Consider the following 57,671-nt stretch of genomic DNA (forward strand, 5'->3'; position numbering starts at 1 on the left):
ACTTTTCCGATTTCCGGGTCTGACTCAATATCAACCTGGGTTCCATCCAATACGAATCCGGGCTTTTTTCTGTTCCCATTCTTCATGATCCAGCAGGAAAAACTCCTGCTCCTATTCATCTCTAATGCCACTCAAACCCTTGGAGCCTTGGAGCCCCATTGTATCGAGATTGATTCGAGAAATTGAAAGTAACTTGTCTAGTAGAAAATTAACGGATGAGTATGAAGAACTATTCGAGGAGTTGGCGAATCTTCGGGATTTAATTTGCGAAAATGAGATAGTTCCAGAAGTCATTGAATTTCTGGAGTTTGATGAAACTGGGTATATAGATGAACTAATGTCAGGAAATGAGATTTATATGACAGAAGATGTTTTAAATGATTATATACAAAATTAAACCCAACAAGCATTTGAAATTAAAGATGAACGAGCTAATAATGCAGAGGATAGGTTTATCGCTTTTGATTCCTTCTTAATGCAAGCCACTCAAAGGATGATGGATAGGATAAATGAATTACAAGGAATAATTAATGAACGAATTGATAATACACGCTGATAAAGTAATAAGGTTTACTTCAGTAAAATTAGGTATATTATATTTGTTGAATAGATTCTCTTTAAAGACAAGAAAAGTAGGTGAACAAAGTGGGAAAATATCAATTGGATACCAAAGGTAAGGTAGCTGTGACAAAGTTTCATGAAAAACAGACGCCTGCCAAATTTGATAAAAAGCAGCAACTTGAAAAAATACGTGCGGAGTATTTGAAAAAGAAGCAAAAACAAACAGATAAATAATATGAATGAAAACATAGGAAGAATAAAATTTTGAAGAACCAAAAGTAGGTATACAATCTAAGACGTTGCAAAGACGAATAAAGGAGTTGAAAAACGAAGGTCTACACATGTAGGCCTCCGTTTTTTATGTTTGTTAAGCCTTTTTGTGAACATTATTGCTAATGGAAAAAAATACAGACGGATTTTTGCTGTCACCTTGTTTCGCTAAAGCCCCCGATTGTATGATAAGGTTGACCAAGTTAAGTGCGAGAGTGAATGCCGAATTATTAGGAGAAGAAAAAATGTTAGTAATGGAGAGTTCTAATGGGTAAAGGCATAAGGTTTATCATGCCCTTTAAACGCCTGGCCAAAAGATAGAATACGCATTCTTTTGTCTCCAATGTGACCATACAATATAGTTTTCCTAATCAGACTCGGTTTTCGGGATTTCCGGGTCTTTTTCAGTATCTACCCGGGTTCGATCCAATACGAATCCGGGCTTTTATTTAATGAGTAGAGAGGAGTTTCATTCAAGAAACACCATTTAATTCTTTTAATAATGTTAATTGGTCAACCATTATTACAAAGGTTTCATCTTCATTTGCATTTTCGTCTTTCTTCAATATATCATTTGTATATTTTTGGTATTCCAATGTGAAAGCCCTTGAGAAATCATCGAAGGAGCATTCTACTATTCTTTGTTTATTTTGATCATAACAGCTAAAACAGTCAATGAACAACAGGTTTTGAGGTTTTTTGAATGTATATTTCATAGCATTTTCAGATGTTTCTAGGTCAACTTGTTTTGTTTTTCCCTTGCTTAGAGTGATTAGATGGTCTCCTAAATCAAGTAAAGTACTATTATGAAATGTTGAATTTAATATTTCTCTTTTTTTTTCCGTTATCTAAAATATATACGTATAATCTACTATCAAAATAAGTCATCAAGTCAAAAGGGAGACCTTTCATATCTTCATACTCTTCAACTTCAAATAATAGTTTCATTTTGCATTCCATCCCTCTAATGTTATTTCACCTTTCCTCCAGAATTACCAAATATAGGGTGAGCTGTTTTTATTACACCATCTTTGTCTACAATTACTTTCATTTTTTAATCCTATGTTTATTTAGGCTATATGCATTGATAAATCACCTGATTAACTTTTTCCTATATATTTCCCTTTTTCGTGTACCCGGCTCTTTAAATAACAGGGTCATTGATCCATGAAGAATGAATATCCTTTTCTCATGAACTACTTATGAAAGTAAAGGAGCAGATTAGCGGAAGAAGGAAATGGAAATTAAAAATAGAATCTATTTAAAGAAAGTTATTAAACTGTATAAATATACTATAAGAAGGATGTGTTTACTTAATGATTTTCCGTTCAAAAGTAGATGCTTTTTTCGTAATATTTATTATAATAGCAGCTATAACAATAGGTGCTGTCACACTACTACCGCCGTTCTTTGATAAAGAAGCAACAATATCTACCGTAATCATAATGTTTGCTATCTTTATTATTTCGGTGGGTTTGATAGTATGGGTCTCTTTTTTTATTAAATATGTTTTCTATGAAGATTATCTATTAGTGAAAGGCGGTCCATTCAGAAGTAAAATCCCTTATCAAACCATAACAAAAATTTCTCCAACCAACGATATATTCACTGGCTACCGAATTTTATCATCTAATCAGGGATTTGAATTATTTTACAAGTCAGCAACCCTTGGTAGTGTAAAGATATCACCAAAGGATAAAAAGGAGTTTATCAACGAGTTGAAAAAGAGATGTCCGAATGCAGACATTCAAGAATAAACCTTCATTGGATCATCAAAATTTCTCCCTGATTTAAACCAGTAAAGGTGTTATCCCAATAGGATATCATAATTGAAAGGTTCCTATACATTAACTAATCATTTCCCCAAAAATGCATGAATGTAAGAGACAAGTTGTTGGGCTCTTATCTCAGTAGAGTGATGGCTTCTTATAAATTGATAACCGTTTGCTGCTATTTGATTACGCTCTGTTTCATTGTTTAAGTAGTACATAAACTTCTCATAAATATTGTGTTCGTTAATCTCTACAAAGTGTTCACCCGGTTTAAAACCTAATGCCGTTAAATCTGAGCATGTGTCTGCCAAAAGTAAAGTTCGACAACCCAATGTTTCGAAATATTTTAAAAGTGGATAGTTGAGGGTGGAGCAACAACTAAAAAATATATTTGATTGATTAATTAATCGGGCATATTCTTCACCTTCTATCCATGAACCTTGGGAGGAATCTTGGTCAGATGGATGAACCATGTAGACGAAGCCAGGGTGACCATTCATTTGTTGTAGTATTTTTTACGCAAAGAATAGTAAGACTGTTTAACACGACCAATTAATAATGCATCTATATCTTTAATCATATTATAATCTTTAAATATATTTGTGTTTACATGGTGTGGGAGCCATCGCATTTTATCCGCAAATTCAGGATAAAGTCTTAGATAGCTTTCTTTATATAATGGGAATATCAAGCTCATATTGTTTTGCTGTAAGTATTCTCTTCTAATATCTACAAATGCATCTATATCGTGTGGCATATAACCGATAGGAATAGTTACTTTATCCACATCTTCCAGGCTCCAGTCATGATGAAAATTTACGAATTCGTTTATTATAATGAAATCTGGCCTGAAGGGACACATGTCCACTATCTCATCTAACTTTATGTGAGGATCATATTGTGTCGGAGTTAAAAGAACACAATTGGTTAGTTTTTTTAATTCATCCCATAAATAAAAAGAATTTTTATAATAGGAGTGTGTAAAATCATAGTCTAAAACTAATATATTTAACATAAATTTGCCTCCTTACAGGCTATTTTGGGAAGGTGATTCTTACAGTTTATACTCCTATATTGTATTCAGAATAAAACAATTCGTCCTACGCATTTTCTCTATCTTTCAGCAAATAGGATTGCTTCCATATTTCCCCGAACGATTTTCCTGAAAAACTGTTAAATAAGAAAATACTAAATCAAAATAGAGAGACATTATGGTATTATTTAGGAAATAAGGTAAGGGGTGAAAAGTGATATGAAAATAGATGTGTTCATGATTCGTAAGTCAGACAGTGAGCTAGATTTAGTCCGGGGAATTTCTTTAAAAGCAAAAATGAATCGATTGCAAAAATACAATTGGATTTCTTCAGGTGAACATTATGACAAATAAAACGAAAGGAAGCCAATACCATCTCCAGATGTATGTTAATAAATATAGTAGAGTATTAGATCAAGATATCTTCTCACACTCTCCTTCTCTAGTAGCTTTTGCAGAAAAACAAAGGATTGACTGGAAATCGCCTCTTGCACATGAAGGTTACACCGAATATCAGGATGATTTTTTAAAGTTCTATTATGGCAATAAAGACACTTTGCAATCATCGATCCTCTTTTTAAGATCAAATTGGCCGAAAAATGGACCTGTCTGGGATGGAATAGGGACAGTAGAAGGTACCGGCCAAAAAGGATTGGTATTGGTGGAAGCCAAGGCCCATCGTCGTGAAACTCACTCCAAGATAAAAGCTACTTCCTTACAAAGTATCTCTAAAATAACTGAAACCCTCACTGTCACACAAAAGAAGTTCGGTTCCACTACATCTATAAATCCTTGGCTGTATGACTATTACCAGTTGGCGAATCGATTAGCTTATTTACAAATCCTAAATCAAGAACTTCAGATTCCAACATGGCTGGTACTTTTACAATTTATCAACGACAGCGACCACATCTCCACCTCTAAAGAGGAGTTTATTGCTCATTATCAACAAGTATTCCAAACATTAGGGATAGACCATGCTGCCTCATTATTATCCAATTTAGTACTCTTGTATCTTCCTGCAATACCAGACATACAGAATTCAGACCAATAAACAATATAAGTGCAAAAGGAGGAAGTGTTTATGAACATACCTACAGCCTATGCACACTATCAAAAGAAAGGAAATTATATTTACCGCACATCGACATACATTCAGTGGGGTAACTCAGAGCAATCACTAGGAGCTTGTCTTTTGTGTAATCCTGGATCTGCAGAATTAGGGCGGGAGTTGGTAACAGAACTGCATATAAAGGGAAAAGCGCAAGGAAAGATACACAGACTTGATGAAACCATGAAACAGTTAGTTCGGGTAGTAGAAGGAATATATGAAGATAGGCAGTCGGTCTCAGGCAGATTATATATCTATAACCTATTTATAATCCAAGATCCTACTCAAGGAAGGGCTATTGATCTATTGGAAAAACTAGTTGAAGAACAGGAATATGATCCAAAGGATTCTTTGGTATCTGTTCAAGAGATAAGGCGGCATCCCTGGATTATCCTTGGTTGGGGAATCGCCAATGAGCGGAGATGGGAGAATTATAGGGCAATCAAACAAGCATGGAAAACCTTGCTTCATGAAGCAACTGTTCCAACCTTTGGAAAGAAGCATCTGAGAAAAGAAGAATACTATCACGTATGTCCCCGTATTCCGACACAGCGACCTGGAGTCGTCCAAGAATTAATCAAGTTACATAAAGAATATTGTTAAATCCAGACGAATATATCTAGGTATTGTATGTTACATCTTTTATCTTTGAAATGAAAATGATACTGCAGACCTCGAAAAATACATTTGCTTAATCTATCCTTATTTCGTGAACTTTGCGAATATGAGGTCTTTTTTTATACATCTAAATAGAAGAACGTAAAGGTTGTAATGCCTTTGCGTTTTTGTTTGTTTTATTTTTTTAGAAAGGTGTCGCTATGAAAAGTAAGAAAATGTAAAAATGAAAATAGATTTAAGGAGGGGATTGAAGTGAAAGCATGCCCATTTTGTCATCCCGATATAATAGAACAACAAGAAGTGGTAGTAAAAAATGAACATTGTATGTTTCTGCAAATGCCACAGGAAGTATTAGTCGGCTCAGGATTAATTGTTCCAATAAAACACCGTGAAACATTATTTGACATGACAGAGGAAGAATGGTCCGCTACCTATTCATTACTGCAAGAAGTTAAAGCGCTCCTGGATGATATATATAGACCTGATGGATATAACATTGGGTGGAACTGTGATTCAATTGGAGGTCAACATATCATGCACTCTCATCTACATGTTATTCCTCGATTTAGTGATGAACCCTATGCTGGTAAAGGACTTAGACACTGGCTGAAAAGTGTAGAGAATAAGAGATTGATGAAAAAGTAGAGAGATTTTGTCATTTATAGAAGGTGAAGCTGGTAATTATCCTTTAAAGGGATATATGTGGTCTGATGAAGTTTTAAAAGAAATAGCTCAGATGCTACCTCTCTACCACGATTCAGTGAGTGAATTTTTAATTGAAGAAGATTGGAAGTCGATAGATAATACTCCGCAACCATTCGAGTTGCTTTGTCATAATGATTTCGCTATATATAACATTATCTTTAATCGTAAACGACCGGTAGGGATAATCGATTTTGATGTTGCTGGTCCTGGACCGAGACTCTGGGATATAAATGATAAATAAAGAGCTGCAAAGTCTGCAGCTCCTTAGAGTGGTTAGGTTATAGGAATTGAATGGTTGGCAATCAATACTGTTTATCTTAGACTACTGGAGAGCTCTGTGAAAATAACTCCAAGTCCATAAGCTCCAGCATCAGGATAACCCAGGCTTCTTTCACCAACCGTACCAGCACGCCCCATGCGGGCAACGATTGTTTCAGTATATTTAGCTCCTTTAACAGCAGCAGCTGCCCCATTTTCAAAGGCAGTTTTAAAGTCTATTCCAGCTTTTGCACATTCAGACCAAGAGTCAGCACATGGAACTAAAGCATCAATCAGAGTTTTGTCACCTACGACTGCACCTCTACCAAATGAACGTTCACCAGTTACCTGTATTCCTTTAACAGCTGCCTGTAATAGGTTTGCAAACTCCTCGATAGTTAATTCCTTTTTATCGCCTGCGGCTTTGCCGGCTGCACGGAATGCAGAGCCCCATATTGGACCGGACGCTCCACCGCAATATTCCATAATGACTATCGAGCATGCATCAAGAAAAGATCCAATAGTTAATGGTTCTTGATTTAAGATGGAACTCCATTCTAGCTTCAATTGCTTGAATCCTTTAGCAACGCTCATACCAAAATCACCATCGCCGGCATGGGAGTCAAGCTCGCAGAATGGTATCTCATTTCGGATAATGACTTCGCTCATTTTATCAATGAGATAGATGATATTATCTAAGGAAAGTACATCCTCTTGGATGACAGCGTGTTCTTCACTTGTCTCTGTAATGAATGAAACTGTCACTTCTTCGTGCTCATCAATAGGGAGGGTATACTGAACACTCTCAACAGGTCCATCTACTTTAAATGCCGCAGCAGAACATTCGCTTGATAATAATGATTTTAGCTCATCATCAAGCTTCATGATTGTCAAGGATACTCCAGCCATATCAATACTTGTCATATAATTGCCGACAAAGGTTCGATAAACATGAATATTTCTGTTACTCATTTCTCTCATAACCGAATTGTTAAATAAATAGAGTTCTTGAAGGGGAGTACCTCCGAAGCCATTTACAAGAATAGCAATATCAGATGCTTCATCTCCATCTATTCCAAAATCCTTTAGGAGATCATCTATCATTTGATTAGCCAACTCATCTGCAGAAATCAATTTTTCTCTTCTGATTCCTGGTTCTCCATGAATGCCGACACCATATTCAATCTCATCTTCTTCTAATTTGAATGTCGGAGTTCCTTTAGCAGGAACGGTACAGGATGTAAGAGCTGCCCCGATACTTTTTACATTTTCTGCGGCTTTTTCTGCAATTGCTTTTACCTGCATAAGGTCTCTGCCTTCTTCGGCAGCTGCTCCAGCAATTTTATGAACAAGTACAGTTCCTGCAACACCGCGGCGTCCTACAGAATACAGACTGTCTTCAACGGCTATATCGTCAGCTACTCGAACATATTCAACCTGGATACCATCCTCGATTGCCAAAGCGGCACCATTTTTAAAGTTCATGATGTCACCGCTGTAATTTTTAATAATCATCAGGACCCCTTTTTGACCTGCAGCTGCTTTGATTCCCTGATACACTTGTATTTGTGATGGCGAAGCAAACACATCCCCGCATACTGCAGCATCAAGCATACCTTTTCCTACAAAGCCCGCATGTGCAGGTTCATGCCCACTGCCTCCCCCGCTAATTAGGCTCACTTTGTTCTCATCTATTACTCGTTTCTTAATAATTTTATATTTCTTCAGAAACTCGAGTTCCGGATGTGCCATGATTAATCCATTAGCCATCTCCATTACGAGGTTCTCAGGTTTATTTATAATCTTTTTCATTTGTATTACCTCCTGTTTCTATTAAAAATTGGTAGACTTGCTAAAATTTATTCATACTATTAACAGTATAATGTAAGCGTTTTAAAGTAAACGGACAAAAAAACGCATTTGTCAAAATAGCCGTAATTATTTCATTTTTGTATAATTGAATTACAATTTTAATAGGGAAGGTAACCCATGACCTCATCGATTATCACCAAAAAAATAATTGCAAAATCATTAAAAGATTTAATGGTAACTGAACCTTTTCATAAAATTTCGGTTAGTGACATTATGGTAAACTGTAAGATGCGAAGGCAAACATTTTACTATCATTTTCAAGATAAATATGAATTGCTTGGCTGGATTTATAAAGAAGAAACGAAGGAAAATATTACAGATTTTATTGGATATGAAAAGTGGGAGAACATTTTTAATTTGTTATTGGAATACTTCAGTCATAATCGACGATTCTATCAAAATGCATTTAAAGTAGAAGAGCAAAATTCATTTAATGAATACTTATATGAACACACAAAGAATTTGTATCTTGAGATTATTGCTAAACGTTTTGACGGAAGCGGATTAATGATTTCTAATGAAAGGAAAGAATTAATGGCCTCTTTTTATAGCTATGGGTTTGTAGGGATAATTAAAGAGTGGATTGAGAAAGATTGCACTCTCGAGTCTTCCACGATTTCATCTTTGATGAAATATATGATAACTGATCAATTACTGCCATTTCTGCAGGAGTGAGCAGCGAGAGGGAATAAGAATGAAAAAAATAATTAATGATGTTCAGCATGTTGTAAGAGACATGTTGGCTGGATTTTGTTTTGAACATAAAGAAAGGGTTTCTTATGAGCCCAAGCATGATATTGTCTATCGGAAGGATTTAAAAAATATAAGTGAGGAGGTTGTCATCATAAGCGGAGGCGGCAGCGGACACGAACCGGCTCATTATGGATATGTAGGGAATGGAATGCTCTCCATTTCGGTTAATGGAGAAATTTTCACTCCGCCAACAACTGAGCAAATAGTAGCCGCCATTCGGATGATTGATAAAAATAAGCGTATTTTGCTCATCATCAAAAACTTTAAAGCGGATTTAGAGAGTTTCTTATTGGCTGAATCAATCGCCCAAAAAGAAGGCTGGACTGTTGATCATGTCATTGTAAGTGATGACGTCTCCATTGAAGACGACAATTCCTTCAATAAACGGAAACGTGGTGTGGCTGGTACTGTGTTTGTCCATAAAATACTTGGAGCTGCTGCACGTGAGGGATATTCTCTAAACGAATTAAAGGAAATTGGCCAGTCTGTCATCAGTCATTTACATACATTGGGAGTTGCGCTTTCACCGGTAACCCATCCTGAGACAGATAGAAGTTCATTTATACTAAAGGGTAATGAAGTATTTTACGGTATCGGGATTCATGGTGAAGTAGGATACCGGAAAGAAGAATTTCATTCCTCTGAAATTTTAGCCATAGAGCTTATGAATAAACTTAAAAGTCTTTATCGTTGGAAAAAAGGAGATCAATTTGCCATTTTGGTGAATGGGTTAGGAGCTACCCCCCTGATGGAACAGTATATCTTTACCAATGACATTCAACGTTTATGTGAGCTGGAAGGCTTGGATATTAGATTTGTGAAGGTTGGAAACCATTTAACTTCCTTAGATATGAAAGGTATTTCGTTAAGTTTACTCAAAATAAAGGATCCTGTTTGGGAAAAATGGTTAAAAGCAGAGGTGGAAGTAGCTAACTGGTAGTTAAATTTGGTTGGTGCGCAAGTTATATATCATATATAGGAGAGATAGAGTAAAGCCCGGTTCATGCTCAGTATCATAACGAGCATAAACAGGGCTTTTGATTTTTCATTAAGTAATTTAGTAACGCCATATGGATTAAAATATATTCTTAACTATTGCCTAATGTACCTCTAAATCTTTTACTGTTTCTCCTTCAACTAATACTGGTTGATAATAGGTCTCGTTAGGTAAATCCTTTTTACCTTGCAATTTCTTAATGACCCAATCAGCTGCATCGCGTCCCATTTGTTCTTGTGGGTGTGTTAATGTTGTTAGGGAAATATTGGCGTTTTTTGCAATATAGGAGTTGTCCTGGCCAATAATCGATAATTTCTCCGGAATAGGAATTTCAAGCTGTTTGCATACATTTACTACTTCTAAACCAACCTCGTCGTTATAACACACAATAGCTGTTAACATATTACTATTTTCATTTAGAAATTTCCTCAGGTTAGTAGATAACTGAGGTTTTGTTTCTGTATTGAATGTAAGTACATGCTCTGGACGAAATGCTAATTTTTCTTCTCCAAGCGCTTTTATATATCCCTTCATTCGATACTTTCCTTGTAGATCATCAGATTTTGATATGAGACCAATTTGTGTATGTCCCTTCGAAATTAATTCTTTTGTGGCAAGATAACTGGACTGTACATCATCAAGACATAGGAAAGCAACACTTAATTCCTCATAATAAGCATTAATCATAATGAATGGAACCTCTTGTTCTTTGAACGAAAGGTAGTAAGAAATATTAGGATTATATAGATTGCTTTTTGTAGGCTCAACAATTAAACCATCCACGCCAAATGACATCATCATTTCCAACGCTTTTTTTTCCTGTTCGACATCATTATTTGTACTGGCTAAGAGTAACGAATAATTCTCTTCATTTAATCTACCTTCAATTCCTCGAATAATAGAGGGGAAAATATAATCAGAAATGTAGGTTGTAATAACTCCGATTGTTTTAGTATTGGATTGACCGCCTGATTTTGCTTGGTATTGATTACTGACATAAGTGCCAGACCCTTTTTCACTTCTTAAAAACCCCTCGTTAGATAATTCTAAAATAGCTTTACGAACTGTTTGGCGGCTCACTTCGTATTTTCCTTGGAGGGAAGCTTCAGTAGGGATTTGGTCACCAACTCTGTAATCTCCCGAAAGAATCTTGCTTTTTATATCATCAATGATGACCTGATATTTTGGTTTCATTTATTGCTCACTTCCTTCATAGGTGCTCTTGCACTAATTGATTCGAAATAGTTGTATGTACATATTTTACTTTGAATTAGTAAGAAATAAAATAAGTAATCTAATTCCCTTTTAAAAGTAACATCTTTATTTATTTCTTTAATAGTATACCCAATAAATGGTTTTGTGGGTCGTTGTTTAAATAATAGTAGAATCAGTAAGATTATATTTGTGTGTACTAATTATATATTAGTTGACATTTGTACGTACAAATTAATATAATCGAGTTAACAAATAGAAAGCGCAATCATTCTGAATATTGGAACCGCTATCAGATGGGGGTTTATATGAAAAAGAACAAAGCAAACATAAAAGAGGCGATTACTAAGGGAGAGACTTCTCTTGGGATTGAGTTTGGTTCTACACGTATCAAAGCAGTGTTAATTGATCATCATTTTGAAACGATTGCATCTGGAAGCTATGAGTGGGAAAACCGCTTGGAAGATGGATTTTGGACATACAGCCTAGTAGATATAATTACTGGACTACAAGCGTCATATCGTGAGATGAAGCAAGAAGTTGAAAGAAATTATGGGATTACGATTCGCACGATTGGTTCTATTGGAATTTCGGCCATGATGCATGGATATATGGCCTTTGATCACACCGGCGAATTGCTTGTTCCGTTTCGTACATGGCGTAACTCAACAACGAGTGCGGCAGCTAAAGAATTGACTGATACATTTAAATTCAATATCCCAGAAAGATGGAGCGTTGCTCATCTTTATCAAGCTATTTTAAATGAAGAGAAACATTTGCCGCGTATTGATTATGTTACGACTTTGGCAGGTTATATCCATTGGTTACTGACTGGTAATAAAGCAATCGGCATTGGAGATGCTTCAGGTATGTTTCCAATCGATGAATCAACAAAGAATTACAATGAATCGAATGTGAAGCAATTTGATGAACTAATTTCCACTAAAGGTTGCCATTTGAGCCTGAAGGAGATTCTTCCTAAAGTTTATCTTTCAGGAGAACAAGCTGGTGAATTGACTGTAGTTGGTGCCAAAATTCTTGATCAATCACAGAATTTACAACCAGGTATTCCGCTTTGTCCGCCGGAAGGTGATGCCGGTACAGGAATGGTTGCTACAAATAGTGTGAGAAAGCGTACCGGTAATATTTCAGTAGGAACATCAGTCTTTGCCATGATTGTACTGGAAAAAGAACTCTCAAAAGTGTATCCGGAAATTGATTTAGTAACAACACCTGATGGTAGTCCAGTGGCGATGGTTCATGCTAATAACTGTTCCAGTGATTTAAATGCCTGGCTGAAATTATTCCGTGAATTTTCTGAAGCAATGGGTCATGAGATTGAAACGGATCAATTATATGAAGTGATGCTCAATAAAGCTCTCGAGGCTGATCCGGATGCTGGCGGATTGCTAAGCTATGGCTATTTGTCCGGTGAGAATATTACAGGATTGGAAGAGGGGCGACCGCTATTCGTCCGTCCACCTGATAGTCAGTTTAATTTAGCAAACTTTATGCGAGCTCATCTTTTTACTGCATTTGGCGCTTTAAAAATTGGAATGGACATTATGACTAAAAAAGAAAATGTTGAAATTGATGGGATTTTGGCTCACGGCGGATTATTCAAAACACCTGTTGTAGGTCAAAAAATCGTCGCAGCTGCCATTGATGCACCAGTATCCGTTATGGCAACAGCCGGAGAGGGTGGTGCGTGGGGAATGGCTATTCTGGCTTCTTACATGATGAACAAAAATGATAAAGAATGCCTGGAAGAATTCCTTGACCAAAAAGTCTTTTACGAGGTTGATAGTCAAGAAATATATCCAGATCAATTTGATGTTAAAGGTTTTGAGAAATTTATAGAGCGATATAAAAAAGGTCTCGTAATTGAGCAGGCAGCTGTCGATCATTTGATTTTATGAGTCTACGTTTGGAGGGTTTTAAGTGTTAGAAAAGTTAAAAGAGGAAGTATTTGAAGCAAATTTAGAATTGCCCGAGCATGGACTCGTCAAATATACATGGGGAAACGTAAGTGCAATTGACCGTGATAGTGGCTTATTTGTTATCAAACCGAGTGGTGTTGATTATAAGACGATGAAGCCAAGTGATATGGTGGTTGTTGATTTGGATGGTCAGGTGGTTGAAGGGGAATTGAATCCTTCATCAGATACAGCGACTCATGCAGTACTTTACAAGCATTATTCAGAAATTGGCGGTATTGTGCACACTCACTCAACCTGGGCGACCATATGGGCTCAAGCAGGTTTAGATGTTCCGGCGATGGGAACTACTCATGCCGATACATTCTATGGTTCCATTCCATGTGCAAGGTTTTTAACTCAAGAGGAAGTTGATCGTGGGTACGAAGTGGAAACTGGAAAGGTAATTATCGAAACATTTGATAAACGTGGATTAGATATATTGGCAGTTCCCGGTGTTTTACTTCATGGGCATGGACCATTTACTTGGGGCAAAGATGCAAAATCAGCAGTTATGAACAGTGTGGTATTAGAAGAGGTTGCCAAGATGAATTTGTTTACACGTGAATTGAATCATTTTGCTGAAGAATTGCCACAACGTATTTTAGATAAGCACTATCTACGTAAACATGGGAAAAATGCCTACTATGGGCAAAAATAATACAAACTATCAAACTATGAAAAGAGGATTATTATGCTAAAAGCAAAAGAATTTTGGTTTGTCGTAGGTTCACAGCATCTATATGGGGAAGAGGCACTCGCGGAAGTCAAAGCACACGCACAAACGATGACGGATGCCTTAAATGAAAGCGGTATATTACCTTACCCGCTTGTATTGCAGGATTTAGCTGTAAGTGCAGATAAAATTACAAGCATTATGAAAGAAGTGAACTATCGTGATGAGGTTGCAGGGGTAATTACCTGGATGCATACCTTCTCACCTGCAAAAATGTGGATTCGCGGAACAAAATTATTACAAAAGCCATTGCTTCATTTAGCAACGCAATTTAACGAAAGTATTCCATGGGAAACCATTGATATGGATTTCATGAATCTGAATCAATCCGCTCATGGTGATCGTGAATATGGATTTATCAATGCGCGTTTGAAAAAGCAAAATAAAGTTGTAGTAGGTTACTGGAAACGTGCTGAAGTTCAAAAACAAATGGCAGAGTGGATGGACGTAGCGGTTGCTTATAACGAAAGTTTCAATATTAAAGTTGCTCGCTTCGGTGATAACATGCGTAATGTTGGAGTTACCGAAGGGGATAAGGTTGAGGCTCAAATTCAATTTGGATGGACCGTTGACTACTTTGGTATAGGGGATCTTGTTCAATATGTGAATGACGTTAAGGACGAAGAAGTAGACGATTTACTTGCTGAGTATGCGGAACTATATGAATTTGATTATGGCACTTACAGCAAAGAAGATTGGGAAAAGAGTGTGAAGGTGCAAGCAAGCTATGAAATTGCCATTAAGCGTTTCCTTGATGCTGGTGGTTACAATGCCTTCACAACTAACTTTGAAGACTTATATGGTATGAAACAGCTTCCTGGCCTTGCTGTCCAGCGTTTGATGGCACAAGGATATGGCTTTGCTGGTGAAGGGGATTGGAAGACTGCGGCGCTCGATCGCTTACTTAAAGTGATGAGCCATAACCAATCGACTGGATTTATGGAAGATTACACTTATGAACTAGCGGTTGGGCAAGAAGCTGCTCTTCAATCACATATGCTTGAAGTAGACCCTACATTAGCTTGTAACAAGCCAAAAATTGTCGTATCTCCATTAGGTATTGGTGATCGTGAGGATCCAGCCCGTTTAGTTTTCGACGGTAAGGCAGGAGACGGTGTTGTTGTTTCAATGGCTGACTTTGGTACACATTACAAGCTTTTAATTAACGAAGTATCTGCATTTGAGCCAACTATTGAAGCACCCAACCTTCCAGTTGCCCGTGTACTATGGGAAGTGAAGCCGAACTTCCAGGATGGGGTTAAAGCTTGGATTGAGAATGGCGGCGGCCACCATACTGTTGTTTCATTGAATCTGACAACAGATCAAATTATCACTTATGCAAAGCTTGTAGATTTGGACTATGTAGTTATTAGGTAATGGCTGGCTTTATCCACCGAGGGGGCTTATGCTTCCTTGGAGGGTAATATAGTAATCCAGAAGTAAGAATAAGATACTTTTATTTGTAAGCGTGTTCTTTGTTTCTATATATGAAAGCGTTTAAAATTAGAAATTGAAACGATGTGTTTATGGATTACGAATTTTGATATAAATATGGCCAAATCCTTGTCAAGATAATACCTTCAGTAAGTTAAGTAGGGTGATCTCTAAAATTTAATAGGATACGCCTCATACCATGTAAGACAAGCTGAGAACGTAAATATCAAATTAAAAATTTACTGTTATTATAGCAATTTTGCTTCCTATGAAAACGTTTTTATATATGTTGAGGCCAGTAATAGTTTTAATGGTGAGATTTCTAGCAATATATTTTTGCACCTAGTGGAGGGAACATAAATGGTTAATGAGAAGAAAATCTCAAGTCGCTTTATTTACTTTTTTGGGGCTTTTGCCGGCATACTTTTTGGTTATGATATTGGTGTTATGACAGGGGCATTGCCTTTTTTAGAAAGTGATTGGAGTCTAGAAGGAAAAGCTACAGCCATTGGATGGATTACCTCATCCGTAATGTTTGGAGCTATTTTTGGAGGTGTCGTGGCTGGTCAGCTGTCTGACCGTTTAGGACGACGCAAAATGATTTTAATATCTGCTGTCATTTTTGTTGTGGGTTCCATATTGTCAGGAATAGCCCCTCATGATGGAATACTATTTTTGATTGTTTCTCGGATGTTTTTAGGATTGGCTGTTGGTGCTGCTTCTGCGTTAGTTCCAGCCTATATGTCGGAAATGGCGCCTGCACGATTGCGCGGTCGTCTGTCAGGAATAAATCAAACAATGATTGTTTCTGGAATGTTACTTTCCTACATTGTTGATTATTTTTTGAAAGATCTACCAGAAACTATGGCTTGGCGGATGATGCTTGGTTTGGCTGCAGTACCTGCTATCATCTTATTTTTTGGAATGTTAAAGCTACCTGAATCACCAAGATTTTTAATCAAGAATAATAAACTTGATGAAGCTCGTAAGGTATTGGGCTATATTCGCTCAAGTAAAAAAGAAATTGATGCTGAAATAAAACAAATTCAAGAAGTTTCAAGAGAGGAAAACAAAGCATATCTAAAAACGTCTTGGGGAACTCTCTTAAGTGGTAAGTACCGGTATTTGGTGTTTGCAGGTGTCGGTGTGGCTGCTTTTCAACAATTTCAGGGTGCAAATGCCATCTTCTATTACATTCCGTTAATTGTACAAAATGCAACAGGGCATGCAGCCAGTTCCGCGTTGATGTGGCCAATCATTCAGGGGATTATTCTCGTAATAGGTTCATTGGTCTTCCTGTTGATTGCTGATAAATTTAAGCGACGTACTTTATTAACTGTGGGCGGAACAATAATGGGACTCTCCTTTATTTTACCGGCAATCCTGAATATAGTTATTCCTAATGCTGATCCGATGATGATGGTTGTTTTTTTAAGCATCTATGTAGCACTTTATTCATTCACTTGGGCTCCTTTAACTTGGGTTATAGTTGGTGAGATCTTCCCGATGGCTATTCGCGGGCGTGCATCAGGTTTAGCTTCATCATTTAATTGGATCGGTTCTTTCCTGGTTGGATTGCTATTTCCAATCATGACTGCTTCGATGCCTCAAGAAGCTGTTTTTGCCATCTTCGGTGGTATTTGTTTACTGGGAGTACTATTTATCCGGACATGCGTTCCTGAAACTCGCGGTCGCAGTTTAGAGGATATTGAGAAAATTGGAGAAAGTAAACAACCTAAGGTGAAAAGTGCTTAAATAGTCACTGTACCTACTACTTATTGAAGTGCGGAAAAGCAACAAATTAAACCAATAGATAAGCTTCTGATTTGTACTGAATCAGAAGCTTTTTTATTCGTACATACATCTAAATTCCCTGTATTATCAAAAGCTTATTTTTCGGTAATATTGTAGAGTGGGAATTCCCTCTTCATTGCCCTCATCCCTTTTTTTAGCTATTATTTTACTTATAACTCGACGAATATAGGTGAAGACATGAAGCTGAAAGACGGAATAGAAGAAGATAATAATAAAGTTTTTGCTTTGCTGAGCAATTATTTAAATAATGCGCCTGACTATATTGATAAAGAAGAGATTAATGAGATTGTTCAATATGGCGTATCTTATGAACATGCGTTTGCGGTCATATTAGCTGCAGCTTTTGGACTGGATATTGTTGATAAGGTAGAAGATAAAAACTTGTTTAACAACTATTTTAGCAAAATGTTTTTTAAACTTAATGAAAATGAATATTATGATAATCCTTATTATAAGAACATCAAGATTCCCACGATTAAAATAGGTAATAGCGAATTGAAATATGAAATTTATAAACCATTTAAGGGGTTTGTATGTAATGATATTGTCCAAACAAAAGAGGGAAGACAAATACCACAAATCGGTTTTTTTGAGACGGAATTTACCTATCCGGCGATTTTAGAAAACGGAAGAATATGGATGACGGTTACACCGAACGAAATTGAAACAATGAAAGAAGCAGTTAATCAGGCATTTGGGAACGTGCTTACTTTTGGATTGGGTCTTGGTTATTATCCCTATATGGTTTCTGAAAAAGAGAATGTGGAAAGTATCACTGTAGTGGAAAAGAATGAAGAGGTTATTGACCTGTTTCGAACCTATATTTTTCCACAGTTTAAAAACCGCCAAAAGATTAAGATCATTAAAGCGGATGCTTTTGAATATGCACAAGGATCGATGGTAAAGGGTCAATTTGATTTTGTATTTACAGATTTATGGCACGATGTTTCAGATGGAATCGATATGTATTTAAGTATGAAGTTGTTTGAAAAAAGATGCCCAAATACGGTATTTATGTATTGGATTGAAAAATCTATTAAATGTTATTTGTAAAAGTAAGATAGGAAATCCTCATTCAGCTTATTTGAAGGAGGATTTTCCTATTTAATGATGTGGCTGTCTCTTGGGATGAATATATACATGCTTTATACCTATTAACTTGGGGAATGTCCGTTTGAGTATGAATTTGTTAGAAAATATAATTTGTTTATTTTAGCATTCAGCTTATAAAGATGTTACGTTTGAAGTATAGAGTTGGCAGGACGACAAATAACCAAAAGAAAATAAGAGGTAGATTTTGCGTATGAATGAAAAGGAAATAATAAATGCTGATGAATGTTACGCCAGGGATGAGCAAAGGGCCAGACAGTATTTCGAATCCCTGCATGCACAGGTCAAATCAAAGAACTATATTGACGTACTAACGAAAGATATTCAAACATGGAAGCAGAACCATATTCGTCATCGATCCTTAGGTTCCCTTTTATCGCTTAAAAATAGAAAAGCAACAAACAAGGAGTATCATCAGTATTTACGATGGTTGAATAAGAGTGGGAAACTGGAGCCATATCTTCATCGGAGTATCTCATATATTTATCTGAGAGATTTGGGTAAAGCCTTGGACTTGCCTGAAACACAAAATAAAATCAAACAAGTTGTGGATAAGCTGATCTCTCAATTGATTCAAGATAAAACCGGTGAAGTTGGCGAAATAGATCTGTTTAGTATGCCTGGTATGTACAGATGGGGTCAAAAAGAGCAGATTGAATCTACAGTCATCTGGTTGTTTGACAAATTAAAGAAAGTTGCTTCCTCTATACCGAATGGGATGGATGCCGAGAATGCACAGCGTAAATTGATCAAGATCATAGGCGGAGTTATGATGCATGTTATGGAAGAGATGAGCCCTGATATTTCTCCGGAAGAACGGGCACAAAAGCTTGATGAAGCAATCCGATTAGGGTATTCCTATGGTCTGACCTATCCGTTTATTGATGATTTACTGGATGCGAGCATATTATCTATTCAGGAGAAAAAACAGTTTTCAGATATCATAAGAACAACGCTCATTAGTGGGAGAGTCCCAGCAATAGACGAGTGGTGCGGTAAAAATGAAACGCTCATTCGGTTTATTCACTCAGAACTTAAAGAAGCTTTTCAGTTTATTAAAGCTAGCCAAAGGCCAGAAACGATAAGTGTGTTTTTTGAACAGGCCTATGTGTTTTTTCATTCACAGGAAGTGGACCGAGTTAAAGAATTAACAAATGAACAGTATACAAATGAAGAACTATTCATTCCAATCATCTTAAAATCTTCTTCCTCACGATTGATTGTTCGTTCTGTTATTAGTGCCGCGGAGGATGAGGGATTTAATAAACGCACATTTTATTATGGAATCTATAATCAATTGGCCGATGATTTTGCTGATTTGTTCGATGATATGGAGGCAGGGGCGGTTACTCCATATACCTATTATTTAACCTATTATGATAAGCGTTCTGATCTTATCAATCCATTTGAATTATATTGGACAGTCATTTTTAATTTAATTCACCATGTGTATGAGTCTGATCCAAATGCCTGTGAAGTAATATTGGATCGAGCGATTAATGGCTTAAAAAGGAATAAAGAACGATTGGGAACTAAAAAATATAATGAACTAATGAATCTGTTAACGGCTGATATGCCAGCATTCAATCATCTCATCCAAAAGATGGTTCAGAAAGCGGATGATGTAGATTTCTTTGATAAACTGCTTCGTGACCATATCCTTACCAATTTGAAAAAGGATCGTAAGGAAGAAAGTGATTTTGTTAACATAATAAAAACTGTTCGACAGGAGATTAATCAGAGTCTGTCTGTTAATAAAGAGGAAACGGATTCTTTGATGAAGGATCCGATTGTTGATGCGGCAAATTATAGCCTCGAAGGTGATGGAAAAAGGTTAAGGCCAATTGTAACTTGGATGATGGGGGTAAGGGAATATGGATTAAATCCTGTTGCCATTGTACCGCTCCTGAAATCCTTAGAATATATGCATACCGCATCCCTTATCCTTGATGATCTGCCGTCACAGGATAATGCGCCTATTCGCAGAGGGCGTGAAACTTTGCATGAGGTTTATAACGCAGGTATTGCTGAGATAACCTCTGTTTATCTTATCCAATGTGCTATGAAGGAGCAAGCATCATTAAGGCAGTTTAATTCAGAGTCTGTCCTTCACTTGATTCAGTATTCATCCCAAGTAGCTATGGATATGTGCAGAGGGCAGGCAATGGATTTGGAGTCTAAGGGAAAAACGTTGACATTAGAAGAATTGAACACTCTCGCCTTTTACAAAACAGGAATAGCTTTTGAGGCTTCATTAATTATGCCTGCCATTCTTGCTCAAGCAGAGGAATCCGAAATGGAATCGATAAAAAAATTCGCACGTCATGCCGGGATTGCCTTTCAAATTAAGGATGACTTACTTGATATAGAAGGGGATGACCATTTACTTGGAAAACCTGTCGGACAGGATAAAGAAAATAAAAATTCAACGTTTGTATCAGTCCTCGGCAGGGAGGGTGCTCGCAAAGTAATGTGGGATCATTACTGCTATGCTATGGAAGCTATTGTTCAGATTTCACCAAAGAGTTCATTTTTAAAGCATTTAATGAATTATATGGTGAACAGACAGCGCTGAGTGATTGTCTGTTCGCTGCCTTTTAGATTAAAACATAAAAAATGACCTCAGCAAAGTAGCTGAGGTCATTTCATTATTACTTATTTAACGCCTTTCATATATCTTTGGATAATTGGTGAAATCAAGTAGATAATGATTGCGCAAAGAATAGCGAATCCACCGATTGATCCAAAGTAAAGGAGTTCCGTTTCTGTACTATAAAGTTTTACAAGTTGTGCATTAATAGCCTGTGCAACTGCACTTGCCAGGAACCAGAGGCTCATCGTTTGAGAAGAGAATGCTGCCGGTGCCAGTTTGGTAGTGGCAGATAAACCAACAGGAGATAAACAGAGCTCTCCAAGTGTAACGATTAAGTAGCTCAATATCAGCCAGTAAGGACTGACGAGTGTTTCGCCGCCACTTAGGTAACCAGGGACCAGCATGACAATAAATGATAGACCCGCCAATAGTAAACCAATAGAAAATTTCTTAGAAGTTGAAGGCTGTCTATCTCCAAGTTTCATCCATAACCAGGCTGCAATTGGTGCAAATATGATAACGAAAAGAGCAGGCATAGCCTGGAGCACACCAGGTGCAATTTTAAAGCCTAATAAAGTTAAATTAGTTCGTTCTAACGCATAGATATTTAAAAGATTAGAGCCTTGTTCATAAATAGCCCAGAAGATAACGGCTGATAGGAATAAAGGAATATAAGCGAGCAATCGAGAACGCTCGTCAATAGTTGTTTTTGAACTTTTGTACATCCATACAAAGTAAACGATAGGTATAATGACCGCCAAAATGGTTACGAGTAAGACAAATCGATCAATGTTTAGCCAACCGATTGTAATCAGAGCATAGAAAAGAGCGATTAATAGAGCGATTGCCACACCGAAATAAAGAGCAAACTTCTTTTTGCCTTCCGGGCTTAATGGGTTAGGTGGCTGTGTTCCGATCGTCCCTAAATTTTTCTTCTTTGTAATGACAAATACGATTAGTCCAAGGAACATCCCTACAGCGGCAGCTGAAAATCCTGCATGATAGCTATTATAATGTCCGCGTAATCCTTCTACAATAAATGGTGCAATAAAGGCACCTAAATTGATTCCCATATAGAAAATACTGAATCCTGAATCACGACGAAGGTCATCTTTTGTATATAAGTCGCCAACGACGCTCGAAATATTTGGTTTTAATAGTCCGGTACCAATGATGATCAGGAACATACTGGCAAAAAAGGCTTCAGCACCAAGTGGCAATGCCAGAACAACATGACCAAACATAATGAAAACTCCACCGTAGAATACGGTTCTGCTTGTCCCGAGCAGCCGGTCTGATACCCATCCGCCGATAATACCAGATAGGTAGACTAAAGATCCGTAAATGGCAGCTATGGACATGGCAGTGGATTGGTCAAATCCTAGTCCACCCTTGCTAACTTCAGCGTATAGGTAGAGGACCAGAATGGCCCGCATGCCATAGTACGAAAAACGTTCCCAAAATTCTGTGAAAAACAGTGTGAAAAGTCCCTTTGGATGTCCGAAGAAACCAGTAGTAGGAATACCTGGAACACCCAGTTGTTTGTTTTTATTATTCAAAAAATTCCCTCTCCTTTTACATGATGTACTATAATTTTATTTTACATTGACCAAAAAATCAAAATTGAAAGACTATATGTCGCTTTATTTGATCATAATCTAATATAAAACTACTAGAAATCTAAAAAAATCTTTAGGAATATAAGTCTAAAGAAACATTTCTATATAAAAACTGCCCCTAAAAGTCATTGGACAACTTTTAGGGGCAGCTTATTCAAACCTCTGTTTGATTTTTTAAATCCGCGTATTCTTCTTCTGAGAAAATACGAGAGTTCGTAATGAAATGACGCTCTTCTACACTATCAAGTGAAAAGCTTGCGCCTCTTCCATCAATAGCGTTAATGATTAATTGAGTATGCTTCCAGTACTCATATTGCAATTTGTGTATATAAAACGGGCAATCTCCAATAGAACCTAAGTATATGTCTGAATCCCCAGTTTTAAAATCGCCTTCCTTATAGCACATCGGAGCCGATCCATCACAACAGCCACCTGATTGATAAAACATGAGCGAGCCATGTGTTTTCTTTAATGATTCTATTAATTGAAGTGCTTCTTCGGTTGCTACGACACGTTCTACCATTTAAGAGGTAACCTCACTTTTTAGAAAAAACCTTGAGCCTTTTTATCATAGCTTACTAACAAACATTTAGTTTGTTGGTAATGATCCAGCATCATAGCATGATTTTCACGGCCGATACCGGATAATTTGTAACCACCGAACGCTGCACCTGCTGGGTATTGGTGATATGTGTTTGTCCAAACACGACCGGCTTGAATAGCGCGACCTGCACGGTAGGCAAGATCTCCACTGCGGGACCAAACACCGGCACCTAATCCGTATAGAGTATCATTTGCGATTTCCATTGCTTCGTTAAAATCTTTAAAAGTAGTCACGCTAAGAACCGGACCAAAGATCTCTTCCTGGAATATACGCATTTTGTTATGACCTTTGAAAACTGTTGGTTTAATATAGTTGCCATTTTGCAGGCCTTCACCAAGGTCATTTTCTTCACCGCCGATTAAACATTCAGCGCCTTCTTCTTTACCAAGTTTAATGTAGGATAAGATTTTTTCTTTTTGTTCATTAGAGGCTTGCGCACCCATCATGACTTCTGTATCAAGCGGGTTCCCAATTTTGATGGCTTTTACACGCTCTAACGCACGTTCCATAAATTTATCATAGATGGATTCCTGGACTAAAGCACGAGATGGACATGTACAAATTTCACCTGAGTTTAGCGCAAACATAACAAGACCTTCGATTGCTTTATTTAAGAATTCATCATCTTGATCCATCACATCTTCGAAGAATACATTAGGTGATTTACCACCAAGCTCCAATGTGACAGGGATGATATTTTCAGTGGCATACTGCATAATTTGACGTCCAACAGCTGTAGAACCTGTAAAGGCGATTTTTGCAATACGTGGGTTAGTTGCAAGTGGTTTACCAACTTCCACGCCAAAACCGTTTACAACATTAAGGACACCTGCTGGTAGTAAATCTTGAATTAATTCAATGAGTACCATAATGGAGGCAGGAGTTTGTTCAGCAGGTTTTAATACGATACAGTTGCCCGCTGCCAAGGCCGGAGCAATTTTCCATACAGCCATTAGAATCGGGAAATTCCAAGGAATGATTTGTCCCACTACCCCAAGTGGTTCCTGGAAGTGGTAAGCTACTGTATCATTGTCTAATTGAGTAGTTCTTCCTTCCTGTGTACGAATGGCACTTGCAAAATATCGGAAGTGATCGATTGCCAAAGGAATATCCGCATTCAATGTTTCACGCACTGCTTTCCCGTTATCCCAAGTTTCAGCTATAGCAATCTTTTCTAAGTTTTCTTCTAAACGATCAGCAATTTTATTTAATAAACGAGCACGTTCAGCAGTAGAAGTTTTCCCCCAAGCTTCTTTAGCTGCATGTGCTGCATCTAATGCCAATTCAATATCTTCTGCAGAAGAACGAGCGGCTTTCGTAAAGACTTCTCCTGTTACTGGAGATTTATTCTCAAAATACTGACCTTTAACCGGTGCAACCCATTTACCTCCGATAAAGTTATCGTATTTTTCTTTGAAATGGACAACTGCCCCATCCGTATTAGGATTTGCATAAATCATGTTAACTTCTCCCCTTTGTTCGTATTGAAAATCGTAGATGTAAGGTTTTTGATGCTATTTTGGAATAGAAATAATCATCAAGTAAACGTTTACTTTCCTATTATTCGACTAATTCAAGGAAATTTCAAATAATATGACTGTGATTATAGGAGAAAAGCATGTATAAGAGAAAGATGAAATAAGGGAATATTATTGTGAACATAGAAAAAATAGTTATTCTTACAGTTTAATCTACCAAAATAATCCTTTAGTATTATATTATAGTTGAAAAATTAGTATATAGAATCTTCTCTGTGAGGAAAAAATAAGGAGGATAAAATAATGGGAATTGCAGTTATTGGATCGAATATGGTCGATCTTATCTCATATATTGATCGAATGCCAAAAGAGGGAGAAACCCTGGAGGCTCCGGATTTTGAAATGGGTTGTGGAGGGAAAGGTGCCAATCAGGCTGTAGCGGCAGCAAAACTGGGCTCAAAGGTAATGATGGTAACAAAAGTAGGAGATGACATCTTTGCAGATAATACCATTCAAAATTTGGAGCGGTACGGCATTGATACAGAGTTTACCAATAAGGTTCAGGGAACCTCCAGCGGGGTTGCACCAATCTTTGTTGATCCGGATTCCAAAAATCGTATTTTAATTATAAAAGGGGCTAATCAATATCTTTTACCAGAGGATGTGGATAAAGCAAAAGAAAAGCTGAAGACATGTTCTTTGATTGTTCTTCAATTGGAAATTTCGCTCGAGACTGTTTATCGTGCTATAGAAATTGGGAACGAGCTTGGGATTCCTGTTATCCTGAACCCAGCACCAGCTACAAAAAAATTGGACTATAGCTATGTATGTAAATGTGACTTTTTCGTTCCGAATGAAAGTGAACTCGAGATTTTAACAGGTCTGCCTGTTTCAACGATTGAACAAATAGAAGCTGCTGCAGCCAGCCTGGTAGAGGAAGGGGTTAAAAACGTCATTGTAACGATGGGGAGCCGTGGTGTGATGTGGGTCACCGATAATGGGGCACATATTGTGGATTCATATAGGGTTGATGCAATTGACACTACGGGAGCTGGAGACGCGTTTATCGGCTGTTTTGCCCACTATTATGAACAGAATGGCAATGTTGTTCAAGCGATTAATATGGCCACCGCCTTTGCAGCATTAAGTGTCACAAAACGCGGTACTCAGAACTCTTATCCAAGTATTGATGAAGTTAATCTGTTTTTGAGTAAAAGGAAGGAATCATAAGCAGGATTCTAACTGTAAGTTCATATGGCTGCGAGCCGATTGTGCAGAGGTCATTCTTATCGCTAGTCATAGAGTAAGCTATTTAAAAGCATAAAATTGGAGAGCTATTATTTAACTTAAAAAAATCAAATTAGAAATATACGATTATTTTAAAAAGGACCGATAAAACCGGAACTCTGATTATGAAACTCAGGAAGTTAGAGCTAAAAGTCTAACTTCTTGAGTTTGTTTATTTAAGTTCAGAACTTGTGATACTCATATTTCATATTTTCTAACTTTATCTGATAGTTCGAAATGTATTTATATAATAATCTGATTATATAAAATTATTAAATATGTATTGCTTTTGCGAATAAACACAATTACAATAAGTATGTGAAACATTGAGCAATCTAATATACATACGGAGGAATGATTGGAATGAAAGCAGCTGTAGTGAGTGCAAAGAATCCTGGTAAAGTGGAAATTGTTGAAAAGGAATTACCTAAATTACAACCCGGTCAAGCTTTAGTTGATGTAGAATATTGCGGAGTATGTCATACAGATTTGCATGTAGCAAAAGGTGATTTTGGTGAAGTTCCGGGAAGAATTCCTGGGCATGAAGGAATCGGTATTGTAAAAGAAATTGCAGACGATGTGACAAGTTTAAAAGTAGGAGATCGTGTCAGCATTGCCTGGTTCTATAAAGGATGCGGAACTTGCGAATACTGTGTGACAGGAAATGAAACTTTCTGCCGCAGCGTACAAAATGCTGGCTTCACAGTTGATGGAGCGATGGCTGAACAATGTATCGTCGATGCGGACTATGCGGTTAAAGTACCTGAAGGGTTAGATCCGGCACAAGCAAGCAGTATTACTTGCGCAGGTGTAACTTGCTACAAAGCGATCAAAGTTTCTGATATTAAACCAGGTCAATGGATTGCTATCTATGGCTGTGGTGGCTTAGGTAACCTTGCTATCCAATATGCAAAAAATGTATTCAATGCAAAAGTAATTGCGGTGGATATTAATGATGATAAATTGGCATTATCTAAAGAAGTGGGAGCAGACCTTGTATGTAACCCATTAACTGATGGTGATGCAGGTGAGTGGATCCAAGAAAAAGTTGGCGGAGCTCATGCTGCTGTCGTAACAGCTGTTTCCAAAGTTGCTTTTAACCAAGCTGTAAACTCTGTACGTGCCACTGCTAAAGTTGTTGCAGTAGGATTACCTCCTGAAACAATGGATTTGGCTATTGTGAAAACCGTATTGGATGGTATTCAAATCGTTGGATCCTTAGTAGGTACACGTAAAGATTTAGAAGAAGCTTTCCAATTTGGAGCAGAGGGCAAAGTAGTGCCAATCGTAGAAACAAGATGCCTGCATGAAGTAAATGATATTTTTGAAGAAATGGAAGCAGGTAAGATCCAAGGCCGTATGGTCATCGATATGCACAAACACGAATAATTCCAATCAATATCCTTTTATACAATAAAATTTTGGCAGCCTTACATTCCATTCATTCGGATGTAAGGCTGCTTTTTTTATACTTTTTATTGGATTTAAGAGGGCTTAGTACATAGAAAACGTATTTAACATCCTGGTTTGATTTTAAGTGAAAAAGTTGTATATGAAGGGGATATCGATCAAAAAATCATGCCATTCTGGAATTTAATTTTAATTTATTTTTAGATACAGTGGATCTCGATCCTTTCACAGCGATTATACCGCAGAATAAGGAGCAACTAGAGAATGATAAATAAAGGAAATAGATCTTTAAACTATTTTAACTGAGTTTGGTATCGTGCCGGGCTCAATTTTCATTAAGTCACTGACTGCTGGTCGTTCATACAGTGTATATGATAAAAAATGCACTCTAATTGTTTGATCATACTTAACAATTAGAGTGCATTATTATTAATGAGCTATTATCTTGATCTCTTCTTTTTCTGAAAGTTATATAAAGCAATCAATAAGATAAACCATAATGGTGTCAACAACATGGATAAACGTGTTTCTGCAGCAAAGAGCATCACGATTAATATGAAAGCAAACATACCCAGTATCACGTAATTTATAACTGGTGTTAATGGAGCTTTAAATGTAGTTGAAGCTCTTAAATCAGGCCTTGTTTTGACATATCTAATATGGGAAATCAAAATAATGCTCCATACCCAAATAAAACAGATAGCGCTGATTGTTGTAACGATTGTAAAAGCCTGCTCTGGTATCAGCTTACTAAGCAGTGCACCTATTGAAACTACAATTGTAGAAGTAAATAATGCATGACTAGGTACATGATGTTTATTTAATTTAGAAAAATTTTCAGGCGCTTCTTTGTTATTGCTTAAATTGTAAAGAATACGGCTGGTTGAGAATAGTCCGCTGTTTGAAGCAGAGGCTGCAGAAGTTAAGACAACAAAGTTAATGATACCCGCTGCCATTGGAATACCGATTAAGGCAAATACCCCCACAAATGGACTGCTTGTTGCACTTAATTGATCCCAAGGGTTTATGCATAAAATTACAAATAAAGCACCTACATAAAACAGCAAGATCCGAACGGGTATTTTGTTGATAGCAGATGGAATGTTCTTTCGCGGATTAGCTGTTTCAGCAGCTGATACACCAATAAGTTCAACTCCTACAAAGGAGAAGACAACCATTTGCAGAGATAGTAAGAACCCCGATATTCCATTCGGGAACATGCCGCCATGATTCCAAAGATTAGAAATAGAAACAGTTCCGCTATCCGTTTCAAAACCAATCACAAGGAGTACGATTCCTATGATAATAAGTGCAACAATAGTGACGACCTTTATAATGGCAAACCAGAATTCTAACTCACCAAAGAGTTTGACGGTCAAAAGATTTAATCCTAAAAGAATCACTAAACAGATGATGGCAGGTACCCATTGCGGGATATCAAACCAGTATTGTGTATATAACCCAACAGCGATAATATCAGCCATGGCCGTCATAATCCAGCAGAACCAATACGTCCAGCCAGTTACAAATCCAGCCCAGGGGCCAAGATATTCAGCAGCAAAATCAATGAAGGACGTATAGCCTGAATTGGATAAAAGTAATTCTCCTAAGGCTCTCATCACAAAAAATAAAGCAATCCCTATAATCAAATAAGAAAAAATAATGGAAGGACCGGCTAAATGTATCGATTTTCCGGAACCTAAAAATAAGCCGGTACCAATAGTACCCCCTATTGCAATCAGTTGTACATGACGATTTTTCAAGTCTCTTTTTAACTCTTGTTTAGCCAAGTTGCATGCCCCCGTTTATTCTTAGATGTCTAAAACAGGCACCTAGTAAAATAGATAATTGTCATACTTTCTCTTTATTTAGATGCAATGTCCCACCTCACGATTGATGATTGGACAATAAAAAAAGAGATTGGTAGTCTCCAATCTCTAAAAGGGCTAAAATAACAAAAATCGTTACCTTTCTGTCCTTTTGCCTGAGATTGTGAATCCTTCGGCGCTGTAAATATACAGTCTCTCCAGAAGCTGCTCCCGCTATAGTTTTATCCACAGCGATCAATGCATGCTATATTAAATTTTTAATAAAATTTCAGAAAAATGATATGACAAAAATGCTATCACTAAATTAATATGTTGTCAAACGTATTGCAGGTAGTTGTTTAATCTGATGAAACCGTGATTATAGAGGATGTTGTAAAGTAAACTTCAAAGGCCATTCCAAAATAAAAACTATGTAAAAATAAAATATAGGTAAATTGCATTTAAAGCTTTATATAAGGAAAAAAGAAGGGGATGGATTGTGTCTATTAAATAGAATGAGACTTTTGGATTACCAAAGGATGAAACGAATTAATTAGATACAAAACAAGGGATTTGAAATCAAAAGAGAATACTACCAGATTCATAGGAAGAGCGGTTGAATACTTTTCTTTTTATGGTTAAGGGAAGGAGGGCATAACAAAAAGACCAAATCAATGAAGATTTGGTCCTTGATATGCTCGTACAAGAACGGAATTACATACTTTTTTAAATCTACAATTCATCCGCAATTCCAAGCAGGATAATACCGAAAATGACAAATGCGATGATCATGTATTGTTTTTTTGTCAGCTTCTCTTTTAGGAAGATTCGTGACAGGATGACTGAAAAGATACTGTAAGATGCAATTAAAGGTGCCGCGATAATGGCATTTCCTGATGACAAGGCAAAAACATAGAAGAATTGCCCAACCGTTTCCAAAATAGCTGCGATACCTTTATCCCGTTCTTTAAATACATGGAAGGATTCCTTCTTGATAAAACGCAGATAGATAAAGGATACAGCTGCGCAGATGAAAAAGGTATATTCATAAGCTAATAACGCTGAATTTTCGCTGATTAATTTTAATTCATCCAGATAGATGGCATCCGCAAAGGTACCAAGCCCATCAATAATACAATATAAAATCGGGAAGATGATGGCCAAAAAACCGATTTGATATTTTTTATCGATATGCTCAGAATTCAGTAGACGTGCTTCATCTTCTGCTCTTTTTTCCAGAACGGCAATTCCGACAATCCCTAGAGTGATGATGATAATCCCGAGTACTTCCAGGATACTCAGCTCATGAGTGAAAAAGATGAAAAGCAGAATACTTGTTACGGCACCTGATGAATTCTGTATCGGTGAAGCGATGGACAATTCAATATAGCGCAAACCAATATATCCAAATGCCATGGATAGGATGTATAAAGCAGATACAGGCAAATATTTAATCATATCCATTGGATTAAACTGTATATCTTTTATAATCATATAGGCAGTTGCATGAATTCCCATTACAAGACCAACCATGATTATAATTTTTATATGGCTGTACTTGTCATTGCTATCTGTTCCTTTTTTGTAAAATAGGTCAGCACCGCCCCAGGCTAATGCTGTTAGAAGTGAAAAAATAAACCACATAATGATTCTCCTTGTTGAAGATTTTCTATATTAGAACTGTTGATGTTTAATAGGCTTGCAGAACTCCGAGTAAGTGACAACCAGGAAAGGTTTGGTTTTCTGAAAGAAACTTGACTGATGTCGCTAAAGGGAGAGGAGTGCTAAGTATTCTTGAACATTAACAGAGTCATAGAGTCAAGAATATAATTTCATACTAAAGCATGTCAAGGCTTTTAAAGATAAAATCGTACCCAATGAATTTGCCTCATTAAGAAAGGGCTTTCTTTTTATTTTTCTCAAATTTTACAATATAATGAAAATGTTAGCAGACGATTTATTAGAGGATGGAAAGATTGAATACATGGGAGGGTGGCATTGGTTAGAATTAGTCTCAATTAATAGATACATAAAAAGAGGAGGGAATAGTAAAATGAATGCAATTACTATAGTGATTGGTTCTATCTGCATCCTTTTAATCGCCTACCGTCTGTATGGGACGTTTATGGCAAACAAAGTTTTGAAGTTATCTGATGATACGCCAACACCAGCAGAAAAATTTGAGGATGGGCAGGACTATGTGCCGACCAATAAATGGGTTGTATTTGGACATCATTTTGCAGCCATTGCTGCTGCCGGACCATTGGTTGGTCCAATTCTGGCAGCTCAGTTTGGTTATTTACCTGGATTGATTTGGTTACTTGTTGGAGCGGTAATCGGAGGAGCTGTTCATGATACAGTTGTTCTTTTTGCCTCTATGCGCCGGGATGGTAAATCATTATCTGAGGTAGCAAAAGAAGAACTTGGACCTGTAGCGGGATTTTGTACGGGCTTGGCCATGCTATTCATTATTACGATTACGATGGCAGGTTTGTCATTGGTTGTACTTGGAGCACTGGAAAGAAACCCATGGGGGACATTTGCAGTAGGGATTACAATACCGATTGCGATGTTAGTGGGAATCTATCATAAGAAAACAGGAAACTTAAAAATTCCTACGACAGTTGGTTTTATCTTAATTATGGCTGCTATTTTCTTTGGACCTCAAATTCAGGGGACGTGGTTGGGCGATTTCTTAACACTTGAAAAAAGCACTCTTGCTATTATTTTACCAGTCTATGCATTTTTCGCCGCAGCTCTTCCTGTTTGGCTATTGCTTGCACCACGTGATTATTTAAGTACATTTATGAAAATTGGCGTTTTCGCCGCACTCATCATTGGCGTATTTATTGTTAACCCTTCTGTTGAGTTCCCGGCCATTATTCCTGACTTCATAAATGGGGGCGGTCCAATTGTGGCCGGTCCGGTTTGGCCGTTTATTTCGATTACGATAGCTTGTGGAGCGATCTCGGGATTCCATGCTTTTGTTGGGTCAGGAACCACACCTAAAATGGTTAGCCGTTGGAGGGATATCAAAGGTATAGCTTTTGGTGCAATGTTAGTAGAATGTTTGGTAGCCATTATGGCATTAATTGCAGCTGTTGCTCTTCAGCCTGGCGATTATTTTGCAATTAATTCTACTCCTGAAGTCTATTCTACATTAGGAATGGAAACAGTCCATTTAAATAGATTGGAAGAAGCAGTAGATATGGACTTGGAAGGAAGAACAGGTGGTGCAGTAACCCTTGCTGTCGGTATGACAGAAATCTTTACCAGTGTACCATTCTTCCAAAACCTGGCTTCCTACTTCTATCAATTTGTAATCCTGTTCGAAGCGGTATTTATTTTAACGGCGATTGATTCAGGTACCAGGGTTGCCCGTTATCTCATCCAGGATTTCTTTGGAGACTTTATCAAACCGCTTAAGCGAACAGATTCTGTCGGAGCTAATATTTTTGCTAGTGCACTGGCCTGCTTTATTTGGGGATATCTATTATTCTCTGGAGATATCAGTTCCGTCTGGGCTCTGTTTGGGGTTTCCAACCAATTGATGGCCTCCATAGGATTGATAGTAGGAGCCACCGTTGTTTTGAAAATCGCAGAGAAACGCTGGTATATGCTAACTTGTTTAATTCCATTGGCCTATCTATATGTAACGGTTAATGTCGGGGGATACTGGATGATTAAGAATGTATATTTAAATCCAGATGCCGGTGGATATAATGTCTTAAATGGTATTCTATCTATTATCATGCTTGGATTGGGTCTCGTCATTATGGTGGCTTCCATCATTAAATGGATTAATCTATCCAAAATTCCACAAGCAAAGTTGATCAAGCAATCAGAGAAGGAACTGCATCATCATATGTAAAATTAGAACAGGTAGAGGAACAAATAGTTTTCTCTACCTGTTTTTTTATATGTTTTAAAAGAAATAAATCATTAAAGTGTGGGGGATTTCTGGCAATGCTACATGCTTCTGTATACCAGGAGCACAGCTGATCTTTACATCCAATGGCTTAAGGGTTACTTACACCTCATGATTCATAATCTACTTCAATAATCATTTTTAAGATTACTTCAAGTGATGTATATGCATTACTATATGTATGATATTTTCGTTTCCTATTAAAATACTTTATAATAAGCCTGTTAATCTATTTAAGTGATTGTTCTAAAGAATATAAGGAATAGGATTGGTGAAGCCAATTTATATCTATACGTATGGATGCAGTTCAGAGGATGAACCTCTATGTAAAATGGAATTCAGGGCACTGTTTAATTCGAATCCTGAAAATCTCGTATTTAAAAGTCCAAAAAAAATCAATCCAAGCAGAAGCCCCTTTATCAGGGAAAGAATAGAGATTCTCATTGAAGGGGACAGTTTGGAGACGATTTATCAGAAGGCAGGCGAGTTATCCTTCCCTGATCAGACATTTAAAACGATATTTGTGAAAACGAATGATTTAGAAGATAAAGTAAGCTTCATTCGTCGAAGAGAGATTGAACGTGAAATAGGATTGCAAATCCAGGCTGAAGCTAATTTGGAAAAGCCGGATATTGTTCTCGGCATCATTACTTGCGGTGGTAAATGGTATGTAGGGATTTATGAAAAAAATGAAGCGGTTTGGTTGCATCATCAAAAGAAACCACGTGAGTATTCGACAGCTCTCAGTACTAGAATGGCAAGGGCAGTTGTTAATATTGCGATTCCCAATCCAGATGGTATCAAAGCGATTGACCCATGCTGTGGCATTGGAAATGTATTGGTAGAGGCCCTATCAATGGGAATTACGATTTGTGGACGTGATATCAAGCCCTTGCCAGCTATCGGAGCCAGGGAAAATGTAGCTCATTTTGGATATAGCTGTGATATTAAAATAGGTGCAATTGAGGAAATTACGGAGCACTATGATGCAGCTATCGTTGATTTACCCTATAATTTATGCCATACAGCGACTTCTGAAGAACAATTATCGATTTTAAAGCATGCAAATCGCATCGCAGACAGGGTAGTAGTTGTGACAGGGGAACGGATCGATAGCATGATGAAGGAAGCTGGATTAAGCATACAGGACCGATGTGAAGCGAAAAAGACAGGATTTACGAGAGAGATTTTATTATGTTTTTAGATTTATAAAATAAGAGGATGGCAAATGCCATCCTCTTATTTTATTCACTTTTAAACATCCACGCGTTTGATGAAGAAGGATACTACCAATCCAATAATGGAGGCAATAAACGCAAATAGAAAGGCGTTTTGCACACCTGCTGTCATAGCTTCAGAGACAGCAAGTGGATTAGTAGGATCTGCAGTAGCCATATAGCTTGCCTGGCCAGCTGACATGATGCTGACAGCAACGGCAGTTCCAATCGCTCCTGCAATTTGCTGAAGGGTATTCATGACGGCAGCTCCATCAGGATAAAACTGTCTTGGCAATTGGTTTAACCCGTTTGTTTGCGAAGGCATCATAATCATGGCAACTCCGATAAACATGCATGTGTGCATGATGATGACCGTTAATTGTGTAGTTTCGGTTGATATATTTGTAAATAAGTAAGTAATTATTGTTGTTAAGATAAAACCGGGAATAACTAAGTATTTCGGTCCAAACGTATCAAATAATTTACCCGTAATTGGAGACATGATTCCATTCACAATTCCACCGGGCAATAAGACAAGGCCGGCTGCTAGAGCTGGCAATAACAGTCCGCCCTTTAGGTACATAGGCAATAAAATCGCTGAGGATAAAATGATCATCATTCCCAGGAATACCATTAAAAGTCCAATGGAGAACATAGGGAACTTAAATACGCGTAAATTAAGCATTGGCTGTTCCATTTTAAACTGGCGGAAAGAAAATAGGATAAGGCTGAGTGCCCCAACAATGATCGGTAAAAGAACAGCTGGGTCGCTCCATGAGCCAGCACCCTCTCCGGCACTGCTAAATCCAAAGACGATTCCTCCAAAACCAATGGATGACAGAATAATGGAGAGAATATCTATTTTTGGTTTCGTGATTGTTGATACGTTCTGCATATAAATGAGACCAAATATGAACGTAAAGATAAGTAAAGGTAAGCAAATCCAGAAAATCGCTTGCCAGCTCAGGCTATCTACGATCAATCCTGAAAGAGTGGGACCGACAGCGGGTGCACACATAATGACAAGCCCCATCATCCCCATAATTGTTCCTCGTCTATGAGGCGGGTATATAACCATAATAACGTTTGTCATTAACGGTAGTAAGAGACCTGTTCCTATAGCCTGAATGACACGGGCTAATAGAAGAATGGCAAAGTTAGGTGCCATAGCTCCTACTAATGTTCCTGCGATTGAAAAAATGAGGGATGCGCTAAATAGTTGCTTAGTAGTAAACCATTGGAGCAATAATGCTGTTACAGGCACAAGAATCCCCAGTACAAGTAAATATCCGGTTGTTAACCATTGAACAACATGGGGACCAATGTGAAAGTCATCCATAATGTTTGTAAAAGCCATATTTAAGGCCGTTTCACTAAAGAGTCCAATAAAGGCACCAATCATAATAGCAATCACAATTGGAAGTGGCTTAATTTGTTTGTTTTCTAAATTTGCAGCTTGATAATTACTCAAATAATATTCCCCTTTCATTATGTATCATTACTAGACCAGTCTATATAATAAGCAGATTAAGGATTATGCATTTTTATTTGCTTATTTCTTTATTATATCGGGCAGACATTCAGAAACATTTAGTAAAGGCTGGCCATTTTTATTGGTTAACGAGCGAGTGATGGCTCCTTCTATCATGGAGTTTACTAGCATACTTAAACGGAACGCTTTTTCTGGTTCAAAGCCATCTTGAATCATTTTGTCATAATAAAGTGATTCCCAGCATTCGAATGCAGATTTACACGCTTTGCGTAAAGGTTCGCTCATTAAGGATGTTTCTGCTGCCAATAGTCCAATTGGTAAACCTTCAAAAAGGTCATTCTCATTGAAATGTTTAGCGATTTTATCAATATGATATTGTAAGGCCTCTAAAACATGATCATACTGATTCATTGCGAGTTTAATATCATCTTCAATTTGAACGGACATTCTGTTGACTGCTTCCACGGCCAGTTGCTCTTTACCATCCGGAAAATGATAATATAAAGATCCTTTAGGTGCACCGCTTTCCTTCAGAATTTGGTTTAAGCCTGTCGCATGATATCCCTGTATGTTAAAAAGGCGAGTAGCTGCCTCTAAAATTTTTTGACGCGAGTCCATTTTTGCACTCACATGGAATCCCTCTTTTCAAATATAATGACTGGTCTATATAAATGAGCAGCTGTTTTATTCTATAAGGTGGCAATATTTTTGTCAATCACTCGTTGTAGATTTATTTTTTTTGTGAGATTAGATGGATAGGAAGAGTGGTTGAGGTGATCAATAGGTTTTTCCAATGAAAATAGAGGAATGGGTGAAATGTTAAAGAAATGGTCCCTTAAGCCAAATACAAAACTTTGAGCTAATTGGGACCATCATAACTTTAAGCGGCTAACAGCTGTTTTTTTATCAATATTTCCCGATCTGTAGCATATACAGGGCGGTAGCCGTTTGTAAGTAGATTTTTTATATAGATTTTATTATAGATAAAGGCAAATATAGCGCTTGTTAGCAGTGCGCCTAATCCAAATGCAAAAAGATTAATCGTGATGGATATTAAAAGCATAATCGTAGCCCATTTATAATCCTTGCGCAGCAATGCAGGGAAAATTCCAAAAAATAGAGTGGTCCAGCTGAAGCCAAGCTTCGTCTCTTTTATGATGCCTTCTTTATTTATTAGAGATATTTTCATACAATCACTCCTGTGTCATATAGTTCCATCATAAAAGAATTTTTTAAATGAATACATGGTAGTTTATAGAAGCATGCTTGGTGTTGGAAGATAATTTGGAAAACGAAGATTATTTCTACTGATTCATTATCATTTATTTATGATAAAGAAAACCAACAAGGAAGACGGGGAAGGAATGGGTTCTCTGACTAAAGCAAACTCGTAAATAGAAAAACGGACAGAGAGAATAAACTCACTGTCCGTTTCATTTAGGTTTTGTATTTCACCAATCCCAAAGCAAGACGAACATGGAACCGAAGATGGTAACTGCGGCTACAAATAATGCATAAAGGATATTGGTATAAAGTGTCCTTCTTTCCTTGGATTCATTGATATGCATGAATAGGAAAAGTTGTAAACTTGCTTGAAGGCAAGCAGTGATAAGCAAAATAGCCATTTTAATTCCGAATGATACATCCAGGAAAAGAACTAATAATGCTGCCACTGTCAGAGCGATGGATGATAAAAATCCAATGATATGCTCTTTAGGGAATAACTTAGCCATTTTACATCAGTCCTTTCAGGTAGACGAAGCTGAAGATGAAAATCCAGACAACGTCCAGGAAGTGCCAGTACAGAGAAAAAATAAATGCTTTGTTAGCTGTAAGGTGATTGATCCCGCGTCTGCTTACTTGAATCAGAATTGCAATTCCCCACAGAATCCCACCAGTTACGTGAGCCCCGTGTGTTCCAAGCAATGTAAGCAATGCTGACGTAAAGCCACTTGTTTGGATGGATGCTCCTTCGTGTACATAATGGAAGAACTCGTAAATCTCAATACCCAGGAAAGCTAATCCAAGGACAAGCGTAATCGAGAACATAACCATCATTGCTTTTTTCATGCCCATACGCATAGCGTGAATAGCAATTCCAATCGTAAAGCTACTTGCCAAAAGAATAAACGTTTCAGCTAAAACTCCCCCAAGAGCGAAGATATCGCTCCCGGCAGGTCCGTCTCCCGTACGATTTTCAAGTACTAAGTAGACAGTAAACAGTGTAGCAAATAAGACAATCTCGGCTCCAAGGAAAATCCAGAAGCCTAATATTTTAAGCTGATTTTGTTCAGTGCTATATTCCAGTGGTTGAGAGGCATCTATTTTCATTTTGTCTCACCTCGCAATTTTCTTTCTTCTTCTTCAATTTCTCCAACAGATATATGGAATCCATGATCATCGTTGAAGGAACGTGCAAACATTAAATAAATAATTGGAAGTGCCGTGATAATCGCCGGAATCCACATACTGAATACCATGAAGAATCCCCAGAAGAAGAAGCATACAGCCATGAGAAACGGCTTAAAGTCACTATTTGGCATGTGTATTTCTTCAATTTTCCGTGTAAACAGATTATGTGTACCTTTTTTATGATCCCACCAGGAATCTACAGAGTCTACTTCCGGTGTGATGGCAAAGTTATATGCCGGAACAGGAGTTTTTGTTGCCCATTCCAGTGTACGGCCACCCCATGGATCTGCGTCTCCTGCTAATCTTGGAGCATAACGGAAGCTCCAGTAGAAGCTATAAACAAGAACGATGAAACCAATTGCTAAACCAGCAGCACCTATTGATGCGATAAGGTTCAAAGGTCCATATCCAGTTTCTTCAGAGTACGTATACATTCTACGGTTCATTCCTTTAAGTCCCAATGCGAATAGAGGGAGGAATGTAACGTTGAATGAAATAGAGATAATCCAGAATGCTATTTTTCCTAATTTCTCGTCTAATTTGAAACCAAATATTTTAGGGAACCAGAAGTACATGCCCGCCAGTACGCCAAACACGGTACCTGGTATTAAAACATAGTGGAAATGGGCTACAAGGAACATCGTATTATGGTATTGATAATCCGCACTTGCCATTGCCAGCATAACACCTGTCACTCCACCAAAGGTGAAGATTGGTATAAAAGCAAGGGCGTAAAGCATTGGTGTGGTGATTTCAATTTTCCCTTTATACATCGTAAGAAGCCAGTTAAATATCTTAACCCCTGTCGGTACAGCAATTAACATCGTTGTAATCGAGAAGAAGCTATTTGCCATTGCTCCCTGACCCATTGTATAGAAATGGTGAACCCATACAGTAAAGGATAGGGCAGAGATGGCAAGCATACTGAATACCATCGATTTATAGCCATACAGATTTTTCCTTGAAAATGTTGAAATAACTTCACTGAATATACCAAAAGCAGGAAGAATAACGATATATACTTCTGGATGGCCCCAAACCCAGAATAGGTTGGCCCATAGCATATCCATTCCGCCATCTTGCATAGTGAAAAATTGTGTGAAAAACAAACGGTCAAACATCATCAACGCTAGAGCTACTGTTAGAACAGGGAACGCAAAAACGATAATGATGCTAGTGATTAAAATAGACCAAGTGAACATTGGCATTTTCCACATTGTCATACCAGGTGCTCTCATTTTTAAAATCGTAACGATAAAGTTAACACCAGTCAGCAGTGTTCCAATACCGGCAATCTGAATCGCAATACTGTAATAGTTATTCCCAACAGTTGGGCTGAATTCAATACCTGCAAGCGGGAAATAGGCTGACCAGCCGGCATCCGGTGATCCACCAATAACGAAAGAGATATTAAAGAGCATTGCTCCGGCAAAGAATAACCAGAAGCTGATTGCGTTTAAATAAGGAAAAGCAACGTCACGTGCCCCAATTTGAAGAGGCACAACAATATTCATTAAACCGATAATAAAAGGCATAGCCATAAACAAAATCATAACAACACCATGCGTTGTAAAGATTTCGTTATAATGCTGTGCATCAAGCAAGCCATTTTCAGGCTTGGCCAACTGCCCACGCATTAATAAGCCATCGACACCGCCACGGAATAACATAACTAAAGCACAGAGAATATACATAACCCCAATACGTTTATGATCAACAGTGGTAAGCCATTCATCCTTAAGCCAGCGCCATTTCTTAAAATAAGTCAAGCCGATAACGATAGCGAGGGACACAGCGACAATACTGACCATTGCGCCATAGATTAACGGGCCACCGTGTACTAAAAATTTATCCAAATCCAAGGTTGCAACTCCTTTCTTGTAGAAAGCTTTATTTTAATGATTTGAATGATCTTCGTGTTCTGAATTTCCTTTTTCTGTATCTTCATCAAAGGTATTGTCTGCTTCATTACTCTCATTTGATGGAGATGGTTCAGAACCAGAACCATGATGATGTCCTTCAGGTGGAGGACTGAAATCCAAGTGAGTGGAAGAATAAGATTCTCTGCCGACGTGTGCAGTATCGAGCAGTTTTTCAAATTTTTCTTCTGTTAACTTATCTTCGTTTGTTTTTACATCGTTAACCCATTCTTCGAAATCTTCCTGAGTCATAGATAATGCTTCAAAATCCATATGGGCATATCCTTCTCCACTGAAGTTTGCATTTCTACCCATCATGGAAGCTGGTGTTTCAGCTACGAAATTTAATTTTGTTACCATGTCACTCATGGCATATTTCTGCCCGCCAAGCTGCGGAATCCAGAAACTTGTAATTGGTCCGTATGAATATAGACGAAATTCTACGACTCTATCAACTGGGATATTTACATAATTAACCGTCTCAATGTCTTGTTCCGGATAACTGAAATGCCATTTCCAGTTTGAAGAAGAAGCGTAGATGACAAGTGGTTTTTGATCTTCATAGCCTTTTGGTTTACTTTCCACTTCAAATGTAGTTTTAACTGTAACTACTGCTAAAATGGCTACAATGATAATCGGTATTACGGTCCATGTTATTTCGAGCGCTTTGCTGCCTTCCATATGAGGAGGCTCGTAATCTTTTGGAGTTTTGGATGCACGGTATTTATATAAAATAACGATAAAAAGTACATAGACTGTTATTACAACGGCGGCCATCATCGCCATTGAGAAAAGAATGGCATTGGATTGCGTTTTCGCTACAGGACCGTTTGTGTCAAATACAACCCAGTCACATCCGGCTAGCATTAGAATAGACGCCATCATGGAACTCAAAAGTGCCCATTTTTTATTCATATTTTTCCCCTTCCTAATGTAGTAAGTAAGTTTAAGCTATGTAAGGGAAATTCATGTAAATTTGCACACTGGAATAGTTATTATTTCCCTTGCGTGTAGCTATTTAGGTATAATTCTTACATTTTCCATACCCCTGATTTTCAATATAATAACTGGGTTTCAAAATTACAAATATATGAAACTAAAAGAAGACATGGAAATCTTCAATTTTGACAAAGTTGTGAACAAATTAACATTTAATTATATTGTTAGAATAAATTGTAAAAATATATACTTAAAAGTGGAGATTTAGGCGAATACTGGGTTATTAAATTTGAAGATGTCTATTATATAGAAAAAGACTTTCGAACAGTATCGAAAAGGCTTAAACTAATGGATTAAGGTAGACAAGAAAAATGGGAGTTAGATAATGAAAGAAAAAGAATACGATGATTTATTACATATAAATACGGTCGGTAATCAAGCTGGTTTTTATCGTTCCTTTCATTACCATAGATATGAACCAACGCCGTATTGGATTTTGGAAAGATTATTGGATGAGTATGACATTAAATACGACGATCATGTCGTAGATTTTGGATGCGGAAAAGGGAGGCTGAACTTCTTAATCCACCACAAAACGGGGGCCTATGTAAGTGGGATAGAAATGAATGAGCAATTTATTAGTGAAGCTGAGGAAAATCTCAAGAACTATCCTTACAAAGGGAAAGAGCGTATTAAGTTTTACTGTTGTCTGGCTGAGGAGTATGAAGTTAAGCCAACCGATAATAAATTCTATTTTTTTAATCCTTTTACGATTCAAATTTTCCGGCAGGTTCTTAATCGTATTCTATTATCCGTTGAAGAGACATACCGTGAAGTGAATTTGATATTGTATTATCCATCTGAAGATTATATCTACTTTTTAGATAATCAAACGGCATTTGAATTGTATAAAGAGATTGTACTAACAGAAGAGAATCCGTTTGAAAGAATTCTAATCTACCGGCTTGCTTATTAATTGGAGTAAAGGTATTTCAAGTGGAGAAGCCTTTATATACATTTAGTTCGGATAATATAAGAAAAGTATGTGAAGCGGTATCCTCGAAGGAGATTGGAGAATAAGTAAGGTGTAATAAAGTTATATCTCAGCTGGAAAAGAGTCAGGGCTATATCAGAACTTGGAGAGCCCCGGCTCTTTTTCAGGATAAAGTAGTGAAGTGTTTTGATCAGGTGATATCTGGAATATTAATCGTCATGTGATACTATAGATCTAAAGTAAAAACAGACATAAAATACGACATCCTTAGATAAACCAATTATTGGGGGTTAGACGTATGAATCCATATATGAAAGCTGCTGTAGAAGAAGCATACGAAGGAATCAAGCAAGGGCATGGCGGACCGTTTGGAGCTGTCATAGTCAAGGATGGAACGATTATTGGTAAGGGCCATAACAGGGTGATTAAGGAGCTTGACCCAACCATGCATGGAGAAATTGTTGCCATTAAAGATGCATGCCGTCAGATAAATCACTTTGATTTATCTGGAGCAGAGCTTTATACAACGGCTGAACCTTGTCCAATGTGTTTAGGGGCCGTACTTTGGGCCGGCATAACGAAGGTTTATTATGGATGCGATCGATTAGATACGGATAAGATCGGTTTTAGAGATGATATTTTTTATAAAATGATTGATGGGAAGCTATCGTATGATTTGCTCCAAGTGGATCATAAAGAATGTGATGAACTATTCAAAGCATATCAAGTAATGGGGAATAGGGTGTCCTATTAAGCTATGTATAATTATGTGAAAAATCATCGATAATCATGGAAAGCGAAATTGCTGGAAATTACTTCTCCGACTGATTATGTAAAGATTGATACTTCGGCGGTGACAATTTGGTAGGGAGCAGGTAATAATCTGCTCCCTTTTATTGAATTAAAATGAATTATGATAAGGGTACTTTCTGCGATAGCCCACGTGTATTTGAGCAACTATCACCAAACCTGTTAATTATCCATCCAAGTGGTGCAACGTTCTTTCCTCGATATTCAATTCTTTAGCTAAGCGTGTGAGATTTATCCCCCTTCTACCAGTGGTCTAGCAATCTCCATTCAATACTCTTGATCATAGTGTTTCTGTTCCATATGAACACGTAATTTAGTTATTTAAAAATAACTGCAATGCTTGTAACAAGCTTGTAGTATTAGTAAAGAATTCACTGTTTTTTACATGCTGTCAATAGTTATTTTATAGGATGAAAGTGGCAATTTTACAAAAAGAGGGACTTGATTATCATAATTTGGTAAAAATAGTATGATAAGTGGGTTTATTGATATATCAATATATTAAGATAGGTATCTCCTATTTGAGAAGGATATCTATTATCCTATCTTTACTTGTCTGGTAGTTTATGGTTCAAATATTACAAAAAACTCATGTTACGATATGGTTGTCGATTGAACAAACATCATGACAGGAGGAGATTTATCGATGAAACGTAAGCTTATCGTTACAGTTGCTGCAGCAGCGGCACTATCTTTTACAGCTATGACAGGTGCGGAGGCTGCCTGTGTATCTTCTAAACCGAATACAACCACTTCATATAAAGTTATATACGGAGGAATGATTAAATTCCCGGGTGGATTTATTCAATGCCCGAATAGTAATAACACAGAACAGAATTCTAATTCCGGCGCAACTGGTTCGGTAGAAGAAAATAACCAAAATACAAATACTCCAACAGTTGAAGAAAATAATTCTGATTCTAATCAAACTGAATCAAGCGATTATGAAGTAAGTGCGTATGAGCAGGAAGTTCTTGAGCTTACCAATGCGGAGCGTGCCAAGCAAGGCTTGGAACCATTAACTTTGGATACAGAGTTAAGCCAAGTGGCACGTGTAAAATCTGAGGATATGCAAAAGAATAATTATTTCAGCCATACCAGTCCAACTTACGGATCTCCATTTGATATGATGGAGCAGTTCGGAATTTCATATAGAGCAGCAGCGGAAAATATCGCTATGGGACAACGTACACCGGAAGAAGTGGTAAATGCATGGATGAATAGCGATGGCCATAGAAAAAATATTTTAAGTTCAAGCTATACTCATATTGGAATTGGTTTTGTAGAGAATGGAAACTACTGGACACAAATGTTCATTGGTAAATAAGAGAATGAAATTATAATAGATTCCGAATAAGGCTGTCCCAAAAGGAAGTGAAAACTTACCTTTAGGGGCAGTTTTTTATGATCTCAGAAATTATATTACTTTTTGTATAAAATGTAAAAGAAGGTGAATTGTGGGTAATATATAAGTATAATGCACATAAAATACATATTAGAGGTGGAGATATGGAGAAGCTATGGTGGAAGGAAAGTGTCGTTTACCAAGTTTATTGGAGGAGCTTTTATGATAGTAATGGAGATGGATATGGAGATTTACGTGGTGTAATAAAGAAACTCGATTATATAAAAAAGTTAGGGGCAGATGTCATCTGGCTCAATCCTTTTTATCTTTCCCCTGATCAAGATAACGGATATGATATCTCTGATTATTATTCCATTATGCCTAAAGCGGGCAGTATGGAGGATTTTGAGGAATTAATTAGTGAAGCAAACAAAAGAGATCTGAAAATTATACTGGATTTAGTCGTAAACCATACATCAAATGAGCATGAGTGGTTTAAAGAGTCTAAATCCAGCAAAGATAGTCCAAAAAGAGATTGGTATATTTGGAGAGATGGCGTTCAGGAGAATCCGCCGAATAATTGGCGTTCCTATTTTTCCCCGTCTGCATGGGAAAATGATGAACAAACTAAACAGTACTACTTTCATTCATTTGCAGCTGAACAGCCGGATTTAAATTGGGAGAACGAAGAGGTACGCAATGAGATATATCGAGTCATGCATTTTTGGCTGAAGAAAGGAATTAAGGGTTTCAGGCTTGATGCCATCGCTCTGCTTGCGAAGCCGGAGGGGTTTCTAGATGCGGAGGATCCTTATGATATTCGTTATCTGGCCAATCATCCGAAAGTACATGATTATTTACGGGAGATGAATGAACAGGTATTGCGTCATTATGATATGTTAACTGTCGGAGAGGTCGCTTTTGTGTCACCGGAGCAGGGTTTATTATATATAGATAAGGACCGTCATGAATTGAATACCTTGTTTCACTTTGAAGTATGTGATGAAATGCCGACTTGGGACTTGAAAAAATTTAAAGAGATTCAGAAAAGATGGTATGAAGAGTTAAAGGGGAAGGGCTGGAACTCACAATTTCTAAATAATCATGATCATACAAGAGTGGTTACCAGATATGGTGATGATAATGAGCACCGTGTTCAATCAGCTAAGCTATTTGCGGCTATGATTCATTCTTTGCCGGGGATTCCCTATATTTATCAAGGAGAAGAAATAGGTATGACAGGGATTCGTCTCTCTTCGATTGATGAATATAATGATATTGCGATGAAAAATCAGTACGCTGAATTAGTTTCTAAGGGAGCGGACCCACAAGAGGTACTTTGTAATTTACAGCCACTGAGCAGAGATAATAGCCGTACACCCATGCAATGGACCAGTGGGAAACAGGCGGGATTCACAACAGGCGAGCCGTGGATTGGGGTTAATCCGAACTATCAAACAATTAATGTGGATAACGAATTACTCCATTCAAATTCCATCTTTTATTTCTATCAAAAACTAATTGAGTTAAGAAAAAAGCATAAGGTCTTCGTATATGGAGACTATCAGGAAATTTTCAAAGGGCATCCTCATCTTTACGGTTATATAAGAAGCTATGCGAATGAGACGATATACTTTGTCTCGAATCATCAGCCGAAATCGATTGAGATTAATCTGGAAAATGAAATGGACTTGAGCAAATCATCTTTACTAATTACCAACTATAATGAAGCACCAACTTATAAATTGAATGCCTATGAAGCGCGTATTTATTTAGTCTCAAGAGGACAAGAAGGCTCCGGGAATACGTTAGGATTAGAAAAGAGTATAACGGATAAACGGGACAAACAGAAAACGGAAAGTTGACATGGATTCCATCGGCAGTGATATAGGATTTAATCAAAGGCTCTTTTCATAAACACTGTTGCTAATAGTTAAAAAAGGGAGACGGTGAAAAGCCGTCTTCTTGTTCCGCTAAAGTCCCTATTAATGTAAGTCATTTTTTCACAATGTATTAAAAACAACTCCTTAATCTAGCATAAGTTCGAGACTGGAGTTATTAAATAGAATATTTACTTTCTGCTCAATATCCCTTCATTGTTTTATTAATACGGACAAGTCACCCTCAAAAACTTTTTCTTCTTTATCATTGAAAGTAGTTAACAGTACTGTAAGAATTCCCGTTTCATTTTTCTTAGCTTCCTTATCAATAACCTCAACAATGGTATGTAATTCATCATTAGGATACACGGGCTTAATAAATTTTATATTATTCATCCGTGTTCCAGCAATGACATCATCACCATAGATGCCTTGTTCAATCCACAGCTTAAATGAAATGGCTAATGTATGTATACCAGAAGCGATGATTCCATTAAACCTTCCTTGATTTGCTTTTTCCTCATCCAGATGCATATATTGAGGGTCAAACTCAGTTGCAAATCTCATAATATCCTCTTTAGATAATTTGAATGATTTAGTTTCGAACACCTGTCCAACAGTAAACTCACCTAACTTCATTAATACACCTCTATTTATTAATTTATCTACTCGTTTATATTAGCATCATATATTCAGCAAGATAAAATAATAGTCCAAGTCTTCTTTCACTAACCCACCCCTTTAGTAGCTTAAAGAAGAACCACCTATTTTACAGCTTGTATTATTTAGATACTGTTAAGAATCGAATTCTCTCAGGAATCTTTTCATCTGTTAAAGGACCCAAAATAATCATTTAAAAGTATATTTATCTGCCCAATCAAAGATAATATAACTAGATTCCGAATAATTCGGAGGGTGGTTCTGAACGAGAGAATGCTGTTCCGAACGATTCGGAAGGGGGCTCCGAGCAGAACTTTGAAGAAAAACTGGTACAATTATGGATTCACGTGATGGAGCAATAAAGGATACCTAATAGAGCATCACTTTATCCCGATTGTCCATTCGATTCCACAAGAGTAAACAGCATGAGAATAAGGCAAGAGAGAAAACAGAATGAATCTGACTCTCTTCTTTTTGATGAATAGAATGAAGAGGAATCGCCTGTACATACTAATACTATTTAGTACTTGGACTACTTGGTACTGGCTTTAGTAAAGCGTTAGTTCAGCGGGGGATAAAGTTGATGAAAATAATGAAAATAATCCTGATTCTTATTCTGGCAAGCGGATGGCTGTATGTTGGAGCGGGAGTCAGTAGAGCAACAACCACTAAGGATGAGTTAACATTGGCTTTGACACCAGAGGCAATTAAAGGCGTTGACCCTTTAGTATTTTCCTCAGCCAATGCTACTGCAATCATTCAAAGTACTTTATTATCGTTTGATAAGGATATGGAACTTACGTATGATCTAGCTGATGAGTATCAGATTAGTGATGATAAATTGACCTGGGAATTTAAAGTTAGAGATGATGCTTATTTTTCGAACGGTGAACAAGTTAAAGCAGATGATGTAGCTTTTACATTTAATACAGCTAAGCATAATGGATGGTTGGATTTATCTTTATTAAAAGAAGCCGTGGTGGTAGATGATTACACGGTCCATTTTCGATTGAAGAAACCTCTATCTACCTTTAGTTATACAACTGCTCAACTGGGAATCGTTCCTGAAAATCATTACGACGATTTTTACGCACTAGATCCCATTGGTTCGGGACCTTTTATCTTAAAGGAATGGAAGGAAGGTAAACAAGCAGTTTTCATTAGAAATGAACGGTATTATGGAAATAAACCTTTTTTTAAAAAGATTACGATGCTTTTTATGGATGAGGAAGAGGCCTATGCTGCGGCACAAAAGGGATTGGTGGATGTAGCTCAAACATCCCCTGCTTATGCAAATGTCGGTGTGGATGGAATGGAGATCAATAGCTTTAAAGGCATTGATCAATATGGGATTGCCTTTGTTACCGCTCCATCAGGAGCAGAAATTGAAGGGAAGCAGGCAGGAAATGATGTAACGAGTGAATGGTCAATCAGACAGGCCATTAATTTAACGGTTAATCGTGAATACATTATAGATGAAGTTTTATATGGGTACGGGGAAGAAGCATACAATAATGCTGATCAGCTTCCATGGGGCTACAAAGATATAGAGCCAGAATATCATAATATACAAAAGGCTGAGGAAATTCTAGAAATAGCGGGTTGGACAGATAGGGATGAAGATGGTGTTCTTGAAAAACAGGGACTCAAAGCAAGATTTAATCTACAGTTTTTGGAATCTGATTGTACAGCACATGCAATGGCGAAAATCTTCAAGCAACAATTGAGAGAGCTGGGTATTGAGGTGGAATTGGTTGGTCAAACATGGGAGGAAATCAGTTCAAATAAGTTTAAAGATCCGATTATAATGCGCGCAGGTAATCATAATCCCTTTGATGTATATCGCAGGTATCATACGAATAGTATTGGAACCGGATTTTATAATACGAATTTATATTCTTCTGAGGAAGTGGATCAATTGATGGAGGGGGCACTAGCCAACGGTGATTTTAAGCTGTGGCAAATGATTCAGAAGCAGATTGCAGAGGATGTGCCATGGATGTGGTTGGTTAATCCCGACCATTTATTCTTTGCAAAGAAAGAGCTAAAAATAGGCGAGCAGACGTTTCAATCAAATGAGCAACCTTTATTTGTTTTAAATAATATCGAGGAATGGAAATGGGAAGAATAATATAAAAAACCTCTCCTTAATGGGAGAGGTTTTGAGTTTCTTGTGATTCAATTTGTTCATCAGCTCTCTTTGGACGTTTAACAAAGAAGGCAAGGAAAAGAGCCAGTGCAGCGATAAAGGTAGCTACATAGAAGGCATCGTTAATTCCATTAACCGTGGCTTGAGCACCTATTTCCGCCTTCATTTGAGCAATAGCTTCAGGACTTGGTTGGCCTGTCAGTTTGCTCATTGCTTTTTCAGCTAATTCTTCCGCATGTATTTTCGTACGGGATGTCATGACCGAAACAAGCAAGGCAGAACCAATTGCCCCGGACACTTGATTAAGTGTACTATTCATGGCTGTACCGTGTGGATTTAATCGGGCAGGCAATGAATTCATCCCGTTAGTCATAATCGGCATCATGACCATTGACATCCCGAACATACGAATAGAATACATCACAATTAATGTTCCGTAAGTAGTATCCGTTGTTAATTGACTGAAGAAATAAGTTGTAGCGACTGTGATGGCTAAACCGATTACGGCAAGAACACGACCGCCAAATTTATCAAATAATTTACCTGTAATAGGTGACATAATTCCCATAATGATTGCACCTGGAAGCATTAATAAACCAGAGTCTAATGGGGATATACCACGTATATTTTGCAGGTAAATTGGCATTAAAATCATGGCTGAAAACATCGCCATATTCAAAACAATTGATATAGCTGAAGATAATGAGAACATTGGATATTTATAGACACGGAAATCAAGCATCGGCTTTTCCAATTTGAATTGGCGAACAATCAACAAAATCAAACCGATTACACCGGCAATCAGTGTACCGAATACTTCAACATCTCCCCAGCCTTTACTGCCGGCTGAGCTGAATCCATATAACAATCCTCCAAATCCGATGCTTGAAAAAATAACGGATAAGACGTCTAATGTAGTGTTATTTCTTTCTTTCGTATCTTTTAATTTAAAGATTGAAAGCAGTAAAACAATAACGGCGAAAGGAATGATCATATAGAACAGATATCTCCATTCATAATGTTCAATAATCCAGCCTGATAATGTAGGACCAATAGCAGGTGCAAAAATCATAACAAGTCCTAAGATCCCCATCGCACCACCGCGTTTTTCAATTGGGAAGCTCGTTAAAAGAACATTCATTAAGAGCGGCATCATAATAGCAGAACCTGCTGCCTGAATCATTCTTCCAACTAATAACAATGCGAAACTTGGTGCAAAACCAGAAAAAACTGTTCCGATTGTAAAGAGTATCATGGCGGTTATAAATAAGTTTCTAACCGAGTATTTTTGAATTAAGTAGGCTGTCGTAGGAATGATAATGCCATTTATCAGCATATAACCTGTTGCTAGCCACTGAATCGTTGTTGCCTCAACTTTAAAATCTGCCATCATGGACGGTAAAGCAACATTCAATAATGTTGAGTTCAATATAGATACAAATGCACCGGCTAAAAGAATAGCTATGATTCCATAATTAGGACGCACTTGTTGTCTTTCAATTGCTGTCATGTACTTCTCTCCCTTTTTTATACTATGTGTTTAATTTTTAGACTCTAAATCCATGTTGAATATATTACTCCCATTCCCCTCATTTGGCAATTAAAAAAATTCAGTATATATAAATTTGTATTTACCCAAGATTTGAGCTAATATACACTCAAATAACTGAAGTCATTAGGAATGGATTGAGTTGTCATGAACGTAAGAAAAAAGCAAGTCATTAACCATGCGAAAAAGCTTTTCATTGAAAAAGGCTATAGAAATACATCTATTCAAGAAATTTTAGAAGATAGCGGTATTTCCAGAGGAACTTTTTATAATTACTTCCCGTCTAAAAGTGAACTATTCAAAGCTGTATACGATTCGTTCCTGGAAGAGTATCACCAACAGCGGGATGAAATGATTATTGGAAAAAATCTAAGTGATATAGACATTTTTATAGAACAACTTCATATACAAAGAAAATCACATTCCCATAATCAATTATTTGTTCTTATAGAGGATGTAATGGTTTCGAACGATGTCGAATTAAAAGAGTATTTGAAACAAACGCGATGGTTATATTTAAATTGGATTCATAACCGTCTGGTCGATATATTTGGGGTGGAGAAGAAACGATATTTATTAGATTGTGCGATTCTTCTTTCCTCCATGATCCAACACCACTTGCACTTTTATAGTATAGCAAAGGGAAATAACGATACGGAAAGAGCCATTCGGTATTATTTAGATTGCATTAAGGCGATTGTTGATGATGTGAGTAAAAATGATGTTGTTTTACTCGAACCGGAAGTATTAAATCGATTTATTCCAGATGGTCCTAAGGGAAATAGGGATTTTTGCTACGATTTAATCCAATCCGTTAACAAACTGAAAACTTACCTTGAACAAGAGGTTTTTGAAGCTGAGTATCGCGCGGAAAAGTTGCAAATAATTGAATTTCTGCAAGATGAACTATTGCATAATAAAGCCCCGCGACATTATTTGGTTAAAAATATGATTGCTTCATTAAACGAGGATCCTGCCTTAATGAGCACTGCCTGTTATGGGAAGTTTCAAGAGATCATCATGGAATGGTTGGATAAGTAATCAAAAAAGCCGTGCTATGCAAGTTGTTTACTAGAGTATGGTGTTTTAGATAAAAATTTCGAATAAATGCAAAAAATCCTTGTAAACGTTTTGCATATATTTATTATTAATGGTAATAAAAAGATATATTTTAAACTAGTAAAGAGAGAGTCTGTCCTATTTAGGCAGACTCTCTTTGTGTTCTCATTATGATATTAATTTTAAGCCAATCGCTGAAATTAAAATGAGCGATATGAAAAAAACACGCTTTAAACTTCTAGCTTCTCCAAATAAAAACATACCAATTAATGCGCCGCCAGAAGCGCCAATTCCTGTCCACACTGCATAGGCTGTTCCCATGGGAAGTGTCTTCATTGCGAATGATAGGCAGAAAAAACTGCCGGAGAATCCGATAATTAAAAGAAGAAGAGATAAGAAATCTCTATTTTTATTCAGTCTATTAATCATGCCTACACCGAAAATTTCTAAAAATCCAGCGACGATTAGAGCAAACCAAGCCATTAGAGGTTAGCCTCCTTCTTGGAACTGTCCTCATCGGTCACCATTTTCAATCCGATGACACCTATTAATAAGAGGAGGATTAACATCATTTTCTCTATCATTAATGGTTCTCCAAAAAAAATGATTTCTGCAACAACAGTACCGACCGTACCCAATCCAACAAATACAGCGTATACCGTACCAACTGGTAGATGGCGGCTTGCATCAATCATCATATAGAAGCTGATACAAATAGCTGCAAGTGTAATCAGCCACATCCCAATAGTATCTGCATTTTTAAGGCCGCTTACCCAGATGACTTCAAAGAAAGCTCCTATAAAAACCTTTATCCAATGTTTATTCATTATGACACTCCCTTGGTGAAAAACAATATAATAGATACTTATACTGTTATTTTGTTAATTTTAACAATTTTTCGGATCGTTTGCGAGTAGAGGAGCTGTCAGGGAGTTTGGTAAACTAGTTATATAAGAAGGGTACGGAGGTGCTGTTGATATGGATATGCCAATTGTTTCAACTAAGGAATTAATAAAAAAGATTCGTTATATAGGGGATACCTACCCAAAAGATGAGCTGGATCAGTTATTGAATCGTGAGGATGCTATTTCCGAACTAATGGATATTTTAAAACTTGTTAGTCAGGAACCAGAATTATTTTTAAATGAACCGGATCGATTTGACCATATTTATGCCTCTATTATATTAGGGCAGTTAGGTGCCAAGGAAGCATTTTATCCATTTTTAGAAATATTAAAATTAACGAATGATCTTGCATTGGATTTATTTGATGACTATATGGTTACAACGGTAGGTCGAATTCTTGCTGATACATATACGGGAGAAATAGTCATGGACGAGGATAGCCCCATAATACCGGAACTGGATGCCTTATTTGAATTAATTGATGATCTATCGCTGGATGAGAGTATTCGTGCTACTGGTATTCAGGCCATTACATCACTTGTATTGCAAAAACGTATATCAATAGAAATGATAGAGTATTACTACCATGATCTTCTGCAGGGTGGGCTGGAAGATGAATCGGGATATATATATACCATTTTAATTGATTCCTGTATGGTACTGAATTTTCGAAATCTATATGATGATATAGCAGAAATTTTTGCTCAAAAGAAAGTAGATGCCTTTCATATGTCACTCGATGATGTGGAGGCACAATTTAGAGAATATGATCCAATGTATGCCAATGATTATCGACCCATCACAAACATTCATGAAGAACTTGCTTGGTGGGCTGGCCAACATCAACCTGATAATTCGAGCCAAACTGTGATCATAAAAGCAGGCAGAAATGATCCCTGTCCATGCGGAAGCGGAAAAAAGTATAAGAAATGCTGTGGAAAATCTTGAAAAGATAAAATAGTAGTCGGAGATTCATACAACATAATTGTATTCTAGGAAGCTGCCATTTTTGTGGGAGCTTTTTTATCGATAAGGAAGCTATCAAAGAATCCAATAGAGTCCCTAATTTTAAGTTAATGAAGATTTATAAATTGCTAAATTCAAAGGCAAAGATTATATAATTATTCTCAAATTTGGTATATATTGTACTATACTTTATCTAATACGAAGAGAATTGAGAAAGTGGTGAGTTGGATGGAGTTGCAAAAACCAAATCGATTGAGTAGTGGAGATCGTATAGCTACAGTCAGCCTTTCATGGGGTGGAGCGGGAGACCCTGATATTCGATGGCGTTATCAGGTGGGAAAGGAACGGTTGGAGGAATTCGGCTTAGAAGTTATGGAGTTGGCTCATACTTTAAAGGGTTCTGAATATGTGTATAAGCATCCGGAGGAGAGGGCACGCGATTTGATGAATGCATTTCAAGATCCGTCCATTACGGGAATATTTTCATGTATTGGCGGGGATGATAGTATTCGCATGCTGCCATACATCGATTATGAGGTAATCAAAAAGAACCCAAAGATTTTCCTCGGTTATTCTGATTCAACCGTCACTCATTTTATTTGTTATAAAGCTGGTGTGATGAGTTATTATGGTCCATCGATTCTGGCTGAATTTGCAGAAAATGTGGAGGCTTTTGATTATACAAATCATTGGGTAAAAAAGGTTTTGTTTTCAGGAGAACCGATTGGCGAAATTGGGCCGCCTTCTGAATGGACAAGTGAATATATCCCATGGGAGCAGCAGAATTGGACACGGAAAAGAAAGACAGTTCCTCATATTGGTTATGAAGTACTACAGGGTGAAGGGATACATAAGGGGCAATTGTTGGGTGGTTGCATGGAGGTACTTGAATTGCTTAAAGGGACTGTAGTGTGGCCTGCGCAAGCGGAATGGAAGGATAAACTTTTATTTTTTGAGACTTCAGAAGTGAAAGTCAGTCCAGAGCTGTTTATTGGATGGCTGCGCAATTATGGAGCGCAAGGAATTTTGCAAAATGCCAAAGGATTGTTATTTTCCAAGCCATACGATGATTGCTATTACGACGAATATAAGGAAGCTATCCTGATGGTGGTGCGAGATGAGTTAAAGTTACCCGATTTGCCAATTCTTTATAATATGAGTTTTGGACATACAGCTCCAATGAGCATTATTCCTCTTGGAGCCATGGGTGAATTAAATTGCGAACGAAAAACATTTAGCATATTGGAAGCTGGTGTAAGGTAAGGTTTAAATTTATTAATAGGATAAAAATGGCACTAGTTGAATGGTGAAATCAAGTTATAATACGCTTAAAAGAAGTTGAAATGGAGACTTAAGTGTATGATTCTGGTCATTGATAATTATGATTCGTTTACGTTTAATTTAGTCCAATATATTAAACAACTTGGACATGATGTTCATGTTGTTAGAAATGACAAATGCACCATTGAGGAAGTAGAAAAGATCATGCCGGAAGCGATTCTGCTTTCCCCGGGTCCTGGTAATCCTAATGAAGCTGGAATCAGTATGAAAGTGTTAGAGGTATTCCATCAACAAATTCCGATACTGGGTGTTTGTTTAGGTCACCAGGTCATAGGCCAATATTTTGGAGGGAACATTATTAAAGCAGGTCAGCCAAAGCATGGGAAGATTTCTAAAATTCAACATGATGGACAGACGATATTTCGTGGATTGCCAACTTCTTATTCAGTTGCCAGATACCATTCGCTGGTTGTGAATCGGGCCAATCTACCGGAAAGCCTAGAGGTAAGTGCTTTAAGTGAGGATGGAGAAATTATGGCAATGCGGCATAAGCACTATCCGATAGAGAGTGTTCAATTTCATCCAGAAGCGATATTAACTGAGTATGGGTTGAAGCTCTTGGAAAACTTTTTTGGGGAGGCGGTTTAATGCTGGCCTTTCAGTTTGCCAATCCAGATGGTCAAGTCACCAAGAAAATATATCAGAAACCAGTGGAGATTATTAAAACACATACACTTGATGAAGTGGTTTCTTGTTTAGAAAAGATACAACATGCAGTAGATAAAGGATACTATGCAGCAGGATACCTTTCCTATGAAGCAGCACCAGCATTCGATTCTTCATTTAAAATCACTAACGGTTCCAAAATGCCCTTGCTCTGGTTTGGAATTTATAATGAGGCGAGTGAAAAGGAAATTGATGCGAATGGGGAATATGCCTTAACAAATTGGCAGCCTTCAGTAAGCAGGGAGGAATATGATCAGGCTATAAAGACTATACGGGAAAGAATTGAACAAGGTGATACCTATCAGGTGAATTATACTATTCGAATGAATTCGCAATTTACCGGGGATAGCAGGAGTTTTTTCAAAAAACTCGCAAAGGCGCAGTCCTCCAACTATTCTGCTTATCTGGATATTGGGGACTATGCGATTGTTTCTGCTTCACCAGAATTATTTTTTCAAATTAAGGATCGAAAAATAACCACCAAGCCGATGAAAGGCACGATTAAGCGTGGAAGGACGTTAGAAGAGGATCAGGTGCATGTTGAACGGCTGGTCTCCTCTGAGAAAAATCGCGCTGAAAATGTCATGATTGTAGATTTGTTAAGAAATGATCTTGGAAGAATTGCCAAGACGGGAACTGTTAAGGTGCCGAAACTATTTGAAATTGAAAAATATCCGACTGTTCATCAGATGACATCCACTGTGACTGCCGAAATGGAAGCTGATACAAAGCTTGTGGATATCTTTCGTGCTCTTTTTCCATGTGGATCCATTACGGGAGCCCCGAAAGTGAAAACAATGGAAGTAATTGCTGAGCTTGAGAACAGTCCCCGGGAGGTTTATTGTGGTGCCATTGGCTATTTGAATCCTGGTGGAGAAGCGGTTTTTAATGTACCAATTCGCACAGCGATTATTCATCATCCAACAGGTGATGCTCAATATGGTGTTGGCGGTGGAATCACTTGGGATTCGACAGCTGAGGATGAATATGAAGAAGTCCTTACTAAAGCTAAAGTGTTGGAGACAAAACAGACTGTATTTGAGTTGCTAGAATCAATTCGGTTGATTGATGGCGTCTATTTTTTACTTGACGAGCATTTAAATCGCATGGAGCGTTCAGCTGAGTATTTTGGATATAAGTTTACGAAAGATAAAGTCAGGGACACTCTTTTGAAAGAATCCGAAAACTATCCAGAAGGTGAATATAAAGTTAGAGTGCTGGCGGATCGGTTATGCAATCTTACAATTGAGTTTCATAAAATGGAACGAATACCATTATCAGCAGAGGTCATATTGGCTAAAAAACCAATTTTAAAGGACGATATTTTTCTGTATCATAAAACAACGAACCGAGCTGTTTATAAAGAGATGAAGGAGGTATATCCGGAGTATTTTGATGTTCTCCTTTGGAATGAAAATGGTGAAATCACCGAATTTACAAATGGTAATATTGTGGTGGAAATGGGTGGACAGCTATATACACCTAGTACGGATTGTGGATTATTAGAAGGAACTTTTCGAGAATATTTATTAAAAAGAGAAGTAATTACGGAAAAAGACATTACCATTCAAGAACTGGAAAAGTCCTCAAATATATGGTTTATCAATAGTGTCCGTGAATGGGTAAAAGTAAAGCTGAAAATGTAATATTTAAAGGTTGGAGGATATCTTAAAAGTCGTTTAGGTTTATGGATACCTTAATTTTGTTAAATATAATAGTCGAGGTATCATTGTGAAGTATTATAATCTAGCAAGAACAAAACTCTTTTCCATATAGAAAAAGAGTTTTGTTCTTGCTATTTTATCTTTACTTACCTACTTGTTTTGCTCCTGCACAGTGTTTCTTCCAATAATCAAGATTCATTTCTCGGGTTCTAACCCTTTTTGATGAAGCACCAATAAATTTTGTTTTCTATAAAACTAAATCGCCGGGTTTATACTGATCAGCACTGGAACACGGCATTTTTTTGCCGCGCTTTTTAAAATACATATTGTGTGAAGCCGGAGGTATCGAACCCCTTTGGTGTTGTTCTGCCCTATTTATATAGACTGCTTGTTAATTTTATTGAATAGGCGTTGTTTCTTGACTTTCCGATTGTGCTCCACCAATATGTACTGGACCAAAGAAGGCTGAGAAAAGTAGAAGTACGGCCATCACAATACCTATTAGAATAGAGGGTTTTTTTATCTTAGAAGCCAACATATACATCCCTGCTTTCGAAGATTTTTTTGATACAAGAATATCTTATTATCGAGGAGGCCAATTTATGATAATAATGTTGCTTCTGAAATGAGTTTCTTAATGTTTACAAAAATATCCCCATCTGTTTGAAAGATGAGGAAATTTCTGTCATACACCTATAAATTTATCGATATGAATCATGATTCGGATGAAATAGGTCTTCAAC

The 57,671-nt window shown here is 37.3% G+C and carries 52 protein-coding genes, 1 pseudogene and 1 riboswitch (1 of these 54 cut by a window edge); of the genes and pseudogenes, 30 read left to right on the plus strand and 23 right to left on the minus strand.

Features of this window, described 5'->3' with window-relative positions; genetic code table 11:
* Nucleotides 1–193 precede the first annotated feature (193 nt).
* Both AC4G3L_RS15185 and AC4G3L_RS15190 read left to right on the plus strand, forming a co-directional pair.
* Nucleotides 194–397 carry a hypothetical protein gene (locus AC4G3L_RS15185; protein ID WP_491077838.1) on the plus strand — a complete coding sequence of 68 codons (204 nt, stop codon included), beginning with the start codon at nucleotides 194–196 and terminating at the stop codon, nucleotides 395–397.
* A gap of 248 nt (nucleotides 398–645) precedes the next feature.
* On the plus strand, nucleotides 646–795 hold the full coding sequence (locus AC4G3L_RS15190; RefSeq protein WP_088090641.1) for a hypothetical protein: 150 nt from the start codon (nucleotides 646–648) through the stop codon (nucleotides 793–795).
* Nucleotides 796–1,304: 509 nt separating this feature from the next.
* Here AC4G3L_RS15190 and AC4G3L_RS15195 read toward each other — a convergent pair.
* Complete coding sequence (locus tag AC4G3L_RS15195; RefSeq protein ID WP_491077839.1) at nucleotides 1,305–1,427, minus strand: hypothetical protein; 123 nt, start codon at nucleotides 1,425–1,427, stop codon at nucleotides 1,305–1,307.
* A gap of 720 nt (nucleotides 1,428–2,147) precedes the next feature.
* Here AC4G3L_RS15195 and AC4G3L_RS15200 point away from each other — a divergent pair.
* Nucleotides 2,148–2,588, plus strand: coding sequence for a PH domain-containing protein (locus tag AC4G3L_RS15200; protein ID WP_491077840.1), 441 nt, complete (start codon nucleotides 2,148–2,150; stop codon nucleotides 2,586–2,588).
* A gap of 98 nt (nucleotides 2,589–2,686) precedes the next feature.
* On the opposite strand, the gene AC4G3L_RS15205 is transcribed toward AC4G3L_RS15200, so the two are convergent.
* Both AC4G3L_RS15205 and AC4G3L_RS15210 read right to left on the minus strand, forming a co-directional pair.
* Nucleotides 2,687–3,076 (minus strand): glycosyltransferase, encoded by a 390-nt coding sequence (locus AC4G3L_RS15205; protein WP_491077841.1) that lies wholly within the window; start codon nucleotides 3,074–3,076, stop codon nucleotides 2,687–2,689.
* A gap of 23 nt (nucleotides 3,077–3,099) precedes the next feature.
* Complete coding sequence (locus AC4G3L_RS15210; protein WP_491077842.1) at nucleotides 3,100–3,618, minus strand: hypothetical protein; 519 nt, start codon at nucleotides 3,616–3,618, stop codon at nucleotides 3,100–3,102.
* A 237-nt stretch (nucleotides 3,619–3,855) separates the two neighbouring features.
* Between AC4G3L_RS15210 and AC4G3L_RS15215 the strand changes: the two genes are divergently transcribed.
* From AC4G3L_RS15215 to AC4G3L_RS15235, 5 genes and pseudogenes are all read left to right on the plus strand, one after another.
* Complete coding sequence (locus AC4G3L_RS15215) at nucleotides 3,856–3,990, plus strand: hypothetical protein (protein ID WP_491077843.1); 135 nt, start codon at nucleotides 3,856–3,858, stop codon at nucleotides 3,988–3,990.
* Entirely contained in the window at nucleotides 3,980–4,690 is a 711-nt protein-coding gene (locus AC4G3L_RS15220) for a hypothetical protein (protein WP_491077844.1), read from the plus strand. Before AC4G3L_RS15215 ends, AC4G3L_RS15220 begins: the two co-directional genes overlap by 11 nt.
* A gap of 30 nt (nucleotides 4,691–4,720) precedes the next feature.
* Nucleotides 4,721–5,350 (plus strand): hypothetical protein, encoded by a 630-nt coding sequence (locus tag AC4G3L_RS15225; protein ID WP_491077845.1) that lies wholly within the window; start codon nucleotides 4,721–4,723, stop codon nucleotides 5,348–5,350.
* A gap of 267 nt (nucleotides 5,351–5,617) precedes the next feature.
* Nucleotides 5,618–6,010 carry an HIT family protein gene (locus AC4G3L_RS15230; RefSeq protein WP_491077846.1) on the plus strand — a complete coding sequence of 131 codons (393 nt, stop codon included), beginning with the start codon at nucleotides 5,618–5,620 and terminating at the stop codon, nucleotides 6,008–6,010.
* Nucleotides 6,003–6,299: pseudogene (locus AC4G3L_RS15235) on the plus strand (phosphotransferase); the annotation flags it as partial. The gene AC4G3L_RS15230 and the pseudogene AC4G3L_RS15235, both read left to right, overlap by 8 nt.
* Nucleotides 6,300–6,382: 83 nt before the next feature.
* On the opposite strand, the gene dhaK reads toward AC4G3L_RS15235, so the two are convergent.
* On the minus strand, nucleotides 6,383–8,140 hold the full coding sequence (dhaK, locus tag AC4G3L_RS15240; protein ID WP_491077847.1) for a dihydroxyacetone kinase subunit DhaK: 1,758 nt from the start codon (nucleotides 8,138–8,140) through the stop codon (nucleotides 6,383–6,385).
* A 177-nt stretch (nucleotides 8,141–8,317) separates the two neighbouring features.
* Between dhaK and dhaS the strand changes: the two genes are divergently transcribed.
* On the plus strand, nucleotides 8,318–8,875 hold the full coding sequence (gene dhaS, locus AC4G3L_RS15245; protein ID WP_491077848.1) for a dihydroxyacetone kinase transcriptional activator DhaS: 558 nt from the start codon (nucleotides 8,318–8,320) through the stop codon (nucleotides 8,873–8,875).
* Nucleotides 8,876–8,894: 19 nt separating this feature from the next.
* Nucleotides 8,895–9,893 carry a DhaKLM operon coactivator DhaQ gene (dhaQ, locus tag AC4G3L_RS15250; protein ID WP_491077849.1) on the plus strand — a complete coding sequence of 333 codons (999 nt, stop codon included), beginning with the start codon at nucleotides 8,895–8,897 and terminating at the stop codon, nucleotides 9,891–9,893.
* Between the two features lie 159 nt (nucleotides 9,894–10,052).
* On the opposite strand, the gene AC4G3L_RS15255 is transcribed toward dhaQ, so the two are convergent.
* Entirely contained in the window at nucleotides 10,053–11,144 is a 1,092-nt protein-coding gene (locus tag AC4G3L_RS15255; protein ID WP_491077850.1) for a GntR family transcriptional regulator, read from the minus strand.
* Between the two features lie 326 nt (nucleotides 11,145–11,470).
* Here AC4G3L_RS15255 and AC4G3L_RS15260 point away from each other — a divergent pair, with 326 nt between their 5' ends.
* From AC4G3L_RS15260 to AC4G3L_RS15285, 6 genes are all read left to right on the plus strand, one after another.
* Complete coding sequence (locus AC4G3L_RS15260; RefSeq protein WP_491077851.1) at nucleotides 11,471–13,081, plus strand: xylulokinase; 1,611 nt, start codon at nucleotides 11,471–11,473, stop codon at nucleotides 13,079–13,081.
* A gap of 22 nt (nucleotides 13,082–13,103) precedes the next feature.
* Entirely contained in the window at nucleotides 13,104–13,799 is a 696-nt protein-coding gene (locus tag AC4G3L_RS15265) for an L-ribulose-5-phosphate 4-epimerase (protein WP_491077852.1), read from the plus strand.
* 33 nt (nucleotides 13,800–13,832) lie between these two features.
* Nucleotides 13,833–15,251, plus strand: a complete 1,419-nt coding sequence (araA, locus tag AC4G3L_RS15270; protein ID WP_491077853.1) for an L-arabinose isomerase — start codon at nucleotides 13,833–13,835, stop codon at nucleotides 15,249–15,251.
* Between the two features lie 417 nt (nucleotides 15,252–15,668).
* On the plus strand, nucleotides 15,669–17,063 hold the full coding sequence (locus AC4G3L_RS15275; RefSeq protein WP_491077854.1) for a sugar porter family MFS transporter: 1,395 nt from the start codon (nucleotides 15,669–15,671) through the stop codon (nucleotides 17,061–17,063).
* A 237-nt stretch (nucleotides 17,064–17,300) separates the two neighbouring features.
* Nucleotides 17,301–18,176 (plus strand): spermine/spermidine synthase domain-containing protein, encoded by an 876-nt coding sequence (locus tag AC4G3L_RS15280; protein WP_491077855.1) that lies wholly within the window; start codon nucleotides 17,301–17,303, stop codon nucleotides 18,174–18,176.
* A 250-nt stretch (nucleotides 18,177–18,426) separates the two neighbouring features.
* The gene (locus AC4G3L_RS15285) at nucleotides 18,427–20,808 is read left to right on the plus strand and encodes a polyprenyl synthetase family protein (protein ID WP_491077972.1); all 2,382 of its coding nucleotides are present in this window, start codon (nucleotides 18,427–18,429) and stop codon (nucleotides 20,806–20,808) included.
* 80 nt (nucleotides 20,809–20,888) lie between these two features.
* Here the strand turns inward: AC4G3L_RS15285 and AC4G3L_RS15290 are convergent, their stop codons facing one another.
* The 3 genes from AC4G3L_RS15290 to exaC form a co-directional block, all read right to left on the minus strand.
* The gene (locus AC4G3L_RS15290; RefSeq protein ID WP_491077856.1) at nucleotides 20,889–22,385 is read right to left on the minus strand and encodes a peptide MFS transporter; all 1,497 of its coding nucleotides are present in this window, start codon (nucleotides 22,383–22,385) and stop codon (nucleotides 20,889–20,891) included.
* 214 nt (nucleotides 22,386–22,599) lie between these two features.
* Entirely contained in the window at nucleotides 22,600–22,968 is a 369-nt protein-coding gene (locus tag AC4G3L_RS15295) for a DUF779 domain-containing protein (RefSeq protein WP_491077857.1), read from the minus strand.
* Between the two features lie 20 nt (nucleotides 22,969–22,988).
* Nucleotides 22,989–24,509: an acetaldehyde dehydrogenase ExaC gene (gene exaC / locus AC4G3L_RS15300; RefSeq protein ID WP_491077858.1), complete on the minus strand. Its 1,521-nt coding sequence runs from the start codon at nucleotides 24,507–24,509 to the stop codon at nucleotides 22,989–22,991.
* A 321-nt stretch (nucleotides 24,510–24,830) separates the two neighbouring features.
* Between exaC and rbsK the strand changes: the two genes are divergently transcribed.
* Both rbsK and adhP read left to right on the plus strand, forming a co-directional pair.
* Nucleotides 24,831–25,757: a ribokinase gene (gene rbsK / locus AC4G3L_RS15305; RefSeq protein ID WP_491077859.1), complete on the plus strand. Its 927-nt coding sequence runs from the start codon at nucleotides 24,831–24,833 to the stop codon at nucleotides 25,755–25,757.
* 420 nt (nucleotides 25,758–26,177) lie between these two features.
* Nucleotides 26,178–27,203: an alcohol dehydrogenase AdhP gene (gene adhP / locus AC4G3L_RS15310; RefSeq protein WP_491077860.1), complete on the plus strand. Its 1,026-nt coding sequence runs from the start codon at nucleotides 26,178–26,180 to the stop codon at nucleotides 27,201–27,203.
* A gap of 461 nt (nucleotides 27,204–27,664) precedes the next feature.
* Here adhP and AC4G3L_RS15315 read toward each other — a convergent pair whose 3' ends face one another.
* Together AC4G3L_RS15315 and AC4G3L_RS15320 are read right to left on the minus strand one after the other, a co-directional pair.
* Entirely contained in the window at nucleotides 27,665–29,014 is a 1,350-nt protein-coding gene (locus AC4G3L_RS15315) for an amino acid permease (RefSeq protein ID WP_491077861.1), read from the minus strand.
* A 172-nt stretch (nucleotides 29,015–29,186) separates the two neighbouring features.
* Nucleotides 29,187–29,264, minus strand: a riboswitch (glycine riboswitch).
* Nucleotides 29,265–29,764: 500 nt separating this feature from the next.
* Nucleotides 29,765–30,676, minus strand: a complete 912-nt coding sequence (locus AC4G3L_RS15320) for a DMT family transporter (protein WP_491077862.1) — start codon at nucleotides 30,674–30,676, stop codon at nucleotides 29,765–29,767.
* Between the two features lie 409 nt (nucleotides 30,677–31,085).
* Between AC4G3L_RS15320 and AC4G3L_RS15325 the strand changes: the two genes are divergently transcribed.
* A complete protein-coding gene (locus tag AC4G3L_RS15325) occupies nucleotides 31,086–32,903 on the plus strand; it encodes a carbon starvation CstA family protein (RefSeq protein WP_491077863.1) in 1,818 nt (605 codons plus the stop codon).
* A gap of 388 nt (nucleotides 32,904–33,291) precedes the next feature.
* Nucleotides 33,292–34,164: a TRM11 family SAM-dependent methyltransferase gene (locus AC4G3L_RS15330; RefSeq protein WP_491077973.1), complete on the plus strand. Its 873-nt coding sequence runs from the start codon at nucleotides 33,292–33,294 to the stop codon at nucleotides 34,162–34,164.
* A 50-nt stretch (nucleotides 34,165–34,214) separates the two neighbouring features.
* Here AC4G3L_RS15330 and AC4G3L_RS15335 read toward each other — a convergent pair whose 3' ends face one another.
* From AC4G3L_RS15335 to qoxA, 7 genes are all read right to left on the minus strand, one after another.
* The gene (locus AC4G3L_RS15335) at nucleotides 34,215–35,648 is read right to left on the minus strand and encodes a DHA2 family efflux MFS transporter permease subunit (RefSeq protein WP_491077864.1); all 1,434 of its coding nucleotides are present in this window, start codon (nucleotides 35,646–35,648) and stop codon (nucleotides 34,215–34,217) included.
* Nucleotides 35,649–35,729: 81 nt separating this feature from the next.
* The gene (locus AC4G3L_RS15340; RefSeq protein WP_491077974.1) at nucleotides 35,730–36,287 is read right to left on the minus strand and encodes a TetR/AcrR family transcriptional regulator; all 558 of its coding nucleotides are present in this window, start codon (nucleotides 36,285–36,287) and stop codon (nucleotides 35,730–35,732) included.
* Nucleotides 36,288–36,549: 262 nt separating this feature from the next.
* Nucleotides 36,550–36,858 (minus strand): DUF2628 domain-containing protein, encoded by a 309-nt coding sequence (locus AC4G3L_RS15345; protein WP_491077865.1) that lies wholly within the window; start codon nucleotides 36,856–36,858, stop codon nucleotides 36,550–36,552.
* Nucleotides 36,859–37,120: 262 nt separating this feature from the next.
* Nucleotides 37,121–37,402, minus strand: coding sequence for a cytochrome aa3 quinol oxidase subunit IV (gene qoxD, locus AC4G3L_RS15350; protein WP_491077866.1), 282 nt, complete (start codon nucleotides 37,400–37,402; stop codon nucleotides 37,121–37,123).
* 1 nt (nucleotide 37,403) lies between these two features.
* Nucleotides 37,404–38,000, minus strand: a complete 597-nt coding sequence (gene qoxC, locus AC4G3L_RS15355) for a cytochrome aa3 quinol oxidase subunit III (protein WP_491077867.1) — start codon at nucleotides 37,998–38,000, stop codon at nucleotides 37,404–37,406.
* Nucleotides 37,997–39,943: a cytochrome aa3 quinol oxidase subunit I gene (qoxB, locus tag AC4G3L_RS15360; protein ID WP_491077868.1), complete on the minus strand. Its 1,947-nt coding sequence runs from the start codon at nucleotides 39,941–39,943 to the stop codon at nucleotides 37,997–37,999. The genes qoxC and qoxB overlap by 4 nt, the downstream gene beginning before the upstream one ends.
* A gap of 33 nt (nucleotides 39,944–39,976) precedes the next feature.
* Entirely contained in the window at nucleotides 39,977–40,915 is a 939-nt protein-coding gene (gene qoxA, locus AC4G3L_RS15365; protein ID WP_491077869.1) for a cytochrome aa3 quinol oxidase subunit II, read from the minus strand.
* A gap of 409 nt (nucleotides 40,916–41,324) precedes the next feature.
* On the opposite strand from qoxA, the gene AC4G3L_RS15370 reads away from it, so the two are divergent.
* The 4 genes from AC4G3L_RS15370 to AC4G3L_RS15385 all read left to right on the plus strand — a co-directional run bounded on the left by AC4G3L_RS15370 (nucleotide 41,325) and on the right by AC4G3L_RS15385 (nucleotide 45,953).
* Nucleotides 41,325–41,915 carry a class I SAM-dependent methyltransferase gene (locus tag AC4G3L_RS15370; protein WP_491077870.1) on the plus strand — a complete coding sequence of 197 codons (591 nt, stop codon included), beginning with the start codon at nucleotides 41,325–41,327 and terminating at the stop codon, nucleotides 41,913–41,915.
* Between the two features lie 316 nt (nucleotides 41,916–42,231).
* The gene (locus tag AC4G3L_RS15375) at nucleotides 42,232–42,687 is read left to right on the plus strand and encodes a nucleoside deaminase (protein ID WP_491077871.1); all 456 of its coding nucleotides are present in this window, start codon (nucleotides 42,232–42,234) and stop codon (nucleotides 42,685–42,687) included.
* A 702-nt stretch (nucleotides 42,688–43,389) separates the two neighbouring features.
* Nucleotides 43,390–44,070, plus strand: coding sequence for a CAP domain-containing protein (locus AC4G3L_RS15380; protein WP_491077872.1), 681 nt, complete (start codon nucleotides 43,390–43,392; stop codon nucleotides 44,068–44,070).
* 182 nt (nucleotides 44,071–44,252) lie between these two features.
* Entirely contained in the window at nucleotides 44,253–45,953 is a 1,701-nt protein-coding gene (locus AC4G3L_RS15385) for a glycoside hydrolase family 13 protein (RefSeq protein WP_491077873.1), read from the plus strand.
* A 228-nt stretch (nucleotides 45,954–46,181) separates the two neighbouring features.
* Here the strand turns inward: AC4G3L_RS15385 and AC4G3L_RS15390 are convergent, their stop codons facing one another.
* Complete coding sequence (locus AC4G3L_RS15390; protein ID WP_491077874.1) at nucleotides 46,182–46,607, minus strand: MaoC family dehydratase; 426 nt, start codon at nucleotides 46,605–46,607, stop codon at nucleotides 46,182–46,184.
* Between the two features lie 604 nt (nucleotides 46,608–47,211).
* On the opposite strand from AC4G3L_RS15390, the gene AC4G3L_RS15395 reads away from it, so the two are divergent.
* Complete coding sequence (locus tag AC4G3L_RS15395; RefSeq protein WP_491077875.1) at nucleotides 47,212–48,759, plus strand: ABC transporter substrate-binding protein; 1,548 nt, start codon at nucleotides 47,212–47,214, stop codon at nucleotides 48,757–48,759.
* Between the two features lie 16 nt (nucleotides 48,760–48,775).
* Here the strand turns inward: AC4G3L_RS15395 and AC4G3L_RS15400 are convergent, their stop codons facing one another.
* Complete coding sequence (locus AC4G3L_RS15400; RefSeq protein WP_491077876.1) at nucleotides 48,776–50,287, minus strand: DHA2 family efflux MFS transporter permease subunit; 1,512 nt, start codon at nucleotides 50,285–50,287, stop codon at nucleotides 48,776–48,778.
* Between the two features lie 186 nt (nucleotides 50,288–50,473).
* Here AC4G3L_RS15400 and AC4G3L_RS15405 point away from each other — a divergent pair, with 186 nt between their 5' ends.
* Nucleotides 50,474–51,367: a TetR/AcrR family transcriptional regulator gene (locus AC4G3L_RS15405; protein ID WP_491077877.1), complete on the plus strand. Its 894-nt coding sequence runs from the start codon at nucleotides 50,474–50,476 to the stop codon at nucleotides 51,365–51,367.
* 186 nt (nucleotides 51,368–51,553) lie between these two features.
* On the opposite strand, the gene AC4G3L_RS15410 is transcribed toward AC4G3L_RS15405, so the two are convergent.
* Nucleotides 51,554–51,868 carry a DMT family transporter gene (locus AC4G3L_RS15410; protein ID WP_491077878.1) on the minus strand — a complete coding sequence of 105 codons (315 nt, stop codon included), beginning with the start codon at nucleotides 51,866–51,868 and terminating at the stop codon, nucleotides 51,554–51,556.
* Nucleotides 51,868–52,212 carry a DMT family transporter gene (locus AC4G3L_RS15415; protein WP_491077879.1) on the minus strand — a complete coding sequence of 115 codons (345 nt, stop codon included), beginning with the start codon at nucleotides 52,210–52,212 and terminating at the stop codon, nucleotides 51,868–51,870. The genes AC4G3L_RS15410 and AC4G3L_RS15415 overlap by 1 nt, the downstream gene beginning before the upstream one ends.
* Before the next feature lie 151 nt (nucleotides 52,213–52,363).
* Between AC4G3L_RS15415 and AC4G3L_RS15420 the strand changes: the two genes are divergently transcribed.
* From AC4G3L_RS15420 to pabB, 4 genes are all read left to right on the plus strand, one after another.
* Nucleotides 52,364–53,239: a DUF1186 domain-containing protein gene (locus tag AC4G3L_RS15420; protein WP_491077880.1), complete on the plus strand. Its 876-nt coding sequence runs from the start codon at nucleotides 52,364–52,366 to the stop codon at nucleotides 53,237–53,239.
* Nucleotides 53,240–53,485: 246 nt separating this feature from the next.
* Nucleotides 53,486–54,520, plus strand: a complete 1,035-nt coding sequence (locus tag AC4G3L_RS15425) for a S66 family peptidase (protein ID WP_491077881.1) — start codon at nucleotides 53,486–53,488, stop codon at nucleotides 54,518–54,520.
* A 96-nt stretch (nucleotides 54,521–54,616) separates the two neighbouring features.
* On the plus strand, nucleotides 54,617–55,186 hold the full coding sequence (locus AC4G3L_RS15430) for an anthranilate synthase component II (protein ID WP_491077882.1): 570 nt from the start codon (nucleotides 54,617–54,619) through the stop codon (nucleotides 55,184–55,186).
* Nucleotides 55,186–56,910 (plus strand): aminodeoxychorismate synthase component I, encoded by a 1,725-nt coding sequence (gene pabB / locus AC4G3L_RS15435; protein WP_491077883.1) that lies wholly within the window; start codon nucleotides 55,186–55,188, stop codon nucleotides 56,908–56,910. The genes AC4G3L_RS15430 and pabB overlap by 1 nt, the downstream gene beginning before the upstream one ends.
* A gap of 415 nt (nucleotides 56,911–57,325) precedes the next feature.
* On the opposite strand, the gene AC4G3L_RS15440 is transcribed toward pabB, so the two are convergent.
* Nucleotides 57,326–57,466 (minus strand): hypothetical protein, encoded by a 141-nt coding sequence (locus AC4G3L_RS15440; RefSeq protein WP_491077884.1) that lies wholly within the window; start codon nucleotides 57,464–57,466, stop codon nucleotides 57,326–57,328.
* Between the two features lie 163 nt (nucleotides 57,467–57,629).
* A protein-coding gene (locus AC4G3L_RS15445) for an isochorismatase family protein (protein ID WP_491077885.1) crosses the window boundary here: on the minus strand, nucleotides 57,630–57,671 show its 3' end. Its footprint extends 516 nt past the window's final position; the window shows 42 of its 558 coding nt (coding positions 517–558); its start codon lies beyond the right edge, outside the window — the gene reads right to left on this strand; the stop codon is at nucleotides 57,630–57,632.

This window comes from Bacillus sp. z33 (genome assembly GCF_058313615.1).

Bases quoted from the DNA above. Each gene is read 5' to 3' on its own strand.
- AC4G3L_RS15295 (WP_491077857.1), bottom strand. From the start codon at position 22,968: ATGGTAGAACGTGTCGTAGCAACCGAAGAAGCACTTCAATTAATAGAA.
- AC4G3L_RS15440 (WP_491077884.1), bottom strand. From the start codon at position 57,466: ATGTTGGCTTCTAAGATAAAAAAACCCTCTATTCTAATAGGTATTGTG.
- araA (WP_491077853.1), top strand. From the start codon at position 13,833: ATGCTAAAAGCAAAAGAATTTTGGTTTGTCGTAGGTTCACAGCATCTA.
- AC4G3L_RS15420 (WP_491077880.1), top strand. From the start codon at position 52,364: ATGGATATGCCAATTGTTTCAACTAAGGAATTAATAAAAAAGATTCGT.
- dhaK (WP_491077847.1), bottom strand. From the start codon at position 8,140: ATGAAAAAGATTATAAATAAACCTGAGAACCTCGTAATGGAGATGGCT.
- adhP (WP_491077860.1), top strand. From the start codon at position 26,178: ATGAAAGCAGCTGTAGTGAGTGCAAAGAATCCTGGTAAAGTGGAAATT.
- AC4G3L_RS15370 (WP_491077870.1), top strand. From the start codon at position 41,325: ATGAAAGAAAAAGAATACGATGATTTATTACATATAAATACGGTCGGT.
- AC4G3L_RS15200 (WP_491077840.1), top strand. From the start codon at position 2,148: ATGATTTTCCGTTCAAAAGTAGATGCTTTTTTCGTAATATTTATTATA.
- qoxC (WP_491077867.1), bottom strand. From the start codon at position 38,000: ATGAAAATAGATGCCTCTCAACCACTGGAATATAGCACTGAACAAAAT.
- AC4G3L_RS15405 (WP_491077877.1), top strand. From the start codon at position 50,474: ATGAACGTAAGAAAAAAGCAAGTCATTAACCATGCGAAAAAGCTTTTC.
- pabB (WP_491077883.1), top strand. From the start codon at position 55,186: ATGCTGGCCTTTCAGTTTGCCAATCCAGATGGTCAAGTCACCAAGAAA.
- AC4G3L_RS15380 (WP_491077872.1), top strand. From the start codon at position 43,390: ATGAAACGTAAGCTTATCGTTACAGTTGCTGCAGCAGCGGCACTATCT.
- AC4G3L_RS15280 (WP_491077855.1), top strand. From the start codon at position 17,301: ATGAAGCTGAAAGACGGAATAGAAGAAGATAATAATAAAGTTTTTGCT.
- AC4G3L_RS15340 (WP_491077974.1), bottom strand. From the start codon at position 36,287: ATGGACTCGCGTCAAAAAATTTTAGAGGCAGCTACTCGCCTTTTTAAC.
- rbsK (WP_491077859.1), top strand. From the start codon at position 24,831: ATGGGAATTGCAGTTATTGGATCGAATATGGTCGATCTTATCTCATAT.
- AC4G3L_RS15320 (WP_491077862.1), bottom strand. From the start codon at position 30,676: ATGTGGTTTATTTTTTCACTTCTAACAGCATTAGCCTGGGGCGGTGCT.
- AC4G3L_RS15390 (WP_491077874.1), bottom strand. From the start codon at position 46,607: ATGAAGTTAGGTGAGTTTACTGTTGGACAGGTGTTCGAAACTAAATCA.
- AC4G3L_RS15395 (WP_491077875.1), top strand. From the start codon at position 47,212: ATGAAAATAATGAAAATAATCCTGATTCTTATTCTGGCAAGCGGATGG.
- AC4G3L_RS15220 (WP_491077844.1), top strand. From the start codon at position 3,980: ATGACAAATAAAACGAAAGGAAGCCAATACCATCTCCAGATGTATGTT.
- AC4G3L_RS15430 (WP_491077882.1), top strand. From the start codon at position 54,617: ATGATTCTGGTCATTGATAATTATGATTCGTTTACGTTTAATTTAGTC.
- AC4G3L_RS15275 (WP_491077854.1), top strand. From the start codon at position 15,669: ATGGTTAATGAGAAGAAAATCTCAAGTCGCTTTATTTACTTTTTTGGG.
- dhaS (WP_491077848.1), top strand. From the start codon at position 8,318: ATGACCTCATCGATTATCACCAAAAAAATAATTGCAAAATCATTAAAA.
- AC4G3L_RS15415 (WP_491077879.1), bottom strand. From the start codon at position 52,212: ATGAATAAACATTGGATAAAGGTTTTTATAGGAGCTTTCTTTGAAGTC.
- AC4G3L_RS15260 (WP_491077851.1), top strand. From the start codon at position 11,471: ATGAAAAAGAACAAAGCAAACATAAAAGAGGCGATTACTAAGGGAGAG.
- AC4G3L_RS15285 (WP_491077972.1), top strand. From the start codon at position 18,427: ATGAATGAAAAGGAAATAATAAATGCTGATGAATGTTACGCCAGGGAT.
- qoxA (WP_491077869.1), bottom strand. From the start codon at position 40,915: ATGAATAAAAAATGGGCACTTTTGAGTTCCATGATGGCGTCTATTCTA.
- AC4G3L_RS15225 (WP_491077845.1), top strand. From the start codon at position 4,721: ATGAACATACCTACAGCCTATGCACACTATCAAAAGAAAGGAAATTAT.
- AC4G3L_RS15400 (WP_491077876.1), bottom strand. From the start codon at position 50,287: ATGACAGCAATTGAAAGACAACAAGTGCGTCCTAATTATGGAATCATA.
- AC4G3L_RS15215 (WP_491077843.1), top strand. From the start codon at position 3,856: ATGAAAATAGATGTGTTCATGATTCGTAAGTCAGACAGTGAGCTAGAT.
- AC4G3L_RS15375 (WP_491077871.1), top strand. From the start codon at position 42,232: ATGAATCCATATATGAAAGCTGCTGTAGAAGAAGCATACGAAGGAATC.
- AC4G3L_RS15330 (WP_491077973.1), top strand. From the start codon at position 33,292: ATGGAATTCAGGGCACTGTTTAATTCGAATCCTGAAAATCTCGTATTT.
- AC4G3L_RS15410 (WP_491077878.1), bottom strand. From the start codon at position 51,868: ATGGCTTGGTTTGCTCTAATCGTCGCTGGATTTTTAGAAATTTTCGGT.
- AC4G3L_RS15210 (WP_491077842.1), bottom strand. From the start codon at position 3,618: ATGTTAAATATATTAGTTTTAGACTATGATTTTACACACTCCTATTAT.
- exaC (WP_491077858.1), bottom strand. From the start codon at position 24,509: ATGATTTATGCAAATCCTAATACGGATGGGGCAGTTGTCCATTTCAAA.
- AC4G3L_RS15205 (WP_491077841.1), bottom strand. From the start codon at position 3,076: ATGGTTCATCCATCTGACCAAGATTCCTCCCAAGGTTCATGGATAGAA.
- AC4G3L_RS15345 (WP_491077865.1), bottom strand. From the start codon at position 36,858: ATGAAAATATCTCTAATAAATAAAGAAGGCATCATAAAAGAGACGAAG.
- AC4G3L_RS15325 (WP_491077863.1), top strand. From the start codon at position 31,086: ATGAATGCAATTACTATAGTGATTGGTTCTATCTGCATCCTTTTAATC.
- qoxD (WP_491077866.1), bottom strand. From the start codon at position 37,402: ATGGCTAAGTTATTCCCTAAAGAGCATATCATTGGATTTTTATCATCC.
- AC4G3L_RS15425 (WP_491077881.1), top strand. From the start codon at position 53,486: ATGGAGTTGCAAAAACCAAATCGATTGAGTAGTGGAGATCGTATAGCT.
- AC4G3L_RS15385 (WP_491077873.1), top strand. From the start codon at position 44,253: ATGGAGAAGCTATGGTGGAAGGAAAGTGTCGTTTACCAAGTTTATTGG.
- AC4G3L_RS15255 (WP_491077850.1), bottom strand. From the start codon at position 11,144: ATGAAACCAAAATATCAGGTCATCATTGATGATATAAAAAGCAAGATT.
- dhaQ (WP_491077849.1), top strand. From the start codon at position 8,895: ATGAAAAAAATAATTAATGATGTTCAGCATGTTGTAAGAGACATGTTG.